Origin of the sequence: Aeromonas sp. MaB10011B, assembly GCF_017939325.1 — a bacterium.
Classification (GTDB): domain Bacteria; phylum Pseudomonadota; class Gammaproteobacteria; order Enterobacterales; family Aeromonadaceae; genus Aeromonas; species Aeromonas caviae.
In genome coordinates this window covers 256,367-304,542 of record NZ_JAGKRK010000078.1, presented here as the reverse complement: position 1 = coordinate 304,542, position 48,176 = coordinate 256,367, and the positions used below count along the sequence as shown (strand labels likewise).

At 61.7% G+C, this 48,176-nt stretch carries 40 protein-coding genes (1 of these 40 cut by a window edge); 23 read left to right on the top strand and 17 right to left on the bottom strand.

Annotation, left to right across the window (positions count from 1 at the left end):
* The first annotated feature begins 36 nt into the window (after positions 1-36).
* The 3 genes from J9893_RS22100 (at position 37) to J9893_RS18985 (ending at position 4,728) form a co-directional block, all read left to right on the top strand.
* Positions 37-3,327 carry a type I secretion C-terminal target domain-containing protein gene (locus J9893_RS22100; protein ID WP_210600074.1) on the top strand — a complete coding sequence of 1,097 codons (3,291 nt, stop codon included), beginning with the start codon at positions 37-39 and terminating at the stop codon, positions 3,325-3,327.
* Between the two features lie 87 nt (positions 3,328-3,414).
* Positions 3,415-3,972, top strand: a complete 558-nt coding sequence (locus tag J9893_RS18990) for a hypothetical protein (RefSeq protein ID WP_201985886.1) — start codon at positions 3,415-3,417, stop codon at positions 3,970-3,972.
* A gap of 54 nt (positions 3,973-4,026) precedes the next feature.
* A complete protein-coding gene (locus J9893_RS18985) occupies positions 4,027-4,728 on the top strand; it encodes an SIMPL domain-containing protein (protein WP_010675156.1) in 702 nt (233 codons plus the stop codon).
* 161 nt (positions 4,729-4,889) lie between these two features.
* Here the strand turns inward: J9893_RS18985 and J9893_RS18980 are convergent, their stop codons facing one another.
* Positions 4,890-6,266, bottom strand: coding sequence for an amino acid permease (locus tag J9893_RS18980; RefSeq protein ID WP_010675155.1), 1,377 nt, complete (start codon positions 6,264-6,266; stop codon positions 4,890-4,892).
* A 359-nt stretch (positions 6,267-6,625) separates the two neighbouring features.
* Between J9893_RS18980 and J9893_RS18975 the strand changes: the two genes are divergently transcribed.
* Positions 6,626-6,898: a hypothetical protein gene (locus J9893_RS18975; protein WP_052814577.1), complete on the top strand. Its 273-nt coding sequence runs from the start codon at positions 6,626-6,628 to the stop codon at positions 6,896-6,898.
* 129 nt (positions 6,899-7,027) lie between these two features.
* Here the strand turns inward: J9893_RS18975 and J9893_RS18970 are convergent, their stop codons facing one another.
* Positions 7,028-7,840: a pyruvate, water dikinase regulatory protein gene (locus J9893_RS18970; protein ID WP_010675153.1), complete on the bottom strand. Its 813-nt coding sequence runs from the start codon at positions 7,838-7,840 to the stop codon at positions 7,028-7,030.
* 307 nt (positions 7,841-8,147) lie between these two features.
* On the opposite strand from J9893_RS18970, the gene ppsA reads away from it, so the two are divergent.
* From ppsA to modF, 5 genes are all read left to right on the top strand, one after another.
* Positions 8,148-10,520, top strand: a complete 2,373-nt coding sequence (ppsA, locus tag J9893_RS18965; RefSeq protein WP_048207926.1) for a phosphoenolpyruvate synthase — start codon at positions 8,148-8,150, stop codon at positions 10,518-10,520.
* Between the two features lie 1,066 nt (positions 10,521-11,586).
* Positions 11,587-12,258, top strand: coding sequence for an EAL domain-containing protein (locus tag J9893_RS18960; RefSeq protein WP_210600075.1), 672 nt, complete (start codon positions 11,587-11,589; stop codon positions 12,256-12,258).
* 300 nt (positions 12,259-12,558) lie between these two features.
* Entirely contained in the window at positions 12,559-13,179 is a 621-nt protein-coding gene (locus J9893_RS18955) for a PDC sensor domain-containing protein (RefSeq protein ID WP_210600076.1), read from the top strand.
* Positions 13,176-14,117: a GGDEF domain-containing protein gene (locus J9893_RS18950; protein WP_210600077.1), complete on the top strand. Its 942-nt coding sequence runs from the start codon at positions 13,176-13,178 to the stop codon at positions 14,115-14,117. The genes J9893_RS18955 and J9893_RS18950 overlap by 4 nt, the downstream gene beginning before the upstream one ends.
* Positions 14,118-14,277: 160 nt before the next feature.
* On the top strand, positions 14,278-15,732 hold the full coding sequence (gene modF / locus J9893_RS18945; RefSeq protein WP_201920763.1) for a molybdate ABC transporter ATP-binding protein ModF: 1,455 nt from the start codon (positions 14,278-14,280) through the stop codon (positions 15,730-15,732).
* A gap of 18 nt (positions 15,733-15,750) precedes the next feature.
* Here modF and J9893_RS18940 read toward each other — a convergent pair whose 3' ends face one another.
* A complete protein-coding gene (locus J9893_RS18940; RefSeq protein WP_223918067.1) occupies positions 15,751-15,930 on the bottom strand; it encodes a hypothetical protein in 180 nt (59 codons plus the stop codon).
* A 17-nt stretch (positions 15,931-15,947) separates the two neighbouring features.
* Positions 15,948-16,487, bottom strand: coding sequence for a hydrolase (locus J9893_RS18935; RefSeq protein WP_124813451.1), 540 nt, complete (start codon positions 16,485-16,487; stop codon positions 15,948-15,950).
* 220 nt (positions 16,488-16,707) lie between these two features.
* On the opposite strand from J9893_RS18935, the gene J9893_RS18930 reads away from it, so the two are divergent.
* On the top strand, positions 16,708-16,905 hold the full coding sequence (locus tag J9893_RS18930) for a hypothetical protein (RefSeq protein WP_010675148.1): 198 nt from the start codon (positions 16,708-16,710) through the stop codon (positions 16,903-16,905).
* A 14-nt stretch (positions 16,906-16,919) separates the two neighbouring features.
* Here J9893_RS18930 and J9893_RS18925 read toward each other — a convergent pair whose 3' ends face one another.
* Entirely contained in the window at positions 16,920-17,372 is a 453-nt protein-coding gene (locus J9893_RS18925) for a VOC family protein (RefSeq protein WP_124813452.1), read from the bottom strand.
* Positions 17,373-17,712: 340 nt separating this feature from the next.
* On the opposite strand from J9893_RS18925, the gene J9893_RS18920 reads away from it, so the two are divergent.
* Complete coding sequence (locus J9893_RS18920; protein ID WP_010675145.1) at positions 17,713-18,534, top strand: MetQ/NlpA family ABC transporter substrate-binding protein; 822 nt, start codon at positions 17,713-17,715, stop codon at positions 18,532-18,534.
* 53 nt (positions 18,535-18,587) lie between these two features.
* Here the strand turns inward: J9893_RS18920 and J9893_RS18915 are convergent, their stop codons facing one another.
* A complete protein-coding gene (locus J9893_RS18915) occupies positions 18,588-19,310 on the bottom strand; it encodes a phosphatase PAP2 family protein (protein WP_029314731.1) in 723 nt (240 codons plus the stop codon).
* Between the two features lie 250 nt (positions 19,311-19,560).
* Between J9893_RS18915 and J9893_RS18910 the strand changes: the two genes are divergently transcribed.
* The 7 genes from J9893_RS18910 (at position 19,561) to dedD (ending at position 28,473) form a co-directional block, all read left to right on the top strand.
* Positions 19,561-20,682 (top strand): 4-phosphoerythronate dehydrogenase, encoded by a 1,122-nt coding sequence (locus tag J9893_RS18910; RefSeq protein ID WP_201985231.1) that lies wholly within the window; start codon positions 19,561-19,563, stop codon positions 20,680-20,682.
* 147 nt (positions 20,683-20,829) lie between these two features.
* Entirely contained in the window at positions 20,830-21,846 is a 1,017-nt protein-coding gene (locus J9893_RS18905; RefSeq protein ID WP_010675142.1) for an aspartate-semialdehyde dehydrogenase, read from the top strand.
* Between the two features lie 293 nt (positions 21,847-22,139).
* Positions 22,140-24,266: a FimV/HubP family polar landmark protein gene (locus J9893_RS18900; RefSeq protein WP_124813453.1), complete on the top strand. Its 2,127-nt coding sequence runs from the start codon at positions 22,140-22,142 to the stop codon at positions 24,264-24,266.
* 166 nt (positions 24,267-24,432) lie between these two features.
* Positions 24,433-25,242, top strand: a complete 810-nt coding sequence (truA, locus tag J9893_RS18895) for a tRNA pseudouridine(38-40) synthase TruA (RefSeq protein WP_124813454.1) — start codon at positions 24,433-24,435, stop codon at positions 25,240-25,242.
* A 119-nt stretch (positions 25,243-25,361) separates the two neighbouring features.
* A complete protein-coding gene (gene accD / locus J9893_RS18890; protein WP_010675139.1) occupies positions 25,362-26,225 on the top strand; it encodes an acetyl-CoA carboxylase, carboxyltransferase subunit beta in 864 nt (287 codons plus the stop codon).
* Positions 26,226-26,227: 2 nt separating this feature from the next.
* The gene (gene folC, locus J9893_RS18885) at positions 26,228-27,487 is read left to right on the top strand and encodes a bifunctional tetrahydrofolate synthase/dihydrofolate synthase (RefSeq protein WP_210600078.1); all 1,260 of its coding nucleotides are present in this window, start codon (positions 26,228-26,230) and stop codon (positions 27,485-27,487) included.
* 179 nt (positions 27,488-27,666) lie between these two features.
* A complete protein-coding gene (dedD, locus tag J9893_RS18880; protein WP_124813456.1) occupies positions 27,667-28,473 on the top strand; it encodes a cell division protein DedD in 807 nt (268 codons plus the stop codon).
* Between the two features lie 105 nt (positions 28,474-28,578).
* On the opposite strand, the gene J9893_RS18875 is transcribed toward dedD, so the two are convergent.
* From J9893_RS18875 to J9893_RS18855, 5 genes are all read right to left on the bottom strand, one after another.
* Entirely contained in the window at positions 28,579-28,923 is a 345-nt protein-coding gene (locus tag J9893_RS18875) for a TusE/DsrC/DsvC family sulfur relay protein (protein ID WP_039038798.1), read from the bottom strand.
* Positions 28,924-29,045: 122 nt separating this feature from the next.
* Complete coding sequence (yccS, locus tag J9893_RS18870; RefSeq protein WP_124813457.1) at positions 29,046-31,187, bottom strand: YccS family putative transporter; 2,142 nt, start codon at positions 31,185-31,187, stop codon at positions 29,046-29,048.
* A 264-nt stretch (positions 31,188-31,451) separates the two neighbouring features.
* Positions 31,452-32,108 (bottom strand): Bax inhibitor-1/YccA family protein, encoded by a 657-nt coding sequence (locus tag J9893_RS18865; protein WP_010675134.1) that lies wholly within the window; start codon positions 32,106-32,108, stop codon positions 31,452-31,454.
* Positions 32,109-32,271: 163 nt separating this feature from the next.
* Positions 32,272-32,664 (bottom strand): helix-turn-helix transcriptional regulator, encoded by a 393-nt coding sequence (locus tag J9893_RS18860; RefSeq protein ID WP_210600079.1) that lies wholly within the window; start codon positions 32,662-32,664, stop codon positions 32,272-32,274.
* A 9-nt stretch (positions 32,665-32,673) separates the two neighbouring features.
* Positions 32,674-33,210 carry a hypothetical protein gene (locus J9893_RS18855; RefSeq protein ID WP_210600080.1) on the bottom strand — a complete coding sequence of 179 codons (537 nt, stop codon included), beginning with the start codon at positions 33,208-33,210 and terminating at the stop codon, positions 32,674-32,676.
* A gap of 130 nt (positions 33,211-33,340) precedes the next feature.
* Between J9893_RS18855 and J9893_RS18850 the strand changes: the two genes are divergently transcribed.
* Positions 33,341-35,497, top strand: coding sequence for a TonB-dependent siderophore receptor (locus J9893_RS18850; protein WP_124813458.1), 2,157 nt, complete (start codon positions 33,341-33,343; stop codon positions 35,495-35,497).
* Between the two features lie 97 nt (positions 35,498-35,594).
* Positions 35,595-36,641, top strand: a complete 1,047-nt coding sequence (locus J9893_RS18845; protein WP_201920752.1) for an alpha/beta hydrolase-fold protein — start codon at positions 35,595-35,597, stop codon at positions 36,639-36,641.
* 501 nt (positions 36,642-37,142) lie between these two features.
* On the opposite strand, the gene prpF is transcribed toward J9893_RS18845, so the two are convergent.
* The 5 genes from prpF to prpB form a co-directional block, all read right to left on the bottom strand.
* A complete protein-coding gene (prpF, locus tag J9893_RS18840; RefSeq protein WP_124813461.1) occupies positions 37,143-38,342 on the bottom strand; it encodes a 2-methylaconitate cis-trans isomerase PrpF in 1,200 nt (399 codons plus the stop codon).
* Between the two features lie 157 nt (positions 38,343-38,499).
* A complete protein-coding gene (gene acnD, locus J9893_RS18835) occupies positions 38,500-41,118 on the bottom strand; it encodes a Fe/S-dependent 2-methylisocitrate dehydratase AcnD (RefSeq protein WP_201985233.1) in 2,619 nt (872 codons plus the stop codon).
* A complete protein-coding gene (locus J9893_RS18830; protein WP_185702500.1) occupies positions 41,118-41,270 on the bottom strand; it encodes a hypothetical protein in 153 nt (50 codons plus the stop codon). Before J9893_RS18830 ends, acnD begins: the two co-directional genes overlap by 1 nt.
* Complete coding sequence (prpC, locus tag J9893_RS18825) at positions 41,270-42,427, bottom strand: 2-methylcitrate synthase (RefSeq protein ID WP_210600081.1); 1,158 nt, start codon at positions 42,425-42,427, stop codon at positions 41,270-41,272. The genes J9893_RS18830 and prpC overlap by 1 nt, the downstream gene beginning before the upstream one ends.
* Positions 42,428-42,491: 64 nt before the next feature.
* A complete protein-coding gene (prpB, locus tag J9893_RS18820; protein WP_201985236.1) occupies positions 42,492-43,391 on the bottom strand; it encodes a methylisocitrate lyase in 900 nt (299 codons plus the stop codon).
* Positions 43,392-43,773: 382 nt separating this feature from the next.
* Here prpB and J9893_RS18815 point away from each other — a divergent pair, with 382 nt between their 5' ends.
* Positions 43,774-45,327, top strand: coding sequence for a PAS domain-containing methyl-accepting chemotaxis protein (locus tag J9893_RS18815; RefSeq protein WP_210600082.1), 1,554 nt, complete (start codon positions 43,774-43,776; stop codon positions 45,325-45,327).
* Between the two features lie 103 nt (positions 45,328-45,430).
* Here J9893_RS18815 and J9893_RS18810 read toward each other — a convergent pair whose 3' ends face one another.
* On the bottom strand, positions 45,431-47,023 hold the full coding sequence (locus tag J9893_RS18810; RefSeq protein ID WP_201985238.1) for a GGDEF domain-containing protein: 1,593 nt from the start codon (positions 47,021-47,023) through the stop codon (positions 45,431-45,433).
* An 88-nt stretch (positions 47,024-47,111) separates the two neighbouring features.
* Here J9893_RS18810 and J9893_RS18805 point away from each other — a divergent pair, with 88 nt between their 5' ends.
* Together J9893_RS18805 and J9893_RS18800 are read left to right on the top strand one after the other, a co-directional pair.
* A complete protein-coding gene (locus J9893_RS18805; RefSeq protein ID WP_201920746.1) occupies positions 47,112-47,756 on the top strand; it encodes a TIGR01621 family pseudouridine synthase in 645 nt (214 codons plus the stop codon).
* On the top strand, positions 47,753-48,176 hold the 5' portion of the coding sequence (locus J9893_RS18800; protein WP_049635979.1) for an HAD family hydrolase. Its footprint extends 230 nt past the window's final position; only the first 424 of its 654 coding nucleotides appear in the window; the start codon lies at positions 47,753-47,755; its stop codon lies beyond the right edge, outside the window. The genes J9893_RS18805 and J9893_RS18800 overlap by 4 nt, the downstream gene beginning before the upstream one ends.

The window sequence follows — 48,176 nt, the reverse complement described above, 5'->3', positions numbered from 1 at the left end:
AACCTGACGCCCAAGGGCGAGGGCGGGGATGCGAAGGTGTACGAAGACGACCTGCTGGCGACCCGCGGCGAGAATGAGTCGGCGGGGTCGGACAGCAGCAAGGAGTCGACCACGGTGACGGGGGACTTCACCATCAGCGCGCCGGATGGGGTGAAGACCCTGAGCGTGGGTGGCATCAACATCGTGGTGAACGGGGTGGTGGCGGGCTTCCCGCTGAGCGGGGTGACCACGCCGCTGGGCAACACCCTGACCATCACCGGGTACAACCCGGCGACGGGGCTGGTGAGCTACAGCTACACCCTGAACGACAACGAGGCGCACCCGACGGCGGACGGCAACAACAGCCTGTTCGAAGACTTCGCGGTGAGCCTGGTGGACAGCGACGGGGACTCGGCCTCGAACACCCTGAGCGTGCAGATCGTGGACGACGTGCCGACGGCCAACGATGATGCTGACAGTGCTACTGAAGGTGTGTTCACTCCGGTGACGGGGAATGTGATTACCGGGGCGGGTACCATCGGCGGTACAGCCGGTGCTGGGGTGGACGTCATGGGGGCTGATGGTGCAGCAATCAGCCAGGTCGTGAGCTCGAACGGCAATTCAGACAGTAATCCTGCCGGTGGATTCACCGTGACCGGGCTGTATGGGACGCTGACCATGGGGCTGGATGGCGAATACAGTTATACGCTCACGGCGGCATCGGTTCCCGTGGGGGCCTCGGAGGTATTTACCTACACGCTCAAAGATGGCGATGGTGATACGGATCCGGCAACACTGACAATCAATATTGCTCAGGATACCCGTGTCCCTGTATTGACCATCGGCAATGCGACGGTTGATGAGGAGGGACTGCCTGAGGGGACCGCTGCCAGTGGTAATTCGGAGATATTCAATGGCAGCTTCACCATCAACACCCAGGGGGAAAATCTGACTACCTTGACCATCGGTGGGCAGGCTTACAATTTGACCAGTGGCGGCAGTCAGACCTTGATCAACAATACGGAAGGAATGCTGACGGTAACCGGTGTCAGCGGCCCCACAGCCGGTGTCTACACGGTGAACTATACCTACACGCTCAAAGACAATGTGCTGACTCACAACGTTCAGGGCAACAGTGATACAGCGAATGGTCCGAGTTTCGTCGTGTCGGCTACGGATGCCAGTGGCGACAGTGGCACGGGTAACCTGCAGGTTGTGATCAGCGATGATGCCCCCATTGCCAATGCTGTTACCAATGCAGGCCAGGCGACTCAGGTGCAGAACACGAATCTGATGTTGATCCTCGATATCTCCGGCAGTATGGGTGACCCATCGGGCTATCAAGGCATGACTCGGATGCAGGTGATGCAGAAGTCCGCGTTGGAGCTGCTGGACAAATACAGCGCCTACGGCAGCGTCATGGTCAATATCGTGACCTTCTCCACTTCAGCCGCCAATCCGACCGGGGTGTGGGTCTCGGTCGATGTAGCCAAGGCCATCATCCTTGGCCTTACCCCCACGAACTCGACCAACTACGATGATGCACTGAACGAGGCAATCAAAGCCTTTGGCGATACAGGTAAACTCGCTAATGCGCAAAATGTCTCTTACTTCATGTCGGATGGTCTGCCAAATGCCAACTCGTTGAGCGGTACCCCCGCCACAGTTCCTGATGGCAACAACTCGCTTGGCGGTGGAAACGGGATCGATGGTGACGGCACGACACTGAGCGGTGAAACCAAGGACTGGGCCGATTTCCTGACGGCGAACAACATCAATTCGTACGCGCTCGGGATGGGATCGGGAGCGACCCAGTCTGCACTGGATCCCATTGCCTACAACGGGGTCAGTGGTGCCAGCCCGGCAAATACCACCGCAGTGGTGGTGACTGACTTCAGCCAACTGACCGCGACCCTTTTGAGCACCGTGGTAGCTCCGCCCCTGGCAGGACAACTGATCAACGGGGTAGCGGCGAGTGCCGGGGCCGATGGTGGCTGGCTCAATGCCATTACCGTGGGAGGGGTGACTTATACCTACAACCAGAAGACGGGCTTCGCCGGCGTCTCGGGAGGGACATCAGCCGGGACCTTCAATACAACGACCAACGAATGGACCATTACACTTGCAGGCGGCATCCTCAAGGTGGACATGGACAACGGCGCCTACACCTATACTCCGCCGTCATCCATTCCGGTCGGGGGGATAAACCAGGTCGTAGGTTACAGTGTGATAGACAACGATGGGGATACTGCGTCCAGCACCTTGTCCATCGTTATCAACCCGGCGGTCGGTCCTACCGTAGTTCGTGATGACTTTATCATCACCAACCAGGACCCGGCGACCATTCCGGATTGGGCTCTGCTTGCCAATGACACCGGGCCTCTGGCTGCGACCCAGATGATCACGGGCGTCTCGGGAGCCGTTGGAGGGACCGTCACAGACAATGCAGGCTCGGTAACATTTGATGATACCTCCGGCAATGCGACTCCCAACTCTTACGAGGGTTCGTTCAACTACACCAATAGCACGACCACAGATACGGCCAAGGTGTATGTGGATGTGCAGAGCGGTTTGACACTTACCGGGAGCTATCTCGACGAGATCCTTATTGGGGGATCTGGAAACGATACGCTCAACGGCAATGCCGGGAACGACATCCTGCTTGGAGGACTCGGTAACGACACCTTGAATGGTGGTGAGGGCAATGATCTCCTGATCGGTGGCGCTGGCAACGATACCCTGAACGGCGGCAACGGCAATGATACGGCCAGTTACTTCGACAGCGCTGCTGGGGTCACGGTTACAGTCAATGGTGCCAGTCAGAATACCGGAGGGGCAGGGACAGACAGCCTGAGCAACATGGAAAATCTGGTAGGGTCCATGTTCAACGACAGCCTGACCGGCGATGGTAATGCCAACGTCTTGAGCGGACTGGCAGGTAACGACATCTTGAGTGGTGGTGGTGGCGACGACCTGCTGATTGGGGGTACCGGCAGTGATACCCTGACTGGTGGGGCTGGCAAGGATACCTTCAAATGGATGGCAGGTGATGCAGGAGGCACGGATACCATCAAAGACTTCACCACGGGGGCCAATGGAGATGTTCTGGACCTGAGTGAACTGCTCAGTGGTGAGCATGCCGATGCGAGCACACTGGATCACTATCTTACCTTTGCTCCTGGTCCGGGCAGTGGCAAGTCGACTCTGACCATTGATCTGGATGGAGCGGGAAGTGGCACCACGACTCATACCATCCTCTTTGACAACGTGGATCTGACGGCTGGCAAATCCAATCTGCAGATCATTCAGGATCTGCTGGATCAGGGCAACCTCAAGGTCGATCCGTAAGCAGGGTATGGGGGCCGGGTGTGCCCGGCCCCTGTTATTTGATGGAGTGGGCAGATAAGATAGCTGCAGTATCAGGAGAGGGTCACCATGCAGTCATTCAACTGGGTCGACATCGACGGCATTCGCTATAGCTGGAACGGGCAGGACAGTATCGTCTGCACCGGCCGCTTTGGCTATCAGGCCACGATGACGGGTGACACGCTCAACGGTCTGGAGCTGGAGAGCGAAGATGGTGAGGTGGCGGGGTTGCTGAATGTGGACTTTGCCGCTTCTCGTATCAGCTTCACGCCAGCAGAGGATGCGCCCCTGCCCCACATGATGGTGCTGGTCGGCCATGAGTGGGGGCAGCAGGAGTATTCGTTGCAGAGCCTGAGTGATACCTCCTTGCAGGGGCTGCTCAGCCACGGTGAGGAGCTTGACTGGGGAGCGCTGGCCGTCGTGACGACGTCCGAGCCGAATCTGCCATCACAAGGTCATGTTCTGTCGTGGGATTCGTTCCACTTTGAGGATGAGTCGCTGTTTGGCAGCCAGGCGCCTGCTCCCGTGATGACAAGTCATGGCAATTCAGGAGGAGGGGAGATCAGCATCAATATCGACATGACCAATCAGGTGCTGGACCAGATCCCGCCGACACACGATATATGAATCCCAATCGACGACATGCATAATGACCTCCATCTAAATGATGGAGGTTTTTTTATGTGGCGTCCCCTTCTTACCCTGTCCGCGCTGGTTGTCAGTGCTCCGTTGCTTGCCATCGAGGTTCCTCAGGCCCCCCATCTGGTCGTCAGTGGCTATGCGGAGCAGAAGGCTGAACCAGACATGCTGACGCTCAATGTCGCCGTCACGGCACTGGAGAAGCAGGGCATCAAGGCCAAACAGCAGGTAGATACCAAGGTAGCAGCCTTCTTTGGCCAGCTGGAGAGCCTCGGCATCAAGCGCAGCGACGTGGAGGCTGGCAATCTGGTGATCTCCCCCGAGTACCAGTACCCCCAGAACAAGCAACCCGAAATGGTGGGTTACCGTGCCCAGCGTCAGCTGGCGGTCAAACTCTACCAGCTCGACAAGTTGAGCCAGCTGATGGACACCGCCCTCAAGGCGGGTCTGGAGTCCGTGACCCAGATAGAGTACGGCCTGAAGTCACCACAGGTCATCAAGGAGCAGGCCCGGCTTGGTGCTGTTGCTGATGCCACGAGCAAGGCGGAATCCCTGGCCAAGGCTTTCGGCATGAAGCTTGGCAAGGTATATAGCGTTGAATACCGCAACAGTTCCCCCATGCCGGTCTATACCCGTGCCATGAAGGCTGCGGCAGCCCCTGCCGCCGACATGATGGAAAACAGCTATCAACAGCAGCAGATCAGCATCACTGACAATGTAGAAGCCGTCTTCCTGCTGGAATAACACAGCCCCTTTGTCCATCACTCAAACCCGAGGCAACCCCTCGGGTTTGTCATTGCAGGGGCTTGCAGGACAAGCGAGCCGCGAACTGGGTTAGGTGAAACGGGAATGGAATAAAAAATGCCGGTCAGTGACCGGCATTTTTGTTGGAGGAGGCTCGATGCCTAGCCCAGGTTGGTCGCCAGCTTGCGTTGGCTCTTCTGTTTGAGCAGATAGCCGATACCGAGTACCAGGACCCAGGCCGGGATCAGCTCGACCGAGATGCGGGTGCCGTCGTTCATGTACATGATCACCAGGATGGCGGCCATGAAGGCGAGGCAGAGGTAGTTGCCAAACGGGCTCCACAGTGCCTTGAACTTGGTGGTGACCCCTTCTGCGGCCTTCACCTTGCGGAACTTGAGGTGCGCCAGGCTGATCATGGCCCAGTTGATGACCAGTGCGGAGACCACCAGGGACATCAGCAGACCAAAGGCCTTGCCCGGGATCAGGTAGTTGATGAGCACGCACAGCAGGGTGGCCGCGGCCGAGATGGTGATGGCGGTCAGGGGCACGCCGCTCTTGTTGGTCTTGAGCAGGGCCTTGGGGCCGTTGCCCTGCTTGGCCAGGCCAAACAGCATGCGGCTGTTGCAGTAGACGCAGCTGTTGTACACCGACAGCGCGGCGGTCAGCACCACCAGGTTAAGTACGTTGGCTACCAGGTTGCTGTCGAGCGCATGGAAGATCATCACGAACGGGCTGCCGCCTTCCACTACCTTGCCCCAGGGATAGAGGGAGAGCAGTACGGTCAGGGCGCCGATGTAGAAGATGAGGATGCGGTAGATCACCTGGTTGGTGGCCTTGGGGATGCTCTTCTCGGGATTGTCCGCTTCCGCTGCCGTGATGCCGACCAGCTCCAGACCGCCGAAGGAGAACATGATGAAGGCCATGGCCATCACCAGCCCGCCGACGCCGTTGGGGAAGAAGCCACCCTGGGCCCAGAGGTTGCTGACCGTGGCCTCGGGGCCGCCGCTGCCGGAGAACAGCATCCAGCCGCCGAATCCGATCATGCCGAGAATGGCGACCACCTTGATGATGGCGAACCAGAACTCCATTTCGCCGAACGCCTTGACGTTGGAGAGGTTGATGGCGTTGATCAGCACGAAGAAGAAGGCCGCCGACATCCAGGTCGGGATCTCGGGCCACCAGTACTGGACATAGATACCGACTGCCGTCAGCTCGGCCATGCTCACCAGCACATAGAGCACCCAGTAGTTCCAGCCGGAGGCGAAGCCGGCGAAGTCACCCCAGTACTTGTAGGCAAAATGGCTGAATGAGCCGGCAACCGGCTCTTCCACCACCATCTCGCCCAGCTGGCGCATGATGAGGAAGGCGATGAAGCCGCCGATGGCATAACCCAGCAGCACCGCAGGGCCCGCCATCTTGATGGTGTCGGCAATGCCGAGGAACAGGCCAGTACCGATGGCACCGCCCAGTGCGATGAGCTGGATATGGCGGTTTTTCAAACCGCGCTTGAGCTCCTCGCCGTGTTGTTGAAGATCCATGCTTCCTTCCTTACGTCGCTGAAATCACTCGGCTCGCGTCCCGTCAGCCACAGCACGTCCTCTGCCTGGCGCGGCATCTTGTGCCGAAAACGTGACGAAATCCGTATTTATATCGTTACGGTTTGCCGCTGGCTGTTTTTTGTAGCGGCTACCAACCCGAGCAGAATAGTGATAATCGACCGACCATGCACCTGTTTTCCTCATCATCGGCTGCTGTTTTGTGCGCCATGCAGGTTTTTCATGATCTGGAAAGGGGTTTTGAGAGTGATTGCTGGTTTTATGTTCGAATGGATTTCCATATCTTGACTCTGTCCGGTTTTCATGGCGTTGTTGCCCTTTGATAAAAAGGGACTCATATGATGGAGCGCATAGTAGGTGGCCTGGTGATGGCCGTGCTCTGGCTCGGGATCTGGCTATCCCCCATGTTGCTGACGATGGCGATGAGCAGCCTTGTTGTCTGGGGCTGGTTGGGAGCGGATTACCTGGTGAATCACATCGCCATGGTGCTCATCCTTGCTGCCGGGATGGGGCTGGTGCCAGCCTGCTGGCTGAGCGAGCGAGTCCGCAAGGGCAGGGGACTCATTAATTTTCACGGCATGTTGATGAACAACAAGGAACTCAACAAGCCCTGAGCCTGCTTGCCCCGCGAGTGATGGGATGCCAGCGATGATGCTGGCATCATTTTTTCATCCTGTTCTTCTGTTTCGTTATCTTGCCACTCATCTGTTTCATGGTGCGTTGTGCTGTCACAGCCTTGCAGGTTAGCAGAGCTGGCGGCGAAGGCCGGTTGCTTCCAGGATCTTGGCGCTGATCTCCTCGACCGAGTGGGAGCTGGTATCGAGGAAGCGGATCGCCTCCTGGCGGAACAGCCTCTCGACGCTGGCCAGCTCCTGTTTGCATTGATCAAGTGAGGAGTAGCGGCTGTTGGCGCGGCGCTGGTTGCGGATCTCGTGCAGCCGCTGCGGCATGATGGTGAGGCCGAACAATTTGTGGCGATTGGCCTTGAGGGCGGCGGGCAGCTCCAGCGATCCCATGTCCTGCTCGATAAAGGGATAGTTGGCGGCGCGAATGCCAAATTGCAGTGCCAGATAGAGGCTGGTCGGTGTCTTGCCGCAACGGGAGACCCCGATGAGGATGATGTCTGCCTCGTCATACTCCCTGGTGGTGATGCCATCGTCGTTGGCCAGCGCAAAGTTGACCGCTTCGATGCGATCGTCGTAAAGCTTGCGGTTTTCCATGCCATGGGTGCGATGCAACCTAGGCTCGGCCTTGATACCGAGCTCCTGTTCGAGAGGGCTCACGAAGGTGTTGAGAAAATCGTGGCTGCTGGCCTGGGCCTTGAGCACCTCTTCACGCACCATGGGGTCGACGATGGTGTGAAACAAGATGGGGCGCACCCCGGTCTGGCGAAACTGCTCGTCAATGCGTGCCCGTACCTGGCGCGCTTTCTCCTGGGTCTCGACAAAGGGGATGGTGACCTGCTCGAAGGCCAGGGGAAACTGGCTCAACACGGCGTGGCCGAAGACTTCGGCGGTGATGGCGGTGCCGTCGGATACATAGAATACGGTGTGCACTGCGGACTCCTGTGGTGCGCTCCAGGGGGCGGCGAGAAATAAGTATCTCTCGAAACCATATCGTTTTTGTCAACAGATCTGCCATGCCCAAGTTGTGAACTCGCTTGCAAACCTGAGTCGTTACCTTTTTGTGTCGCTATTGTAGAATGCCTGTGTCAAACGACCATCCCCAACTCTTGCTCGGGGATTTTTTTGATAATAAATAGAAAACGTTTTCATGGTCGTTGGCAACAGACACTAACAAAAACACACGACTTGGCACAGCAGGTGAATTGTCACCCTGGCCCCCCAACCTGGAGACATGCAAATGCAACAGTACGTACTCTGGTACGAACAGCTCGGTATGCAGGACGTTGAACGCGTCGGCGGCAAGAATGCATCCCTTGGCGAGATGATCAGCAACCTCTCGGGGGCCGGCGTGTCCGTGCCGGGCGGGTTTGCGACCACGGCCTTTGCGTTTAACGAGTTTCTGGAGTTAAGCGGCCTCAACGGCAAGATCCATGATCTGCTCGACAGTCTGGATGTGGATGACATCGCCGCCCTCAACCGGGCCGGTCAGCAGATCCGCGACTGGGTGGTGGAAGCGCCCTTCCAGCCCGCTCTGGAGCAGGCGGTGCGCGAGGCCTATGACAAGCTGAGCGCGGGGCTCGAGGCATCCTTTGCCGTGCGCTCCTCCGCCACTGCGGAAGACATGCCGGATGCGTCGTTTGCCGGTCAGCAGGAGACCTTCCTCAACGTGCGCGGTATCGATGCCGTCATGACTGCCATCAAGCATGTGTTTGCCTCGCTGTTCAACGATCGCGCCATCTCCTACCGGGTCCATCAGGGCTATGACCACAAGGGGGTCGCTCTCTCCGCCGGGGTGCAGCGCATGGTGCGCTCGGATCTCGCAGCCTCAGGCGTCATGTTTACCCTGGACACCGAATCCGGCTTCAACGACGTGGTCTTCATCACCGGCGCCCAGGGTTTGGGCGAGATGGTGGTGCAGGGGGCCGTCAACCCGGACGAGTTCTATGTGCACAAGCCGACCCTCAAGGCCGGGCGCCCTGCCGTGGTGCGCAAGACGCTGGGCTCCAAGCTCATCAAGATGACCTACTCCGGGGATGCCGGTCATGGCCGTCAGGTGAAGGTGGTCGACACCACCGATGCCGAGCGCAACCGCTTCTGCATCACGGACGAGGAAGTGATGGCCCTGGCAAAGCAGGCCCTCATCATCGAGCAGCATTACGGTCGTCCGATGGACATCGAGTGGGCCAAGGATGGTCAGGATGGCAAGCTCTACATCGTTCAAGCCCGTCCGGAAACCGTGCGTAGCCGCCAGGAAGCCAATACCCTCGAGCGCTTTGCCCTCAAGCAAACCGGCAAGGTGCTGATCGAGGGGCGTGCCATCGGCCACAAGATTGGCGCGGGTCCGGCCCGTGTCATCTCCTCCATCAGCCAGATGGATGAAGTGCAGCCCGGCGATGTGCTGGTCACCGACATGACGGATCCGGATTGGGAGCCCATCATGAAGCGCGCTTCCGCCATCGTCACCAACCGGGGTGGACGCACCTGCCACGCCGCCATCATCGCCCGTGAGCTCGGCATTCCGGCAGTGGTGGGTTGCGGCAACGCCACCGACCACATCCAGGATGGTCAGCTCATCACCGTCTCCTGCGCGGAAGGGGATACCGGCTTCATCTATGACGGCGAGCTCGACTTCGACGTGGCGGTGACCGAGGTGGGCAACATGCCGCGCCTGCCCATCAAGATCATGATGAACGTCGGCAATCCGGACCGCGCCTTCGATTTTGCCCAGTTGCCGAATGCCGGCGTGGGCCTGGCCCGCCTCGAGTTCATCATCAACCGCATGATCGGGGTCCACCCCAAGGCGCTGCTGGAGTTCGATCAGCAGACCCCGGAACTCCAGGCCACCATCACCAGGATGATCGCGGGCTACGAGAGCCCACGTGAGTTCTACGTAGCCAAGCTGACGGAAGGGATCGCTACCCTGGCGGCCGCCTTCTGGCCTGAGCGGGTCATCGTGCGGATGTCGGACTTCAAGTCCAATGAGTACGCCAACCTGGTGGGGGGCCGTGGTTACGAACCCCATGAAGAGAACCCCATGATCGGTTTCCGTGGTGCGTCGCGCTACATTGCCGACAGTTTCCGCCCCTGCTTCGCCCTCGAGTGCGAGGCGATGAAACGGGTGCGGGATGTCATGGGGCTGACCAACGTCGAGGTGATGATCCCCTTCGTGCGTACCCTGGGTGAGGCGGAGCAGGTGGTGGAGATACTGGCTGAGAACGGCTTGCGCCGTGGCGAGCGCGGCCTGAAAGTCATCATGATGTGCGAGCTGCCTTCCAATGCGCTGCTGGCGGACAAATTCCTCGAGCACTTCGACGGCTTCTCCATCGGCTCCAATGACATGACCCAGTTGACCCTGGGGCTGGATCGGGACTCCGGGCTCATCGCCCACCTGTTCGACGAGCGAAACGAGGCGGTCAAGGCACTGCTGGCCATGGCCATCGCCGCCGCCCGCAAGGCGGGCAAGTACGTGGGGATCTGCGGCCAGGGGCCGTCCGATCACCCGGACTTCGCCGCCTGGCTGGTCGAGCAGGGGATCGATTCCGTGTCGCTCAACCCCGATACCGTGGTCGACACCTGGCTCTATCTGGCCGAGCAGCACAAGGCCGGCTGAGCCGCTTTTGTGCCTGTGTGGCGATAGCGCTGCACTGTGATAAAAGACACGGCGTCCGAGAGGGCGCCGTTTTCATGCCGGCATGCGGTGCATGTCTATGTTGTCCGATGCCTGCCTTCTCCTGCGCAAAAATGGCGTGCCAGATCATGCTGTTACGATCCACAACCTCGCCGAACTATAGGCCAATCTGAGGGCCGGGATGTCGATAAGGGCGTCGGGGGAGGCCGTGCGTGGCCATGAGCCCGAGCCGCAGGCAGGCTAGCAAGTCGCCGCCGCGCCTTGCCCCTGGGGGGCGGGAAATGTGCAGTTGCGGGCAAGCAGATCAAGTTGTGACTTTGGTCCCATTGGTTGGCATAAGTCAGGGAATGAGTGAGGCCGGTGACACTGCGCCCGATGAGAGGGCGCGAGAATGATGCCGTCATGGGCTGCAATCCAAAGCGGGTGCCTCATATTGCCTCTGCCCGGATGGAACCTGGGCAAACACAGTCGTCACCATCGCTGATAACACTCCAATCACAAATAAAGCAATAAGAGGGGTCATGGAGAGAGATATCAGTTTTTTGATGGTCGGTCTCCTTGCCATGATATCAAGGTAAGCCTTGAAAATGCTTTCTCTTGGCGCTCCTCTGTTTTAATAACGGCAATACCTCAGAGTTTAATTCCGAAAAAATTTAAAACTCATTTTTTTATCTTGCTCATTCACGTCCCTTTAGCAGAAATATGTTCATATCTCATTGTTATTAAATGATTTTATTGTTGATGAATGGCAAGGTAATTTGATTGGCATGCACTGGCGGTCTTATTATGTGAGCATAAAACGATTCAGTCTGGATACAGCAATTGAACTGATAATGGTGCCGTATGAGGGGAGATGCCGGTGGGCCAGATAGGGCATGGCTTGATAAAGAGGTAACCATGCTTGAAGTGAATGTCAGCGATGATGAGGTGACCCGTGCCACTTGCTTTTTGCCGTCATTGTGTGGTGGCTGTCGCCATATTAAGCCCAATTCATTCAGTAGGGGGGAATAGCGGGTGACGACCATCATAAGCCATAGCATCGAAGGTCATGATTATATCAGGCATACTATTGAACCCATCGCCAACCTGCATGTCGGGGATATTGTTGCAGTTGAGGTTATTTCATTTTCAGAAAAAAAAAGCTGTCTTTTCCAGAGCCAACTTCAGCAACATGACCACCTCCTACGCCGCATGGCTATTTACGCAACAACTGGTGTTCTTTAAAGATCTTAATAAAATCGACAGTCGCCTCTATCAGGCGGTGTTTCTCCGTGTCGATATGCATTTGATGGAATGCTTTATCTCTTGGGAAGATTTCGGTTCGTATATATCGAATTTTGGACTGAGTATGGCCTTTGAGATGGCGGATATTGCTGATGGTATCCCAGATTTGGCATTGAATAATATGGCGAGGCTTAGAAGATTAGGGGTCAAGTTATGGATAAACAATGCCGATGAATCCTTGTTGTCGATGGACCATGTATCCGCAGCCTTGTTCGATGGCATTAGGGTCAATAAACAGTTCTTCTGGCGCTGCTTCACCCGATGTGATGGCACCGCCATGACCAGGCTCACTGCTGACTGGGGGCATGACAATGTCATCATCGAGGGGGTCGAAAACAAGCATCACCTCTCATTCCTCAGATTACATGGCTTTGTTCAGGGGCAAGGGTTTTATTGGCGGGCCAGGTTATTACGCAACCTCATTTCGAGTCTGTGATTGATGAAAAACCTGACCGGTCCTAACGGAATTAGATGAAAACATATTATGCGTGTTTGGTCGTGATTTAAAAAATAGTTAGAGAAATGCCAGCGCTCTTCACCCTGTAAACAAGGAGCAACGGCAATGAATTACTGCATATTGATGGCTGAGATAAATATCAACGTGATGTCGTGTTGCATCAATGAATTTCCCTGACCTGAGAGAACCTTGTCGATAATATGGACAAGACGGGCAGATGCCGGCTTTATCGCGAGCGGGTCGGGGGACCATACCACAGATGTATCGAGGGTCTCCTGCATGTCTCACACCGCCCGTCCAACGACCAAATACGCCTTTAGTACCAAATATTTCTGGTTACTTGCCATGCCCATGTTGCTGGGGATCGCTGGGGTGTTTGCACTCTCTATCTTTAATCATCGCGCCGGGGTGGAGCAGAAGCTGGTGATTCTCAACCACGCCATTGCGATCGCCGAAGCGGAGAGCCTCGAACAGGTGGAGCAGGTGTTGGTCGCCGAGGTCAATGCCGACGAGCTGCGTCCTCTGACCTTCTCCGAGGAAGACAAGGCCTACAGCCGCAACCTGTGGAATGACAAGGTGACGCTCGGCGAGCAACTGAACCTGATCTACTACGCCGATGCGAGCGGACAGAGTTTTTCCAATAACGAGGAGCAGGATCTGGCCTGGGACACCACCCAGTTTGACTCGACGAATCGTGCCTGGTTCAAGGGGGCGCTCGGCACCTCCGGTTTCAGCTGGACCGGCGCTTATCCGGATGCGCTGACCGGGGCCTATACCCTGACCGTCTCCCATCGGCTAAGGCCATTTGGGGGGGGAAGGAGCGTGTCATCGGCCTCGACATCAACCTGCCCGCCTGGTCGCAGCGGCTCAGCACCATGCTCTATCGGGACAACGGCTTGAATCACCTGCTGTTTGACCGATCCAGCGGCCAGATCCTGGTCCATTCCCAGGCCGAGTTCAATGGTCAGGTCATCGCCTATCCCTGGCTAGCGCGGCTGGAGGGAGCGTCCGGCACCTTCTTCTCGGAGGAAGTCGGCCAGTATGTGGCTTATCAGGCCCTGCCGGGGCGTTCGAACCTACTGGCCATCACTATGCAGCCGAGGCGAGACGCGGTGGCCTTGGTGGGGGGCGGTGCCGTCATTGTGCTGTTGCTGTTGTCGAGCGCTCTGTTCATCGTGATGGCGATCCTCTTTCGCTTGCGGCTGTCGGCGCTGATCGGGGGGCTTATCCAGATGGTGCGCCTGCTGCGTTTGAGCTCGACGCAGGAGAGGGCGACGATGATACTGCCGGATTTCCCGGAGATAGCGGAGCTGCACGAGGAGCTGAATCTGGTCTCCGATCGCTTGCAGGCGTCGCACGATGCCGCCAACCGGGATGCACTGACCGGTCTTTATAATCGCCGCTTCCTGGATGAACGGCTCAGGCAACTGCACAGCGAGGGGAGGCCGTTCGTGCTGGCGCTGGTGGATCTCGACAACTTCAAGAGCATCAATGATGGCCATGGCCATGCCGTCGGTGATGTGGTGTTGCGCCGCTGCGCCTCGCTCGGGCAGGAGCGGCTCGCCAATGCGGCCTCCCTGTGCCGGTATGGTGGCGAGGAGCTGGTCGCCCTGTTCGAACACTGCACCCTGGCCGAGGCCGAGTGGCTGATGGCACAGTGGCGCCAGGGGGTGGGTGAGATGAGATGGCGGGATGAGGCGATGAAGGTGACCTTCAGTGGAGGCATCGGCGCGACCGAGGGGCGCACTCCGGAAGCGTTGATGGAGCAGGTGGATCAGGCCCTGTACCGCGCCAAGCAAGATGGCAAGGATCGAATCTATCGCGCCACCGGGCTTTGATGGCACAGTCCGGCAGCCCTTCTCTGTGGTGGTGCAATTGTGGGCTGGCCAGCCAGCACGATCAGGGGGCGTGACAGAGGGGGCCCGGATGCCCCTTATCGATACACTCTCACCCCTCCAGCTGTTAAGGTAGCGAGAGACAGGTTAACTGGATGGACTCATGACCCTATTGCAGTGGCACAAGGCCAGGCTGGCCCTTCACGGCAGCCAGACCCTCTTCATTCCCGATCTTGAGCTGGCGCCTCAAGCGTGCTGGGCCTTCGTCGGCAGCAACGGCAGCGGCAAGACGGCGCTGGCGTCGGCCCTGTGCGGCGAGCTGGCTGTGCGTGCCGGAGCGGTATCGGGTCGAGTCCGGGCCGAGCGACTCTCGTTCGAGTCGCAGCAACGGCTGGGGGAGCTGGACTGGCAGCGGCGCAATACCGACATGCTGGGGGAAGAGGAGGAGGCGGGGTATCGGGTATCGACCCTGATGCTGGAGGCGGGGGGTGAGGAGCATGAGGCACGCGCGCTGCTGGCCCGTTTTGGCATCGAACCCCTGTGGGATCGCCCCTATCGCTACCTCTCGAGCGGGGAGGGGCGCAAGCTGTTGCTGGCCCGGGCCCTGCTGGGGCGGCCCGAGCTGCTGGTGCTGGACGAACCCTTCGATGGCCTGGATCAGGGGGCCAGGGCTTCTTTGATGATGTTGCTGGCCGACCTGGTGTCAGAGGGGCTGCGTCTGGTGGTGATCGTCAACCGTTTTGATGAGATCCCCCCCTTTGCCACTCACCTCGGCCTGCTCGGCGAGTGTCGTCTGCTGCTGGCGGGGGAGCGCGAGGCGGTGCTCGGCAGCCAGGAGGTGGCCCAGCTGGCTCGCGCCGAAACCACGTCCCCCCGTTTGCCGCCACCGCTGACGACACCCGAGCCCTTGCCTCCCGGCCCTCGGGTCGTCATGAAAGCCATGCGTATCGCTTACGGGGATCAGGTGATCATCGACGGGCTCGACTGGACCATTGACGAGGGGGAGCACTGGCAACTGGTGGGACCAAACGGCGCTGGCAAGTCGACCCTGCTCTCCCTCATCACCGGAGATCACCCGCAAGGTTACAACAATGAGCTCCATCTGTTCGGACGGCGGCGGGGCAGCGGCGAGAGTATCTGGGAGATCAAGCGCCACATCGGGCTCGTGAGCCCGGCGCTGCATCTGGACTATCGTGTCAGCTGCCCGGTGCAGACAGTTATCCTCTCCGGTTTCTACGACTCCATCGGGCTTTATACCCGGCCGGGGGATCGTCAGCTGGCGCTGGCCAACCAGTGGCTGGCCCTGCTGGGGCTGGCCGATCAGGGGGCGCAGCCTTTCCACTCTCTCTCTTTCGGTCAGCAGCGACTGGTGCTGATCGCCCGTGCCCTGGTCAAGCATCCGCCGCTGCTCATCCTGGACGAACCCCTGCAGGGACTGGATCCCCTCAACCGTCACCTGGTACGGGAGATGGTGGCGCGCCTCGTGGGCGAGGGAACCCAGCTATTGTTCGTTTCCCATCATGCCGATGATGCGCCCCCCGGTCTGACCCACAGGCTGAGCTTCGTGCCAAGGGAGGGGGAAGGATACGACTATCTGCAGGAGCGTCTGGGGAGCTGAGCCGTCCGGGCGGCATGGTCAGAGAGGGGCTGGTTCGGCGAGGAGCGGCGGCATCCCCAGCAGCGTCCACCACAGCCCGAAGAAGAGCATGATCCCCAGCCAGAGCCAGGCCAGATAGTGACGGGTGGCGGCCATCCCCGTCACCGTCACCATGAGTGCCGCCCCGAAGGCGATGAGGGCGAACAGAAAGGGCGCCATGTTGTCCATCATGGCGGTCATTTCACCAGGGAGAGGATCTGGCGAAATGCCGGATGGCGGCAGTCCCCCATCAGCTCATAGAGGCACATCTCCACCGACGTCAGCGCAGCTCCCCTGGCCGCAAGCTGGCCTATGGCGAGATCCCGGTTGGCAGCGGAGCGAGACGACACCGCATCCACCACCAGCGAGACCCGGGCGCCGCTGGCCAGAAGCCCCAGCACGCTCTGGTAGACGCAGATATGGGTCTCGATGCCACATACCAGCCAATGCTCGACCCCGCTCTCGGCCAGCGCGGTCGCCACAGTGGGCTCCCCCAGGGCGCCGAAGCTGTATTTGGGCAGCACAAGATCGCCTGCCTGCAGCGATTGCAATTCGGGCACGGTGGCACCGAGCTTGTCCGGGTTCTGCTCCAGCCAGAGCACCGGCAGGCCCAGCGCCCGGGCCCCTTGCACCAGCCTGGCGGTATTGGCAATCAGGGCGTCGCTCTCCTCGACCAGGCGGGCCAGCTTGCCCTGGATATCGACCACCAGCAGGCCTGGGTGATGGTGTTTGTGCATTTTTTGTCTCCTTTCTCCGTTGCGGATGAGATACAGCGCCATCCTGGGAGCCATTCTCGCGTACATCTTGATACAAATTGTGAGCTGACCGACGGCGTGGGGGACACTAGGATGCCCGTCATGGAGCCCGTTTTCTCAGTTGTGGTGCGCATGACAAGGGGCGACGCATCAACCCACTACTGCGTAGTTGGACGATTTTCCATTAACGATGAGAAGTACCATGAAGAAGATAATCCTGTTCGTCTCCCTGGCTGGCCTTTTGGCCGGTTGCGCCAGCCCGGCACAACGCATGGCGGAATGCCAGGCGCAAGGGATCAGCAAGGACGCCTGCTACCAGGCCGAGCAAAACCGCCAGGCGTCCATCATGAACGCCGCCGAGAAGCAGGCCTTGGAGAACGCCAGCAAGGCGGTCAAATAATCTAACCCGACTCACTACGTGTACTTCTCAGGCCCTGGATTCACCGAATGCAGGGCCTTTTGCTGGGTGGCACTGTGCTGCGATGTGTTTGCGGCGTGTGAGGACTCAATGTAGGTCATCGCCTCGATGTTGTTGCCATCGGGATCGCGCAGGAAGGCGGCGTAGTAATTGGGGGCATAGTGGGGACGCAGCCCCGGCAGCCCATTGCAGGCAAAACCTGCCTTGATCCCCGCGTGATGGAACGCATCCACCTGGGTCGCGTCGTCGGCCCTGAATGCGAGATGGCAGGAGGCGCCCTGCTGCCCCCGCTCAATCAGGAAGCCCACGTGATCGCGGCCCATCAGGCCAAAACCGGCCGCCGTCTCATCAGACCATTTGAGTTCTATCAAAAAAGGAGCCAGTACGGTGGCGTAGAAGTGCTGACAGGAGTCAAAACGCACCACCTTGATTTCAACATGATCGAACACGGTGACTCCTTGTGTGGCCTGGGTGTAGAGCAGCCCATCAGGCCCTCATGGGAACCGTTGAAATGGGTATCGAATGACCACAATAAGTTAGTTTGACTCCAGGCAGGGAGAGGGCAAGGCGCATAACTGCGTGCTCTGTCAAAGATTTTTCATCCAGTTGCGGGATGCGCTTTGCTTCGCGCTGGCCAAGCTTGCCCGGTTTTGTTGCTTGGCGAAGGCTACGAGCTCTGTTATGGTGTGCTCAATTAGCCGTTTGGATGGCTAGATGGTTGTGCGCTGACTGCATGTTCGCGCCCCCGACCGCTCACCGTTTTGATGATCATGTTGACAGGGAGTTTTTATGCAACGTCGTTCCTTCTTCACCCTTTCCGCCCTGGCGCTGCTCGCCAGCAGCCTGCCGCTGTCCGCCTTTGCCATCGATGAGGCGAAGAAAGAGATCGTCATCGGCACCACGGTTGGCGACTTTGCCGACATGGTCACCGACGCCATCAAGCCGCAGCTCGAAGCCAAGGGCTACAAGGTCAAACTGGTGGAGTTCACCGATTACGTGACCCCCAATATCGCCCTGGCGGACGGGTCGCTTGACGTCAACTGCTTCCAGCACAAGCCCTATCTGGAGAGCTTCGCCAAAGACCGGGGTCTCTCTCTGGCGCCCATCACTCAGGTGCCGACCGGTCCCATGGGGCTCTACGCCGGCAAGCTGGGGGATCTGAAGGCGGTGAAAGAGGGAAGCACGGTCGCCATCCCGAACGATCCCACCAACCAGGCGCGGGCACTGCTGATGTTGCAGGATCTGGGCTGGCTGAGCCTCAAGGAGGGGATCAATCCCCTCAAGGCGAGCGAGTTCGACGTGGTGAAGAACCCCCACAACCTCAAGCTGGTGCTGCTGGAAGCGGCGCAGCTGCCGCGCTCCCGTGAGGATGTGGACTTCTCCGTCATCAACGGCAACTTTGCCGCCTCAAGCGGGATCCCGTTCAGCTCCGGCCTCTTCCTCGAGCGCAGCTATGACTTCATCAACTGGGTGGTGGTCAAGAGCGCCGATGCGGGCAAGCCGTTCGCCAAGGATGTGGCGGCCGCCTACAACTCCCCCGAATTCAAGGCTTATGCCGCCAAGCGCTTCGTCGGCTACAAGTATCCCGAGGGCTGGCAGCAGAAGGGGTGAGTGGCGTACAAGCGATAAAAACGGGCACCCAGGTGCCCGTTTTTTATTGGAGGTCAGTAGTGGCGCAACCACCAGCGGGCGGCCAGGAGGGCGGTAAGGCTGCCAAGCAGGGCGCTTGCCAGCACATCCAGGGGCCAGTGCATGCCGATAAGGGTGCGCGAGAGGCCGATCCCGATGGCCCAGAGTGGCAGCAGCCAGGCCCCGGCGGGTGCCCGGGCCAGCCAGATCAGGCCGAAGAACTGGGCGAGGCTCATGGCGGCGATGCTGTGACCGGAGGGAAAGGCGTAGTTGACCTCTGCCTGCCAGTGCTGGCCGAGCCAGGCGGGCAGCGCCAGCAACTGGGTCGCGGCGTGGACCTGTTCGCTGCGAAGGGCCTGGCTTCCCCCATAGAACTGGCGGATGGCGGGGATCAGCTCCTGGCTCTCCAGCCAGATGAGGTAGGGCCTGGGCTCCTCGGTCAGCAGCTTGATGAGGCTCTTGATGACCCAGTCGCTCGCCAGCACGGCAAAGAGGGCGCCAGCCAGCGCCAACAAGGCGCGACCGTCCAGCGTCAGCTTGTGTCTTGTGAGCAGCAGCAGGGCGGCGATGGTGAAGACCAGCCCCGGCAAGTCCACCATGCGGGTGAGGGCGTAGGGCCACCATAGCCAGCCCGATTGCAGGGCCTGGGTCATGAACGGCTGCCAGGGCAGGCAGACGAGCAGCAGCAGGGGAAGGAGCAGGAGGGCATTGAAATGAAGCACCTTGCGGCGTGGCAACGAAGAGGAGTGAGTCGGCATCAAGGGGTCCGGTTCGGTGGCGCGAGCGGCTAGAAAGAGGCGTCATTGTGCCAGTCAGGTTGCTCTGGTCAAGGCGAAGGGGGCGAGGGCAACAGGCTGTTACATATGATGCTGCCGGACATCGTGCCCGCACCTGAGGCCGGAAGACGGAAAGATGGCCGCAGAGCGGTCTGCCAACAAGCCTCTGAAAATCCGTCGCGTTTGGGCTAGAATGGCGCGCCTGTGGCCCTTGTGGACGAGATGCGTGCCGATGAAGATCGTCGTTGATGAAAATATGCCCCATGCGGTGGAGCTGTTTGCGGAATTTGGTGAAGTGGTTCCCCTGCCGGGACGAGAAATAAGGGCCGCGGATCTGCAAGAGGCGGATGTGCTGCTGGTGCGCTCCGTGACCCGGGTCAACGAAGCGCTCCTGGCGAGTTGCCCCAGGCTGGGGTTTGTCGGTACGGCCACCATCGGCACGGATCACATCGATCAGGGGCTGCTGGCGGCGCGGGGCATCCCCTTCTTCAGCGCCCCCGGCTGCAACAAGGTGTCGGTGGGGGACTACGTGCTCTCCGCCCTGCTGGTTCTGGCGGAACGGCATGAGCTGACCTTGAGCGAGATGAGCCTCGCCGTCATCGGCGCCGGCAACACCGGCGAGAGCGTGGCCGGCAAGGCCGAGGCGCTCGGGATGAAGGTGCTGCGCTGCGACCCGCCCCTGGCCCGTAGCGGCGCCGCTGGCGACTTCGTGGATTACCGCACTGCCCTGGATGCCGACATCGTCAGCTTCCATGTCCCCTATCTTCGTGAAGGGGATGAGGCCACCTTCCACCTGCTGGGAGCCGAGGAGATCGCCGAGCGTCCGGCCGGGCAGATCCTCATCAACGCCTCCCGCGGCGAGGTGTGGGACAACCGTGCCCTGCTTGTCCGCCAGCAGGGACCCCATCCCCTGCGACTGGTGATGGACGTGTGGGAAGGAGAGCCGGAGCCCCTCAATGAACTGGTGCCCCATACCGAGCTGGCCACCCCGCACATCGCCGGTTACAGCCTGGAAGGCAAGGCCCGTGGCACCTGGATGCTCTATGAGGCGCTGTGCCGGCAACTGGGGCGCACCCCGCGCCAGGATCTGCAATCCCTGCTGCCTGCCCCCGAGGTGCGCGAGCTGACGCCGGGGCAGCCGGCGGATCAGGCGCTCATCAAGCAGCTTGTCCACCTTGTTTATGACGTGCGCCGTGACGACGCCCGTTTTCGCAACCGGATCGGGCTGCCCGGCAGCTTCGATGAGCAGCGCAAGCGCTACCCCGAGCGGCGCGAATTGGGCGCCTTGCAACTGAAAGGGCCCTTCGCCGACGACAGACTGGCCCGACTGGGCTTTGCCGTCTCGAAGCAATAAACCCGATTTCAACAAGGGGAGGGGCTTGCCCAGGCGGCGCTTCCCCCCGGCCCGGCATCATGGCGGGCCTGTCATCAAACCGATACGCGTGCCAGCCGGGGCCCTCATGCCCGGCCCCGACGGGCCGCATCACAGGAGAACAGATCAGTGAGTCAGCAATTCAACGTAGCGGTATTGGGTGCCAGCGGCGCCGTGGGTCAGGCCATGATCGAGATCCTGGAGGAGCGCGCCTTCCCGGTAGCGACCCTCTATCCGCTCGCCTCCAGTCGCAGCGCTGGGGACACGGTGCGCTTTGGCGGCAAGAACGTCGACATCCTTGACGTGGAGGCCTTTGACTGGAGCCAGGTGGAGATCGCACTCTTCTCCGCCGGTGCCGAGGTCTCGGCCAAATGGGCGCCCATCGCCGCCGAGCACGGCTGCATCGTCATCGACAACACCTCCTGCTTCCGCTACGACGAGGACATTCCCCTGGTCATTCCGGAAGTGAACCCGGACGCGCTGGCCGATTTTCGCAACCGCAACATCATCGCCAACCCCAACTGCTCCACCATCCAGATGCTGGTGGCGCTCAAGCCCCTGCACGACGAGGTGGGCATCAGTCGCATCAACGTGGCGACCTACCAATCCGTTTCCGGCTCCGGCAAGGAAGGGGTGAGCGAGCTGGCGGGCCAGACCGCCCACCTGCTCAACGGCCGCCCGGTGGAGCCGACCCTCTATCCGCAGCAGATCGCCTTCAACCTGATCCCGCAGATCGATGCTTTCACCGACAACGGCTACACCCGGGAAGAGATGAAGATGGTGTGGGAGACCCAGAAGATCCTGGGGGATGCCAGCATCGCCGTGAACCCCACCTGCGTGCGGGTACCGGTCTTCTATGGTCACGCCGAGGCGGTCCATGTGGAGCTGCACCAGCCGCTGGACGCCGAGCAGGTCAAGGATCTGTTGCGCAATGCCCCGGGCGTCACCCTGTTTGATGATGAAGGGGACTACCCGACCCCGGTGCGCGATGCCACCGGTCAGGATGATGTGATGGTCGGGCGGGTACGCCAGGATATTTCTCATCCGAGTGGTATCAATATGTGGATCGTGGCCGATAACGTTCGTAAGGGCGCGGCAACCAACAGCGTGCAGATTGCCGAACTGCTGGTACGCGACTACCTCTGAGGCCGGATGTCGGCCCCGGGCGGGGAGGGAACCCCGCCTTGATGTGGGCGCCCTGGCCCCGGGATGTGACCGGGAACCCACTCTCCGGTTTTTGGAATACCGTGTGATATCAGTGGACTAGGTTTTTTTCTACACTCTGGTTCGCGTCTGGGGCTGCTTTCTGGTCGCCGCCGGGCGCGAAATATGTCGGATCGCTGGCTTGAGACCGGCGCCTGATTTATATTGAGCCGATTGTTTTGGGGTAACTATCCAGATTTTTCAATGTGATAGGGCCGTCATACGAAGGAACGAATATGGGACATTCCCGCATAACGCTGGCAACGCTACTCGCATTGGGGCTTCTGGGCACGGTTCAGGCCGAAGAGGGGGCGCGAGAACCCTTCTTTGTCGAACTCAAGGGACCGGATGGCTCACCGCCCCCCGCGGTGCAACCAGAGCCCCGGGCCCAGCCCGTGGCGCCCGTCACCCTGCCCAGAGCCCAGCCCATCGTGCGTCAGGTGCCTGCTGCGTCGGCTGGCAGTTATGGTCCCGTGCGTCCCACCGATACCCTCTGGAGTCTGGCGAGCAAGCATCGCCCGTCCAACCGGGTAAGCGTCTACCAGACCATGGTGGCCATCTATGACAAGAACCCCCGAAGCTTCGCAGACGGCAACATCAACCACATTCTGGTGGGTTCCCACATCCTGCTGCCCACCGCCGCAGAGGCGGGGCGCATCACAGATGCCGAAGCACGCCGTCGCTTCAACAGCGACAACGCGAGCTGGAAGGGGCTGAGCCCCAAATACCTGGCCAACAAGCAATCCCACGTCGCCCAGCCGGTGGTGAGCAAGCCTGCTCCGGCCAAGCCGGCTGTGGTGGCCAAGAATACACCGCCCAAGGCGGCGCCGATCCCGGCGGCACCCAAGGCGACGGCTCCTGCCCCCGAGGTGAAGGAGACCGCCAAGGCGGCTGTCTCCACCCCCGTGGTGGTGAGCGCTGCTGCGAGCAGCGCCGCCAGCACGGCGCCGGCGCCCCTGCCCGCCACTGCGGTGGGCAAACCCTCCACCGAGATGGCGCTGGCCCTGGAAGATGCCAACGCCCAGCTCGGCCAGGTCACCGAGATGAACCACAGGCTCAAGCTGCGCCTGCAAGCCCTGACCGAAGAGGTGGAGACCCTCAAGGCCCAGTTGCAGGATCAGACCGCCCTGCAAAAAGAGGTGGCGGAACTCAAGGCCAATCCGACGCCTCCCGTGGTGGCGCCGGTGCCCAAACAGGGCTGGTTGATGGAGCTGCTCTCTTCGCCGCTCAATCTCGCCATGATCATCCTGCTGCCGGTACTCCTGGTGCTTGCCCTGGTCACGCTCTGGCTGCGTGCTCGTGCCCGCCGCGAGCTGGAAGAGCAGGAGAAGAGCCTCTCCGAGTCGACCTCCATGGTCATGGGAGACGAGAACAGCGAGTTTGAGCAGTTGATGACGGTGGGCATCGCGGATGACGAGCCCCTCCATGGCATGCCGGATCTCAACGAGCCGGAAGTGATCAGGAAGCAAGATGGCGCCAGTGCTGCCGCCGATGTCATCTTCCGGGATGACGAGACGGCGCTCTCCGCTTTTGATGTGAAGCCTGCGGTGACGACGGCGAACCGGGATCCGGATCTGGTGCCCGAGCTGGATCTGGCCCACGAGGGGGACTTCGATCTGCCCGTGGTGCCGGAACTCGATCTCTCCGACGAGCCCACCTCTTCTGCTCGTGGTCATGACGAGATCATGACCGAGGAGGAGCTGCAGGCCGCCCTGTTTGCCGAACTGGACGCGGATCTGGAAGCGGATCTGGCCCAGGCCCAGGAGGAGAGCCGCAGCCAGCGTGACGAGACACTGGCCAACTTCGATCTGAGCGATCTAGAGACCGGGTTTGGCGAGCCGACCGACGATGAGCTGGCCGCCAAGGCGCCGCACATCGATGAGACGGGGTTTGGCAAGGACGATGTGGACGACATGCTGGCCGAACTCGGGCTGGAGCCCACCAAGCCGGCGGCGTCCGAGTGGGATCCCAGCGAGCTGGCCCTGGCGGACTTCGAGGATGCCTTCGCCGAGGTGGAGTCCCATCAGGGGGAGGTGAAACCCCGCGAGCAGGTGCAAGACAGCGACTTCGTTGAAATCGACAAGCTGCTGGCCGATGCCGATGCCAGCAGCACGGAGCAGGAACCCTATCAGGGTTTCTCCCTGGATGTGGGGCTGGACGGTTTCCCCGAGGTGCTGCCGGAGTCCAACGGCTTTGATGTGGATGCCGATGACGGTGGGGTGGGGGCCAAGCTGGATCTGGCCCGGGCCTACCTCGAGATCGACGACAAGGAGAGCGCCCGTGAGCTGCTGGAAGAGGCGGTGGCCCAGGGCAGCGAGCACCAGCGCAGTGAGGCGCAGAAGCTGCTCAAGCGCCTGGGCTAGGCAGGCCCTTGTCATCCATGCACCAGAGAGGGCAGCCCGTGGGCTGCCCTCTCTCTTTGGGGGCCCCGCACCGCGGCCTCGCCCGGTCTGGGACTTTTGAGCCCGAGCGCGTATAATCCGCCCCGTTTCTTTCACTGCATCCTTTCATCAGAAGACACCGTTACCCATGCGAATTGCCCTTGGTATTGAATATGACGGCAGCCGGTACTTCGGCTGGCAGCGCCAGCGCGAAGTGATCAGCGTTCAGGAGGAGCTGGAAAAAGCCCTCAGCCGCATCGCCAACCACCCCGTCTCCATCCAGTGTGCCGGTCGCACCGATGCGGGGGTGCATGCCACCGGCCAGGTGATCCACTTCGATACCGAGTCGAACCGCGCAGAAGGCGCCTGGACCCTGGGGCTCAACTCCAACCTGCCCCCTGACATCGCCGTGCGCTGGGTCAGGGAGGTGGACGAGCATTTCCATGCCCGCTTCAGCGCCACCGCCCGTCGCTACCGTTACGTCATCTACAACCACAACTACCGCCCGGCGATCCTGGGCCAAGGCGTCAGCCACTACCACGAAGCCATCGATGCGGATCTGATGCACCAGGCCGGCCAGAGCCTGCTGGGGGAGCACGACTTCAGCACCTTCCGGGCTGTCGCCTGTCAGTCCAACACCCCCTGGCGCAATGTGACCCACCTGTGTGTCAGCCGTTCCGGCCCCTATATCGTGCTCGACATCAAGGCCAACGCCTTCCTGCATCACATGGTGCGCAACATCACCGGCTCCCTGCTGCTGGTGGGGCAGGGGCTTCAACCGGTGGAGTGGATTGCCGAGGTGCTGGCGGCGAAGGATCGCAACCTGGCGGGCCCGACCGCCAAGGCGGGCGGCCTCTATCTGGTGGATGTGGATTACCCGGCCGAATTCGGGTTGCCCCGGCCGCCCCTCGGCCCGTTGTGGCTGCCGGACTCGGCACCGGGTACGACCAGTTTTTAGTAACTGGGCCCGAAAATTTGTGGTTTAATGATCCGTCGTTTATTGCCATCGAGCCGTTAAGTCATTGAACAATCAAGGCTCGATGTGTTTTGTCAGGCACAAATGCATTAAGGAATTCCATGAGCTGGCTTGAGAAGATCCTTCCCAAGAGCAAGATCACCACACCGCGTCGTCACAACATTCCGGAAGGGGTGTGGACCAAGTGTACTGCTTGCGAACAGGTGCTCTACCGGGCAGAGCTGGAGCGCAATCTCGAAGTGTGCCCCAAGTGTGACCATCATATGCGCATCAGCGCACGTGCCCGTCTCGAGAGCTTCCTCGACGCCGAGGGACGCAGCGAAGTCGCGGCCGAGCTGGAGCCGCAAGACATCCTGAAATTCAAGGATTCCAAGCGCTACAAGGATCGTTTGTCTGCCGCCCAGAAAGAGACGGGCGAGAAGGATGCGCTGGTAGTGATGAAGGGGACCCTCAAGGGGGTACCGGTCGTCGCCTGTTCATTCGAGTTCTCCTTCATCGGGGGCTCCATGTCCTCCGTGGTCGGAGCCCGCTTCGTGCGCGCCGTCGAGGAGAGCATCAAGGAGGGCCGCGGCCTGGTCTGCTTCTCCACCTCCGGTGGTGCGCGGATGCAGGAAGCCCTGTTCTCCCTGATGCAGATGGCGAAGACCAGTGCGGCCCTAGATCGCCTCACCAAGGCGGGCCTGCCCTTCATCTCCGTGCTGACCGACCCCACCATGGGTGGCGTCTCCGCGAGTCTGGCCATGCTGGGTGACATCAACGTAGGCGAACCCAAGGCGCTGATCGGCTTTGCCGGCCCCCGCGTCATCGAGCAGACCGTGCGCGAGAAACTGCCGGAAGGCTTCCAGCGCTCCGAGTTCCTGCTGGAGAAGGGCGCCATCGATCTCATCATCGACAGGCGCGAAATGCGCAACCGTCTGGCCGGTCTGCTGGCCAAGCTGATGAACACTCAGGTCATCGAAGACTGAAGATGAGTTCACACATGCAACAACCCCAAAGCCGGTCGCTGGTCGACTGGCTTTCTTATTTGGAGCAGATCCACCCGGCCAACATCGACATGGGGCTGGAGCGGGTCGGCACGGTTGCCCGCCGCATGGGCCTCACCGAACTGCCGTTCAAGGTGATCACGGTGGCGGGTACCAACGGCAAGGGCTCCTCCTGCGCCATGGCGGCCAGCATCCTGATGGCCGCCGGCTACCGGGTCGGTGTTTACTCCTCACCCCATCTGCTGCGCTTTACCGAACGGGTGCGCGTCAATGGCCAGGAGCTGGCCGATGGCGATCACTGCGCGGCCTTTGCCGAGGTGGAAGCCGCCCGGGGCGACATCGCCCTCACCTTCTTCGAGTTCGCCACCCTGGCGGGTCTGTGGCTGTTTCGACGCGCCGCGCCCGATGTGCTCTTGCTGGAAGTGGGGCTGGGGGGGCGGCTCGACGCCACCAATGTGGTGGAATCAGACGTCGCCATGATCACCTCCATTGCCCTGGATCACTGCGACTGGCTCGGGGATACCCGGGAGGCGGTGGCGGTGGAGAAGGCTGGCGTCTATCGCAAAGGTAAACCCGCCATCAGCGGGGAGCCCAATCCGCCGTCGACCATCGCCAGCGAAGCGGCGCGCCTCGGCGCCTGCCTGCGTCAGGTTGGCATCGATTTTCGTGGTGACGAGCATGAAGGTGACTGGGATTATCACGGCCTGCACCACTGGTCGGGATTGCCCAAACCGGCCCTGCCGCTGATGAATGCGGTCACCGTGCTGGCGGCCCTGGAGTCCCTCGGTCTGCCATTGGCGGAGTCCGCCATCCGCGACGGCCTGGCCAATGCCCGCCTGGTTGGCCGGATGCAGCAGTTGCAAACCTCGCCGCTGGTCATCGTCGACGTGGCCCACAATCCCCACTCTGCGGCCTATCTCGCCAGCCAGCTGCGTCAGCGCCCCGGCAAGGGCAAGCGCCGCGCCGTGGTTGGCATGCTCAAGGACAAGGACATGGCGGGGTCGCTGGCCGAGCTTGACGGTCTGATTGACGAGTGGTTCCTGGCAAGCCTCCACGGCCCGCGCGCGGCAACGGCCGCCCAGTTGGCGACGGCACTTGGCGGCGGCCGGGGCGTGGCGCTCACCTTTGCCTGCGTGGGGGATGCCTACGGCGCCGCCTTGGCCGCATCGAGTCCTGACGATATGGTCATTGTGTTCGGCTCGTTTTACACTGTCGCCGACGTGCTGGCTCTGGGTTCGGTCTGAGCCGTTCGCTCCCCTGGCTCCGTCAACGTGACGACGGGCCGGGTTTTGCACTGGATAATCCCCTTTCAGGCCAAGTGGGTGGCGAGGGACCCGGCTTCGCCAGCCGGCGTGAGGGGAGGCGTTCTTTGCGAAGTGTGCAAGATTGCAATGGATCCTAAGTAACATGGGTGGAAATTAACTTGGCTTCGAAGTTTCAAAACAGATTGGTGGGGACCGTCATCTTGGTCGCCCTGGTGGTCATCTTTCTGCCGGACCTGATGGACGGCAACAAGCTGGAGCAAAAGGACGAGGACTTCGCCAAGATACCCCTGCGTCCGGAGCTCGAGCCCGCCAAGCCTGCGCTTCAGGTCTCGGCGGCGAGCACCCTGCCGGCCGAGCATCTGGCGAGTCAGCAGCAGGCCTCTGCCGCGACCCAGTGGCAGGTAGAGGAGATTGGCGATACCGTGACCCTGGCCAATCAGGGGGGAGCCAATCCAGCGGGAGCCAGCCAGGCTCCCATCACCCAGCAGCAGTCGGTACAGGCCGTGGCGCAACCCAAGCCCCAGCCCAAACCCGAGCCCAAGCCGGAAGTGATCGCCAAGAAACCGGTGGAGCAACCCAAACCCAAGCCTGTGCCAACCAAGCCGGTAGAGGTGCAAAAACCGGTGGAGGCCAAGCCGCAGGCGGGCCAGATCAAGACCATGGATGATCTCATCGCGAGCAAGATGGCCCAGCCGACTACGGCACCGGCGGCAGCAGCTCCGGCTCAGGGGAGCTGGATCCTGCAGCTCGGCGCCTTCAAGAATGCAGACAGCGTCAATGCCCTGGTGAGCAAGCTGAGGGCGGCGGGTTACTCGGCCCAGACGTCGCCGAGAACTCCGGTGCAGGGGCAGATCAACCGGGTCTTCATCGGGCCGGATGTCTCCAAGGCCAAGTTGCAGGGCATGCAGAGCCGGATCAGCCAGATGACGGGCTTGAGCGGCTCCGTGGTGGCCTACAACCCCTGACAGGACGATGAAATGAAAAGACCGCGCCTCATGGCAACATGGGCGCGGTCTTTTTTTGTGTCCAACACGGGGGAGGCAGTGTGGCTATCGGGCTGCCGAGGAGGACTAGATGCACTTCACCGGCTTGGGGAGGCCTGCGATCTTGGTGGCCTGCTTGGCGGGGCCTTCCGGGAACAACTTGTAGAGGTAGCGGCTGTTGCCCTTCTCCGGGCCGTACTGCTTTTCCATCGCCTTGACCAGGGCGCGGATGGCGGGGGAGGTGTTGAACTCCAGATAGAAGGCCCGTACGAAACGCACCACTTCCCAGTGGGGATCCTCCAGCACTATCCCCTCTTTCTCGGCCAGCACCAGGGCCAGCGCCTCGCTCCATTGCTCGCTGTGGCGCAGATAGCCTTGGGCATCGGTCTCGATGAGTTGGCCGTTGAACTGCAAATGGTGTGGCTCGGACATGACGCTTCCTCGAAAAGGCTATCTCAATGGGGCGGGCATGGTAGCGCCTTGCGTCCCGTCCGGCAACCGGGGCGGCGCTTGGCGCCTGCCTCGGGTGGGACTGGCCCGGCGGCTATGTCCGGCTAGGTTCGCCCCTGACCTGTCAGCAACTGGCCGTCGTTGGCCAGCACCAACAGCTCGTCTGCCAACTGGCTGATGAGGGAGAGCTGCTGGCTCAGCATCAGCTGCTCCTCGCTGCTCTCCGGAGCGATGGCCGGACAGGCTCCCGTGAGTGGCGTCGGCATCTGCCCCGCCAAGTGACCGGCGGCCTGCTCCAGGGTCTGGCTGATATGGCGGCTTATCTCCTCCAGCCCCTCGATGGGCTCGAGTTTGTCGCGATGGGCCCCGAGCGCCGAGATATAGGAGAGCAGGGCATGGTTGCGCCAGGTGAGGGTAAAGCAGAGATCCAGGAAGCGGCGGCGCTTGCTCGGTTCCACCAGCATGCTCTGCCAGGCCATGGCCAGCTCGCTGTCGGCGAGGTGGGCACACTTGCGGGCCACCCGGTAGTCCAGGGATTCATCCCGTTGGCGATGCAGGCTGGCGAGTACCGCCGAGAGGTACTTCGCATTGGCGGACAGGGAGTTGGCGATAAGGGTCGGCAACCGCTTGTATTGCCAGTCGGGCCAGAGCCAGGCCACCAGGGCGTAGGAGAGCAGGCAGCCGAGCAGGGTATCGAGCAAGCGGGGTCCGAGGATGGCGAAGCCGATGCCATCCAGCAGGTTGAACGCCATCAGCACGTAGAGGGTGATGAAGCAGACGGCGGCGCTGTAGTTGCTGCGCACCTGGGTGAAAAACAGGAAGGCGGCAAGCCCCATGATCCCCAGTTGCAGGTGCAGCTCGGGGAAGAACCAGAGCACGGGCACGCCGATGAGGATACCGGCGAAGGTGCCGAGCATCCGCTGCACCAGACGACGGCGGGTGGCGCTGTAGCTCGGCTGGCAGACGAACAATACGGTGAGCAGGATCCAGTACCCCTTGTCCAGGTGAAACGCCTGCAGAATGCCATAGCCCACTACCAGCCCGAGGGAGAGCCGCAGGGCATGGCGAAACACCATGGAGTTCGGGGTCAGGTGCTGCCTGAGCAATGCCAGCAAGGGTAGGGCGACCGGCCGTGCCAGGGGAGGCAGGCTGGTGGGCGGCGCGGCGGGGTTTTGCAGCTCTTCGGCGCTTTGCAGCAACTGGTTGATGCTGGCTAGGTTGCGACGCAGGAACTTCATCGGTGTCAGCAGGGTCTTGGGGTAGTGCTGCTTGAGGTGGGTGAACTCCAGCTGATCGCCGAGGGCCTCCAGGGTCCAGTGAATGCGTTTGTGGTGGGTGTAGGGCTTGTGCACCAGGATGGCGTAGCCAAGCTGCTGACAGGCGTCGGCAAGCTGTGACAGCACCTCCTGGAAGCCGTCGAGGACGATGCCCTGCTTGAGCTCCGCTTCCAGCTTGCTGTAGGGGTAGTGGCTGGAGGTGGCCCGCTCCTGGATCTCCAGGGCAAGCAGGTATAGGCGCAGCAGGCCCGCGAGCTCGGGGGCAACCCCGTGGCGGCCGGGGGCATGAAGACGGGCATTGAGCGCCGTCTTGGCCTGGTTCAGGGCATTGACCAGGTTGATGTTGAGCTGGGCCAGATTGTGGCGGATGGCCTGGGCGCCGTGTTCGTCGGCCGGGAAGAAGCGGGATTTCTCCTGCAAGTAGCGGGCGAGGGCGAAGTAGCTCTGGGCCAGTTGCTCGTGCAGGGTCTTGTAGGGCAGCAGCCAGAGCCAGACCAGGGACACCAGGCCGTACCAGAGGGCCCCGGCGCACAGGGCCAGCGGCTGATAGAAGAGATCCGGCGCCTTGGCGGCCCCCAGCATGGTGTAGATGGCAATCAGCAGGGAACCAAAGCTGATGGTGGCGTAGCGTTGGCCGAGGGCACCCACCATGACGAAGATAAAGGTGGAGCCCGCGAGCCCGATGGCAAAGAGCCAGGGAGTGGGGAAGAGATACTGCACGCACAATGAGGCGAACAGGAAGCAGAGCAGGGTCATGGCGAGGTTCTTGACCCTGCCCCAGAGGCTGTCGTCGGTCTCGGCGATGGCGCCGGCCACCACCCCGAGGGAGAGCAGCACGGTGAGCTGGATGTCACCGGTAGCCAGCGCGAAGGCGAGCAGCCCCGCGATGGCGAGCAGGACCTTGAGGGCGAAATAGATGTGGCTGTCTGTCAGCAGCCGGCGCAGCAGGCCGGAGAAATCCATCGGCATGCTAGGCACCACCCTTGAACGAGGTGAAATCGATGTGGCTGTCGGTCAGCAGACGGCGCAATAAACCTGAGAAGTCCATGGGCATGGGATGAAGGCAACCCTTGAGCGAAACGAAAGCGACAGCATAACCCGTCGATAACGAAACGGCCCTGATTTGGATCAGGGCCACTTCGCTTCATATCCTTGATTTGCAACTTATCCTGACAGAAATGGGCGCCAATAAAAACCCCGCCGAAGCGGGGTCTTGTGCATCTTATGCATCCATCAGTTGCGGTTGCCGCCAAGCAGGCTCAGCAGGCTCAGGAAGATGTTGTAGATGGAGACATACAGGGTGACGGTGGCAGAGATGTAGTTGGTCTCGCCGCCGCGCACGATCTGCTGGGTGGTCAGCAGGATGGCGCCGGAGGAGAAGAGCATGAACATGGCGGACAGGGCCAGGCTCAGGGCGCTCATCTGCAGGAAGATGTTGGCGACCATGGCTACCAGCAGTACCCAGAACCCGACGAACAGCATGCCGCCGAGGAAGGAAAGATCCCGCTTGGTGGTCAGGGCATAGGCAGACAGGCCGAAGAAGGTGAGCGCAGTGCCGCCCAGCGCCGTCATCACGATCTCGCCGCCGCCGTTGTTCATGTACATGTTGATGATGGGGCCGAGGCTATAGCCCAGCAGGCCGGTCAGGGCGAAGGTGAACACCAGCCCCATGCCGTTGTCACGGTTCTTTTCGGTCAGGAACATCAGGCCGTAGACACCGATGAGGAACACGGCCCAGTGCAGGGGCGGCATGTTCATGACGGTTGCTACCCCGGCTACCACGGCTGAGAAGCCAAGAGTGAGGGAGAGCAGCATGTAGGTGTTGCGCAGCACCTTGTTGGTGTCGCGCACGGCACCCTGGGTGCCAGTGTAGATAGAACGGGTATCCATCTTGATGTCCTCTTGATTTCCGGGGTGAAGCGACGAGTTGTGCTTCGTTAACGCATTGTATGCACTGAATGTGTGGATGACGAGCGCTGATTTCAAGCGCCACCCCACCTGCGTGGTGCCTACTATCCCAGAGCAAAGATGTATTGCGCATGAACAAGGAGGCTCAAGGCGTTGCAGAGGGCGCCTGCTCCTGCTCTTTACCCTGTCTGGCGATCCGCGTCGGCGAGAAGCCGAACTGCTTTCTAAACGCCGTGATGAAATTGGCCACATGGTCATAGCCGGCGTGGGCGGCGGCCCCTTGCAGAGAGAGGCTGCGGGCCTCCAGCCTGGCCCGCGCTTCTTGCAGCTTTCGCTGGCGAAGGTAGCGCTGCAGGCTCATGCCCAGCTCTTTTTTTGCGGCCCGCTGCAAGGTGGAGACGCTCATGCCGAGGGTGGCCGCGATCTCGGTCAGGGTCATCTCGTCCACTTTTTCATCCCTGAGCAGCATCTTGAGGCGCGTTGGTTGCTCGTTCTGGCGCTGGCAACAGGGGGAGGCGGCCTGCTGGAGGTGGGTCATCAGGCTCTCTCAGACACTGAGAGCAAAGGCCTTGCGCATCAGCATCTCGGAGGCGTTCTGGCTGCTGGTGAGATTGAGCGCTTCCGCAATCTGTCCAAGGGCTGCGGGCAGGGTCCAGTCGACGCGGCTCAGATGGCGGCTGAAGGTCTGTGCGAAAGCCTTGCGATGCGCCTGTGCCAGATTGTGGGCGAGCCAGGTGTGGTCCAGGGAGAGGACGATGCTGCGGCTGCGCACCTGGGCTTTGGCCGCCCCCTGCACGATGTCGGGCTCGGTATAGAGGATGGCGGTTGCCACTATGGGGTCGGACTCGTGGAAGCGACACCCCTTGAGCCTGTGAGTGGCGCCATAGGTCATCAGGGCCCGGCTCTCGAGGGGAATGGCGATGATAAACTGCGGCGGCAACTCCCGCTCGGTGGCGAAGTCTGCCTTGTGAACGATGTCCTTGTTGTGAAAGCGAAGACCCTCCTGGATCACTAGGTTCTCCCCCCTGCCGGTGAAGCGCCCCCGTTGGCGTGCGCTGGTGTCCCTTGCCACTGTGTCAGTCATGTGCAATTTGACCATGTCGAAGAGTGAAATGACCACACCGCAAAACTGCGGCGGAAGATGGAGTGATATATTAGCCCCCGGAAAATTAAATGAAAATGATTATCATCTCTATCTTGGGATCACTCTTACTATGGTTGTCTTGAAGGATAAAGCGCGAAGCCCGCTGGCTCTGGCCATCTCTGCCGCTCTGGCCGTCACCTTTGCCGCCCCGGCAGGGGCACACACACCGGACATCAAGCCGGACGAAACCCTGGTCGTCTATGGCAATCCACTCTACGGGATGTCGCCGTCGGAGGAGACGGGAGGCTATGGGGTCGACTCGGCCACCGTCGGCACCAAGACGCCGGCGGCCCTCAAAGACATCCCCCAGTCGATCACCGTGTTGACCAACGACTACATCGAGGAGCGTAACTTCGTGGCGGTGGACGATCTGGCCAAGTTCACGCCGGGTCTGCGCACCCTGGTCAACGACAGCGGTCGCTCCTCCATCTTCTCCCGTGGCTATGAATACGACGAAGTGAACCTCAACGGCCTGCCATCGCCCATGCAGAGCAAGTACGGCACCCTGCCATCGCTGGCGGCGGTGGATCGGGTGGAGATCATGCGGGGCCCCTCCGGCCTCTTCAACAGCACCAGCGAGCTGGGGGGCGTGATCAACATGGTGCTCAAGCGTCCGACCGACGCCTTCAAGGGCTCGGTCACGGCGCGCTATGGCAGCTGGGACAGGCATTACCTGGAGGCGGACATGGGGGGCGCACTCAACGACGAGGGTTCCCTGCGCGGCCGCGTCGTGGTGGCCAACGCCGACATCAAGAACCAGGTGGACTACAACAACAACGACAACGGTACCTACTACGGCACCCTGGAGTTCGATCTCTCGGATCGCACCCGCCTCTCCGTCTACGCCCTGCACCAGACCAAGGACATCCTGCCCACCAACGGCCTGCCGGCGTACAAGGACGGTTCCCTGCTCGACATCGGCCGCAGCACCTACCTGGGGTCGGCTGAAGACTTCTTCGACGCCGACACCACGGATGTGGGGGCCTCGCTGCAATACGCCTTTGCCAACGGCGGGGTGGGTCAGGTCTCGGCCCGCTACATGGATCACGACATGCGGCTGGAGCAGACCTTCACCAACGGCCCCGTGGACGCGGCGGGCAACACCGGGCTGATGTTCAACGGCCAGGGGAACCAGCAGAAGAACATGGCCTTCGATGCCAACTACAGCCAGATGTTCGATCTGTTGGGGCACAAGAGCGAGTTTGTGCTGGGCTCCGACTACAAGCGCTACGAGTCGGACATCCAGACCTACACCAACCGCAACCTCGGCAAGATCAATGTGTTCGATTTCGACCCGACCCGGGTCGCCAAGCCGGACTACAGCTACACCAAGAATGACCATGAGGAGCAGTCGGAGCTCGGTCTGTATGGCAAGGTGACCTGGCGGCTGATGGAGCCGCTGGCGGTGATCACCGGGGCCCGCGTCTCCTGGTACGATCTGGATGCCGTCAGCACGACCCTGAGTTCCGGAGCCCAGAGTGGCGAGTCCAGTGCGTTCAACGGCAAGCTCACCCCCTACGCGGGGGCCGTCTATGACCTGAGCGACGCACACGCCTGGTATGCCAGCTACTCCAAGGTGTTCAAACCCCAGACCAGCCAGGACGAGAGCGGCAACCTGCTCAAGCCCCGGGAGGGCAGCCAGTGGGAAACCGGCATCAAGTCCTCGCTGCGTGACGGCCTGCTCAACACCCGGGCGACCCTCTTCCTGATGAAGGACGACAACATCGCGGCCCAGGCCTACGACGATCAGGGCATTGCCATCACCAACACCTACTGGGCCACCGGCAAGGTGGAGACGCAAGGGGTGGAGCTGGAGGCGAGCGGCTATCTCAGCCAGAACTGGATGGTGATGGCCGGCTATACCTTCACCGACATCGAGGAGAAGGCCGGGGATCACAACCCGAAATTCGACACCATCCCTCGTCACGCCCTCTCACTCTGGACCGACTACCACCTGGCCGACTGGGTGCAGGGGCTGCACCTCGGGGCAGGCATGACGGCGGTGAGCGACTACGGCTTCAACCAGAAGGGGGTCGAGACCCATCAGGGGGGCTATGCCCTGTTCGATGCGGCGGTGCGTTACGAGATCAACGACAAGATGCAGGCGACCCTGAACCTCTACAACCTGCTCGACCGGGAGTACTTCTACCGGGTCGGCTCCACCAGCACCTTCAACATGTACGGCGAGCCGGCGAACCTGATGGCAGGCTTCACCTACAAGCTGTAACGACCGACGACAGCAGGGCCTGCGGGCCCTGCTGTCGTCTCTGTGCGCTGCCCTACGGGGGATCCCCAAGGCTGGCGACACAATCCTGGTTCATCCCATGACAAGACTCATCACCCTGCTGCTCACCATGATCACACTCTCTTCTGCCCAGGCAGACATGCTCCACTACGCCCAGCGCTTCACCCACCATTCGGCCCTGCTGGGGGAGACGCGGCAATACAGCGTCTCCCTGCCCCAGGAATATGAACGCGAGCCCGGGGCTCGGTTCCCCGTGCTCTATCTGCTCGACGGGGAGAAGAGCCTGCTGGAGGTTGTCGGCATCACCCGGGCCCTGCGGGCCGGGCTCAATCCGGCTATCCCCCCCCTCATCATCGTCGCGGTCCACAACACCGACCGGATGCGGGATTACACCCCGAGCCACACCATGACCTTGCCAAATGGGGCACCGGCGGGGCCCGGCTATGCCGTGACGGGGGGCGGGCCCCGGTTCCTGCGCTATCTGAGTGAGGAGCTGCGCCCCCTCATCGAGGAGAGGTTTCGGACCCGGGCGCCGGCCCTGCTGGTGGGCCACTCCCTCGGCGGCCTGCTGGCGCTCGATGCACAGGCGCAAGACGGCGGCCAGTTCCAGGGAGTGATCGCCATCGACGCCAGCCTCTGGTTCGATTACCCCCGCAATTACGAGCGCATCGCGTCGGAGTTGACCGGGCCGCTCAAGCACGCCTCCTCGCTGTTCATGGCGGTGGCCAACAACCCCTTCACCCCGGGATTCGGGCGCTCGGCGTTTCACCGGGATCGCCTGCAGCAGTTTGCGCGGCAGGTAGTGGGGGCACCCGGCGCAAACCTGCACGTCACCAGTCGCTACTTCGAGGAGGAGGATCACCACAGCGTCTACCACCCCGCCGTCTATCAGGGACTCCAGTGGCTGTTTCAGGGCTACCGGATGGATCTGGCGCCCGGGCACTTCAGCCGACAGGGGGTGATCGCCCGCTTTGATGCCCTGAACCGCCACCTCGGCAGCGCACTGCGCCCGGAGCTGGGGAGTCTGCGGGACATCAGGGAGAAGGCCGCGCGCTGGCCGCAGATGGCGATCTCCGTGGACGAGGCCGATGCCCTGCTGGCCCACTACTACGGGACGAAGCCGTGAAAAGCCGATATTTTTGCCTGTGTCTGGAATCGTCACAACGGCGCCGGAGACGGGTGTCGGTTCGGCGCCATCCCTGGGTAGACTGCCGAAACGAGGGGCGCCGGGTCGGTGCCCCGACAGAGGCAGGGAGTGAACGATGGCGGTTGCAGGAAAGAGGGGAGGCATGCTGGCTCTGTGGTGCGGCGCACTCCTGATGTCGGGGTGCAGTGGGTTTGCGCCTGCGCCCATTCCCGTCACCTATCTGAGTCAGGATCCGCCCCCAGGCAGGCTGCCCCTTGGGGAGACCGCCTATGTGGATGACGGTCGCTGCCCACCAGGGCAGGTCAAGCGGCTCATCGGCGGGGACGCGAAGCACAATGTGCCAAGAAAGGTGGAGTGTGTGACAAGACCGCAATGATGATGTGATTTTCACAGCCTGAAACATCCAAAAAAGAGCCCTGAGGCAGTCGCCTTGGGGCTCTTTTCGTCTGGCTGGCCTGATCGGTGTGATGCCGCAGCGGGCTAGAAGGCATCTCCAGGGACCCGCACCCAGCCTTCCATCAGGATGCGGGCGGAGCGGGACATCAACGCTTTGGTGACCGTCCACTGTCCCGCGACCTGCTCTGCCTGGGCTCCGACTCTCAGGGTGCCGGAGGGGTGACCAACGCGCACCGCTTCGCGCTCGCCGCCCCCGGCGGCCAGATTGACGAGGGTGCCGGGAATGGCCGCCGCCGTGCCGATGGCCACGGCGCAGGTGCCCATCATGGCGTGGTGCAGCTTGCCCATGGAGAGGGCCCGCACCAGCAGATCGATCTCGCCAGCAATAATCTCCTTGCCGCTGGCGGTGCGGTAATCCTTGGCGGGTGCGACGAAGGCAATTTTCGGGGTGTGCTGGCGGGTGGCCGCCTCTTCGGGGCGCTTGATGAGCCCCATGCGCAGGGCACCGGCAACCCGGATCGCCTCGAAGCGGGCCAAGGCCTCGGGGTCCGTGTTTATCTGCTCGCGCAGCTCGGTGCCCTCATAACCGATGTCCTCGGCGTTGACGAACACCGTGGGGATGCCGGCGCTGATCAGGGTGGCCTTCAAGGTGCCGCTCTTTACAACAGAATCCGGCACCTCCAGCTCGTCTATCAGATTGCCGGTGGGGAAGAGGGCGCCGCCGTCTTCACCCTCGTCGGATGGGTCGAGAAACTCCAGCACGATCTCGGCGGCGGGGAAGGTCACCCCGTCCAGCTCGAAATCGCCTGTCTCCTGCACCTGGCCGTTCGTCACCGGCACGTGGGCGAGGATGGTCTTGCCGATATTGGCCTGCCAGATGCGCACCTCACAGGTGCCGCTCTCCGGGATGCGGGACGGGTCCACCAGGCCGGCGTGGATGGCGAAGGCCCCGGCGCCGGTGGAGAGGTTGCCGCAGTTGCCGCTCCAGTCCACGAATGCCTTGTCGATGGCGACCTGGCCGTAGAGGTAGTCCACATCGTGATCGGGTTGCTGGCTTTTGGAGAGGATCACGCACTTGGCTGTGGAGGAGGTGGCCCCCCCCATGCCGTCCATGTGGGCGCCGTAGGGATCGGGGCTGCCGATGACCCGCAGGAAGAAGGCATCCCGTGCCGGGCCCGGCTGCTGGCAGCGCTCGGGCAGGTCAGATAAGCGAAAGAAGACCCCCTTGCTGGTGCCGCCGCGAAGGTAGGTGGCCGGAATTCTGACTTGTGGTATGTGGGCCATAGAGAGTGTCCTGAAAAGAGTCATGGATCCTGCTCCCTCTGGGAGAAGGTGCCCGAAGGGCGGATGAGGGGGGTTTCCCCTCACCCCAACCCTCTCCCAAAGGGAGAGGGTGCCTTATGCCTTCCCCTTTTTCAAAGGGGCGGAGCGGGGTTGCGATTTAGCTTGCGGCCTTTTGCGCAGCCGACGCCAGGAAATCCTGGGCGAAGCGTTGCAGCACGCCGCCCGCCTCATAGACCGAGACCTCCTCGGCGGTGTCGAGGCGGCAGGTCATGGGCACCTGGATCACTTCGCCGCTGCGACGGCGGATCACCAGGGTGAGATCGGTGTGCGGCTGGCGCTCCCCCACCACGTCGTAGGTCTCGGTACCATCGAGACCCAGCGTGAGGCGGGTGGTGCCCGGCTTGAACTCCAGCGGCAGCACCCCCATGCCGATGAGGTTGGTGCGGTGAATGCGCTCGAAGCCCTCTGCCGCGATCACCTCCACCCCGGCAAGGCGCACCCCCTTGGCCGCCCAGTCCCGGGACGAGCCCTGACCGTAGTCGGCACCGGCCACGATGATGAGGGGCTGCTTGCGTGCCATGTAGGTCTCGATGGCTTCCCACATCCGCATCACTTTGCCGTCTGGCTCGACGCGGGCGAGGGACCCCTTCTGCACCACGCCGTTCACCACCGCCATCTCGTTGACCAGCTGGGGGTTGGCGAAGGTGGCGCGCTGGGCGGTCAGATGATCGCCGCGGTGGGTGGCGTAGGAGTTGAAGTCCTCCTCCGGCAGGCCCATCTTCGCCAGGTATTCCCCCGCCGCGCTGCCGGGCAGGATGGCGTTGGAAGGGGAGAGGTGGTCTGTGGTGATGTTGTCCGGCAACAGCGCCAGGGGCCGCATGCCGCGCAGGGTGCGCTCGCCCGCCAGTGCCCCCTCCCAGTAGGGCGGGCGACGGATATAGGTGCTTTGCGCACGCCAGTCGTACAGGGGCGTCACCTTGGGACCCTGATCCTCTTCCTGGGTGAACATGGGGATATAGACCTGGCGGAACTGGGACGGCTTGACCGACGCCTTGACCACGGCGTCGATCTCTTCATCAGACGGCCAGATATCCTTGAGGCGAATCTCCTGACCGTCCACTACCCCCAGCACATCTTTCTCGATGTCGAAGCGGATGGTGCCCGCGATGGCGTAGGCCACCACCAGGGGGGGCGAGGCGAGAAACGCCTGCTTGGCATAGGGGTGGATGCGGCCGTCGAAGTTGCGATTGCCCGACAGCACCGCCGTGGCGTAGAGGTCCCGCTCGATGATCTCCTGCTGGATGGCGGGATCCAGGGCACCGGACATGCCGTTGCAGGTGGTGCAGGCAAACGCCACGACGCCGAAGCCGAGCTGTGCCAGCTCATCCATCAGCCCCGCCTCTTTCAGGTAAAGCGCGACCGTCTTGGAGCCGGGGGCGAGGGAGGATTTGACCCAGGGCTTGCGCATCAGGCCGAGCCGGTTGGCGTTGCGGGCCAGGAGGCCTGCGGCAATCACGTTGCGCGGGTTGCTGGTGTTGGTGCAACTGGTGATGGCGGCGATGATGACGGCGCCATCGGGCAAGAGGCCGTCAGCCTCCTGGGCACGAGCCTTGTCCAGGTCCACCGCGATTCCGCGCTCGGCCAATGCCGATACCGGCAGGCGACGGTGGGGGTTGGAGGGGCCGGCCAGGGTGCGCACCACGCTCGACAAGTCAAAGTGCAGCACCCGCTCGTACTGGGCGCCCGCCAGGGCATCGGCCCAGAGACCGGCCTCCCTGGCATAGGTTTCCACCAGCCTGACCTGCTCGTCGTCACGGCCGGTGAGCTTGAGGTAGTCGAGGGTCTGCTGGTCGATGAAGAACATGGCCGCGGTAGCACCATACTCCGGCGCCATGTTGGAGATGGTGGCCCGATCGCCGAGGGTGAGGGCGGCGGCGCCCTCGCCACGAAACTCCAGGTAGGCGCCGACTACCTTCTGCTGGCGCAGGAATTCGGTGAGCGACAGCACCAGGTCCGTGGCGGTGATGCCGGGCTGCGGCTTGCCGGAGAGCTCCATGCCGACGATCGAAGGCAGCCGCATCCAGGAGGCGCGCCCCAGCATCACGTTCTCGGCTTCCAGCCCGCCCACCCCCACCGCGATGACGCCGAGGGCATCCACGTGGGGGGTGTGGCTGTCGGTACCGACGCAGGTGTCCGGGTAGGCAATACCGCGGTCCGCGTGGATGACAGGGGACATCTTCTCCAGGTTGATCTGGTGCATGATGCCGTTGCCGGGCGGGATCACCTCGATGTTCTTGAACGCCTGCTTGGTCCAGTCGATGAAGTGGAAGCGATCCTCGTTGCGGCGATCCTCGATGGCGCGGTTCTTCTCGAACGCTTGCGGGTCAAAGCCGCCGCACTCAACGGCCAGGGAATGGTCGACGATGAGCTGCACCGGCACGACCGGGTTCACCTGGGCGGGATCGCCCCCCTGCTCGGCGATGGCGTCGCGAAGGCCCGCGAGGTCCACCAGGGCGGTCTGACCCAGGATGTCGTGACACACCACCCGCGCCGGGAACCAGGGGAAGTCGCGATCGCGCTTGTTGTGCACTATCTGGCCGAGGCACTCGCCGAGGATTGCCGGATCGCATTTGCGAACCAGATTCTCGGCGTGGACGCGGGCGGTGTAGGAGAGCCTGTCCCAGGCGCCGGGAGCGATGGCGTTGACCGCCTCCCTGGCATCGAAGTAGTCGAGCGCCGTGCCGGGCAGGGGCTTGCGATATTGCGTGTTGATCATCACTTGCGCTCCTGATTCTTCTCGGCGTGCACGCGGGCGGTGTAGGAGAGCCTGTCCCAGGCGCCGGGGGCGATGGCGTTGACCGCCTCCCGGGCGTCGAAGTAGTCAAGCTGTGTGCCGGGCAGGGGCTTGCGATATTGCGTGTTGATCATCACTTGCGCTCCTTGAGCGGCACGAACCTGAGATCCTCCGGGCCGACGTAGTTGGCGCTCGGGCGGATTATCTTGCCGTCGATGCGCTGCTCGATGACATGGGCCGACCAGCCGGAGGTGCGGGCGATGACGAACAGCGGGGTGAACATGGCGGTGGGCACCCCCATCATGTGGTAGCTGACGGCACTGAACCAGTCGAGGTTCGGGAACATCTTCTTGACTTCCCACATGGTGGATTCCAGCCGCTCGGCGATATCGAACATCTTGGTGTTGTGCTGCTCCTGGCTGAGGGCGCGCGCCACCTCCTTGATCACCTTGTTGCGCGGATCGGAGACGGTGTAGACCGGGTGGCCGAAGCCGATGACCACCTCCTTCTTCTCGATGCGGGCGCGAATGTCGGCCTCCGCCTCGTCCGGGTTCTCGTAGCGCTTCTGGATCTCGAAAGCCACCTCGTTGGCGCCCCCGTGCTTGGGCCCGCGCAGGGCTCCGATGGCTCCCGTGATACAGGAGTACATGTCCGAGCCGGTGCCGGCGATGACGCGGCCGGTGAAGGTGGAGGCGTTGAACTCGTGCTCGGCGTAGAGGATGAGGGAGGTGTGCATGGCGCGAACCCAGGAGTCGCGTGGCTTGTGCCCGTGCAGCAGGTGGAGGAAGTGGCCGCCGATGGAGTCGTCGTCGGTCTCCACATGGATGCGTTTACCGTTGTGACTGAAGTGGTACCAGTAGAGCAACACGGAGCCGAGACAGGCCATCAGCTTGTCGGCGATGTCCCGGGCGCCCGGGTGGTTGTGATCGTCCTTCTCCGGCGACAGGCACCCCAGCACGGAGACGGCGGTGCGCATCACGTCCATGGGGTGGGCGGAGGGAGGCAACTGCTCCAGGGCGGTCCTGACCCCGGTGGGCAGGCCGCGCAGGGCCTTGAACTTGGCCTTGTAGGCGGCGAGCTCCGCCACATTGGGCAGGTGGCCGTGCACCAGCAGGTGGGCTATCTCTTCAAACTCGCAGCTGGTGGCTACGTCCAGGATGTCGTAGCCACGGTAGTGCAGATCGTTGCCGCTGAGGCCCACGGTGCACAGGGCGGTATTGCCGGCGGCGGTGCCGGAAAGGGCGACGGATTTCTTCGGCTTGAAACCGGTGGTTTCGGGCAGGGCGCTCATCACATGTTTCCTCATTCAGTCCGTTGATGCGCCAGCCGCCAGCATAAGGCGGCCGGTCGCCGTCTTATTCCTTGGTCGAAAGATCCTGGGTGAACAGCCTGTCCAGGGTCTGCTCGTAGTGGTGGTAACCGAGAAAATCGTAGAGGGACTCCCGGGTCTGCATGGTGTCGACCACGGCGCGCTGGTGGCCGTCGCGGCGAAGCGTCTGATAGACGTTGAGGGCGGCCTGGTTGGCGGCGCGGGCGGCGCTCAGGGGGTAGAGCACCATGTCCACGCCGTGGGCGGCGAGCGCCTCCTTGTCAAACAGCTCGGTCTTGCCGAACTCGGTCATGTTGGCGAGGATCGGCACCCCGGCCGCCTGCCTGAAGCGATCGTACTGATCCAGCTCGGTGACCGCTTCGGCGAAGATCATGTCGGCGCCCGCCTCCACATAGGCGGCGGCGCGCTCCAGGGCCGAGCCCAGCCCTTCCACCGCCAGGGCGTCGGTGCGGGCCATGATGACGAAATGTTCGTCCTGGCGGGCATCCACCGCGGCCTTGATCCTGTCCACCATCTCGGTGACGCTGACCACGGCCTTGTTGGGCCTGTGGCCGCAACGCTTCTGGGCCACCTGATCTTCCATGTGGACGGCGGCTACACCGCCGCGCTCGAAGGCGCGGATGGTGCGGGCGATGTTGAAGGCGCCCCCCCAGCCGGTGTCGATGTCCACCAAGAGTGGCACCTGGGTGGCAGCCGTGATGCGTTCGGCATCGATGAGCACGTCATTCATGGAAGTCATGCCGAGGTCCGGCAGGCCATAGGAGGCGTTCGCTACCCCGGCGCCGGAGAGATAGAGGGCCTGGAAGCCGCTGCGCTCTGCCATCAGCGCCATGTAGGCATTGATGGTGCCGACAATCTGCAGGGGCTTTTCGTTGGCCAGGGCCGTGCGAAAACGCTTGCCGGCCGAGGGGGAGAGGTGGGACATGGTGACTCCTTTCATGGGGTGCGTGTCTGCTGGATGTGTAGGGTGAACGGTATCATCTCATACTACGTTTACGTTAACGTCAATTATGCTTAGGTCCAAGGTCGTATCAAGTGTGCTCTCCCCTGACGGACCCCTGGCAACGCTAGCACCACAGACTCGTTGGAACCATTTTTTGGTGTGATGCATCGTGTGGGAGAGCGGTGAACCTGGGAAAATGCCGAGTGTTTTTTGGCCAAACTGGGGCTTTGGGGGCCAATATCTTGCGCGGCGTCAAACAGGATGCAAATTGTATCTCAGCCATCCTCCTCGACTGGGTCTCTGCGTTGCTTGCCCGTAGGCGTTTGGCTACGCTCAGTGGGTGATCAAACAAGGGGTGTGCGCCATGAAGAAAACCCAGGTTCATCTCATCGACGAAGAGGTGGATTTTCCTGCCAATGAACAGCTGGTCTCCACCACGGACCTGCAGGGTGTGATCACCTACGCCAATGATCACTTCTGCCGGGTAGCGGGGTACAGCCGGGCCGAGCTCATCGGCCAGCACCACAACATGGTTCGCCACCCGGACATGCCCAAGGCCGCCTTTGCTGACCTCTGGGGCAAGCTCAAGCAGGGCAAACCCTGGCGCGGCATGGTGAAAAACCGCTGTAAGGATGGGCGTTACTATTGGGTGGATGCTTATGTCACTCCCATCTTCGAGCAGGGGCGGATCAATGGCTACCAATCGGTCCGCAGTCGCGCCGCGCCGGAGATGAAAGCCGTGGCCGGGCGCACCTATGCCAGATTGAAGAGCGTGGAGCGGGGGGAGCGAAAGGGCGGATTGAGCCTGCGCCCGATGCGCCACGGGCTGGCCATCGTCGGTGTCTTGCTGCTGCTGGCGGGGGGGGCCTATCTGATGGGGCCCTGGGGGCCGCTGTTCACCCTGTTGCCCCTCTTGTGGCTGGCCCTGATCTATCGTGACACCCTCATCACCACCCCCCGTTATCTGCGACAGCTCGCGGAGGAATATGACAGCCTGACCCGGCTCATCTATTCGGGGGAGAATGCCAGTGCCATTGCAGACTTCCACATCAAGCTGTTGCAGGCCAGGATCCGCACCGTCCTTGGACGAGTGGACGATGCGACCCTCTCCCTGCAGGATCTCGCGGTGCATCTGAAAACAGCCTCCAGCGAGGCGAGCGCCGACATCGCCGAACAGGATGTCCAGACCCAGCAGGTGGCGACGGCCATCACCGAGATGGCGGCGACAGCCCACGAGATTGCCCGCAATATCCTAGAGACGGACAACCAGATAGCCCAGGCCAAGGCGCACTGCCAACACACCGATCAGCAGCTGGAAGATACCCAGCACAGGGTGACGGAGCTGGCCACCCAGGCAGAGCATGCCTTCACGGCCGCCGTGGCACTGGCGGAGGAGTCGGACCGCATCGGTGTGCTGATGAGCGAGATCCAGGGCATTGCGGATCAGACCAATCTGCTGGCGCTCAACGCCGCCATCGAGGCGGCGCGGGCAGGGGAGCAGGGGCGAGGCTTTGCGGTGGTGGCGGACGAGGTGCGAACCCTCTCCACGCGCACCCACAAGGCGACCGAGCAGATCCAGAGCAGCATAGGCCAGATCCAGCGTACCCTGAACGGCTGGAAGGGCATGATGCAGCAGAACCTGCAACAGACCCAATCCTGCGTGACCCTGACCCGCCAGGGATCAGAGAGCCTGCATCAGGTGCTGGCGGAAATAGAACGGGTGGTGGACCTCTCGGCCCAGATCTCGACGGCGGCAGAGGAGCAGCAGGTGGTGGTGGAGGACATCAGCCGCAACGTCAACGCCATCTCCCAGCACTCCCACACCAACAGCAACAAGATGCAGGACATGGACGCTTCGAGCGACATCCTGCTCACCAAGGCTCGCCAGCTCAAATCCCTGGGGCAGACCTTCGGGTAAGAGCGGTCAGACTCATGCAATGCAGGAAGGCCACCCCTGGGGTGGCCTTCCTGTTTATTGGTTTCATGGGGGTATCGGCTCTGTGTGCCGGGAGATGAACCAGTCAGCCGGACTGCTCCGCCAGCGTGATGACGCGGCCACCCTTGTCACAATACATGGCCCTGTCGGCCTGGATGAGCCACTGCTCCGGGCTCCAGTCATGCTGGTAGTGGCTGACGCCGATGCTGATGCCCACCTGCATCGGCTGGTCATTGACCACGAAGGGGGTCTGCATGGCCTGGCGGATCACGGCGGTGACCTCCTCTGCCTGACGGATATCGTAGCCCGGCAGCAGCAGGATGAACTCGTCCCCTGCCAAGCGGGCAAAATAGCACTGGTGGCCGATGGCGTCGTGGATCCGTCGGGCCAGTTGGCAGAGGATGGCATCCCCCTGGCTGTGGCCGAAGTTGTCGTTGATGCGCTTGAAGTCATTGAGATCGCAAAACAGCAGGCAGCCAGGATTGTCGCTTTGCACCTGGTGTTTCAACTGCTCCATCAGGCTCAGTCGATTGGGCAGCCCGGTAAGGGGATCGAGGCGAGCCAGTTGCAGTATCTCCTGCTCTCGCTGCTTGCGCAGGGCCACTTCCTGGTTGAGCCGCTTGTTGCTCATCAGAAGATAGAGGGAGAGCAGCAGGATGAGGCCACCAACACCCAGGCTCAGCAGGAACCATGGACGCCAGAAGCTCCACTGTTCTGAGGGAACCTGATAGAGGAAACGGGTCAGGGAGACCGGTTTGGCAAGGAGGCCTATCTCCACCAGCTGCTGCATGATGTGAGCGAAGCGATCCGGATTCATATACCCGATCTCCACATAGAGCGGCTGGATCATCTCCTTGCTCATCTGCAACTCGTATTCCATGTGGGCCTGGCTGCGGTTGACGCCATACTCCGTGCGCAGCAGGGCGATGGCTTCCTCGGGGTGGGTGAGGGCATAGCGCCATCCCTTGAGGCTGGCTGCACGAAAACGTGCCACCCGCTCCGGATTGAGCCGCTCCTGCGCCTGGGTGGTGAAGAGAATGTCGCTGTAGAAATCGATGCCGTAGTTGCGAGGGTTGATGACGGACACCGAGATGCCGCGCTCTTCCAGATAGAAGGGCTCATTGCTCAGATAGGCGTTGAAGATGTCTATCCGGCCGGCGATCAGATCGTCGATGTTGACCGAAGTGGGTACCGGGATGAGCTGGCGCTCGTGAAGCCCCTGATAGTAGAGGGTGGCCAGCAGTTCGGCATCCTGATGACCCGGAAACATCATGATCCGTTTGCCACGCATGTCCGCAACGGTGAGAATGCCGCTGTCGCGGCGTGCCAGGAAGATGGAGGGAGAGTGCTGGTAGACGCTGGCCAGCGCCAGCAGTGGCTTGCCCTGGGCGTAGTGGGTCAGCACCTCGGTGTTGCCGACGCCAAAGTCGGCGCGTCCGGCCAGCACCTCCTGAACCGGACTTATTCCCTTGCCACCTGGCCTTATCTCGACATCCAGACCGGCGTCGGCGTAATACCCCTTGGCCTTGGCCATGTGATAGCCCACAAACTGGGGCTGATGCAGCCAGCGCAACTGCAATACCACCTTCTCCGGCAGATCACGTGTCCGTTCACTGGCCTGGAGGGGCGAGAAGCAAGTGATGCCAAGCAACAACAGCCAAAACAGGCATTTTTTCATTCGTGCGATTCTTGTGCTGAGGGTCCATGAAGATGGCCTGCAGGCCTGCATTCAAGTTGTTAACAAGTAACATTCTAAAGGGTTATACATGTACCGGATACTATTGCAGCACAAAGATTTCATGGTGATCAACAAGCGTCCGGGCATTGGCATGCACGATGATGCCGGCGAGCCGGGTCTCGTCAATCGGGTCAGAATGGATACCGGTCTTGACCTCTATCCGGTCCATCGACTGGACAAGATGACCTCTGGGCTGGTGCTGCTGGCCCGCACCGCCGAAGCGAATCGCGCCCTCAGCATGGCTTTCGCGGCGCGGGAAGTGAGCAAGCAGTATCTGGCACTCTCCGATCGCAAGCCGAAGAAGAAGCAGGGCTGGGTGAAGGGGGACATGGAGAAAGGGCGAGGCGGCAGCTGGATGCTGAGCCGCACCCAGGATAACCCGGCCATCAGCTGGTTCGACTCCGTTTCGGTGCGCGAGGGGCTGCGCCTTTATCGCATCAAGCCCCGGACCGGCAAGACCCACCAGATCCGGGTGGCCTTGAAGAGCGTGGGAGCCGCCATCCTCGGAGATGAGCGTTACGGCGGCACGGCGGCGGATCGCGGTTATCTGCACGCCTGGCGCCTCGCCTTCACCCTGGCAGGTGAGAGCTTCGATCTCGTTTGTCCGCCCGATGAGGGGGCGCTGTTCCTCCTGCCCGAGTTGCATGCCGCCATCGCAGAGATCACCGAATGAGCGCTGCAACCGCGAGAGTCCCAGCCCGTGGCTGGATCCTGGCCGACTTCGATGACACCCTGGCGCCGGATGACAGCCATGCGGGGTTGCTGCGTTTCATCTTGCGCCGCCGTATCTGGCCGCTGCTGCTGTGGCCACTGATGGCGTTCGGTGCCGTGATCTATCTGCTGCCAGGTCAGCGCAGTCGCGGCATTGCACTCATCTGGTGGGCCATCACCCTCGGGCTATCCCCCCTGGCCTGGCGCGCCCTGGTACGGCAGTACAGCCTGACCCGGCCCGGTCTGTATCGGGAGGCGCGAGCCCTCCTGACGGGGGAGGGGCACCGCTGCTGGGTCATCTCCGCCAGTCCCCGCGCCCTGGTCCGTGCCCAGCTCCATCGTCAACTGCCAAGGCTCCCTCACCGCATCATCGGCTCGCGGA

Coding starts and splice junctions, on each gene's coding strand:
- J9893_RS18990 (WP_201985886.1), top strand. CDS start 3,415: ATGCAGTCATTCAACTGGGTCGACATCGACGGCATTCGCTATAGCTGG.
- J9893_RS18985 (WP_010675156.1), top strand. CDS start 4,027: ATGTGGCGTCCCCTTCTTACCCTGTCCGCGCTGGTTGTCAGTGCTCCG.
- J9893_RS18980 (WP_010675155.1), bottom strand. CDS start 6,266: ATGGATCTTCAACAACACGGCGAGGAGCTCAAGCGCGGTTTGAAAAAC.
- J9893_RS18975 (WP_052814577.1), top strand. CDS start 6,626: ATGGAGCGCATAGTAGGTGGCCTGGTGATGGCCGTGCTCTGGCTCGGG.
- ppsA (WP_048207926.1), top strand. CDS start 8,148: ATGCAACAGTACGTACTCTGGTACGAACAGCTCGGTATGCAGGACGTT.
- J9893_RS18960 (WP_210600075.1), top strand. CDS start 11,587: ATGATTATATCAGGCATACTATTGAACCCATCGCCAACCTGCATGTCG.
- J9893_RS18955 (WP_210600076.1), top strand. CDS start 12,559: ATGTCTCACACCGCCCGTCCAACGACCAAATACGCCTTTAGTACCAAA.
- modF (WP_201920763.1), top strand. CDS start 14,278: ATGACCCTATTGCAGTGGCACAAGGCCAGGCTGGCCCTTCACGGCAGC.
- J9893_RS18940 (WP_223918067.1), bottom strand. CDS start 15,930: ATGGCGCCCTTTCTGTTCGCCCTCATCGCCTTCGGGGCGGCACTCATG.
- J9893_RS18935 (WP_124813451.1), bottom strand. CDS start 16,487: ATGCACAAACACCATCACCCAGGCCTGCTGGTGGTCGATATCCAGGGC.
- J9893_RS18930 (WP_010675148.1), top strand. CDS start 16,708: ATGAAGAAGATAATCCTGTTCGTCTCCCTGGCTGGCCTTTTGGCCGGT.
- J9893_RS18920 (WP_010675145.1), top strand. CDS start 17,713: ATGCAACGTCGTTCCTTCTTCACCCTTTCCGCCCTGGCGCTGCTCGCC.
- J9893_RS18915 (WP_029314731.1), bottom strand. CDS start 19,310: ATGCCGACTCACTCCTCTTCGTTGCCACGCCGCAAGGTGCTTCATTTC.
- J9893_RS18910 (WP_201985231.1), top strand. CDS start 19,561: ATGAAGATCGTCGTTGATGAAAATATGCCCCATGCGGTGGAGCTGTTT.
- J9893_RS18900 (WP_124813453.1), top strand. CDS start 22,140: ATGGGACATTCCCGCATAACGCTGGCAACGCTACTCGCATTGGGGCTT.
- truA (WP_124813454.1), top strand. CDS start 24,433: ATGCGAATTGCCCTTGGTATTGAATATGACGGCAGCCGGTACTTCGGC.
- accD (WP_010675139.1), top strand. CDS start 25,362: ATGAGCTGGCTTGAGAAGATCCTTCCCAAGAGCAAGATCACCACACCG.
- folC (WP_210600078.1), top strand. CDS start 26,228: ATGAGTTCACACATGCAACAACCCCAAAGCCGGTCGCTGGTCGACTGG.
- J9893_RS18875 (WP_039038798.1), bottom strand. CDS start 28,923: ATGTCCGAGCCACACCATTTGCAGTTCAACGGCCAACTCATCGAGACC.
- yccS (WP_124813457.1), bottom strand. CDS start 31,187: ATGCCGATGGATTTCTCCGGCCTGCTGCGCCGGCTGCTGACAGACAGC.
- J9893_RS18865 (WP_010675134.1), bottom strand. CDS start 32,108: ATGGATACCCGTTCTATCTACACTGGCACCCAGGGTGCCGTGCGCGAC.
- J9893_RS18860 (WP_210600079.1), bottom strand. CDS start 32,664: ATGACCCACCTCCAGCAGGCCGCCTCCCCCTGTTGCCAGCGCCAGAAC.
- J9893_RS18855 (WP_210600080.1), bottom strand. CDS start 33,210: ATGACTGACACAGTGGCAAGGGACACCAGCGCACGCCAACGGGGGCGC.
- J9893_RS18850 (WP_124813458.1), top strand. CDS start 33,341: ATGGTTGTCTTGAAGGATAAAGCGCGAAGCCCGCTGGCTCTGGCCATC.
- J9893_RS18845 (WP_201920752.1), top strand. CDS start 35,595: ATGACAAGACTCATCACCCTGCTGCTCACCATGATCACACTCTCTTCT.
- prpF (WP_124813461.1), bottom strand. CDS start 38,342: ATGGCCCACATACCACAAGTCAGAATTCCGGCCACCTACCTTCGCGGC.
- acnD (WP_201985233.1), bottom strand. CDS start 41,118: ATGATCAACACGCAATATCGCAAGCCCCTGCCCGGCACGGCGCTCGAC.
- J9893_RS18830 (WP_185702500.1), bottom strand. CDS start 41,270: ATGATCAACACGCAATATCGCAAGCCCCTGCCCGGCACACAGCTTGAC.
- prpC (WP_210600081.1), bottom strand. CDS start 42,427: ATGAGCGCCCTGCCCGAAACCACCGGTTTCAAGCCGAAGAAATCCGTC.
- prpB (WP_201985236.1), bottom strand. CDS start 43,391: ATGTCCCACCTCTCCCCCTCGGCCGGCAAGCGTTTTCGCACGGCCCTG.
- J9893_RS18815 (WP_210600082.1), top strand. CDS start 43,774: ATGAAGAAAACCCAGGTTCATCTCATCGACGAAGAGGTGGATTTTCCT.
- J9893_RS18810 (WP_201985238.1), bottom strand. CDS start 47,023: ATGAAAAAATGCCTGTTTTGGCTGTTGTTGCTTGGCATCACTTGCTTC.
- J9893_RS18805 (WP_201920746.1), top strand. CDS start 47,112: ATGTACCGGATACTATTGCAGCACAAAGATTTCATGGTGATCAACAAG.